48 protein-coding genes and 4 tRNA genes (1 of these 52 only partly in view) are annotated in these 57,093 nt (G+C 69.1%); 29 read left to right on the top strand and 23 right to left on the bottom strand.

Going from position 1 to position 57,093, the window contains the following annotated elements:
* A protein-coding gene (locus LPC04_RS15980) for a sodium-translocating pyrophosphatase (RefSeq protein ID WP_275683252.1) crosses the window boundary here: on the bottom strand, positions 1-2,119 show its 5' portion. It extends 80 nt beyond the left edge of the window; only the first 2,119 of its 2,199 coding nucleotides appear in the window; the start codon lies at positions 2,117-2,119; its stop codon lies off the left edge, out of view.
* A 236-nt stretch (positions 2,120-2,355) separates the two neighbouring features.
* Here LPC04_RS15980 and ppa point away from each other — a divergent pair, with 236 nt between their 5' ends.
* Complete coding sequence (gene ppa, locus LPC04_RS15975; RefSeq protein WP_275683251.1) at positions 2,356-2,907, top strand: inorganic diphosphatase; 552 nt, start codon at positions 2,356-2,358, stop codon at positions 2,905-2,907.
* A gap of 197 nt (positions 2,908-3,104) precedes the next feature.
* Here ppa and LPC04_RS15970 read toward each other — a convergent pair whose 3' ends face one another.
* Both LPC04_RS15970 and LPC04_RS15965 read right to left on the bottom strand, forming a co-directional pair.
* Positions 3,105-5,504: an ABC transporter permease gene (locus LPC04_RS15970; RefSeq protein WP_275683250.1), complete on the bottom strand. Its 2,400-nt coding sequence runs from the start codon at positions 5,502-5,504 to the stop codon at positions 3,105-3,107.
* Positions 5,501-6,235: an ABC transporter ATP-binding protein gene (locus LPC04_RS15965; RefSeq protein WP_275683249.1), complete on the bottom strand. Its 735-nt coding sequence runs from the start codon at positions 6,233-6,235 to the stop codon at positions 5,501-5,503. Before LPC04_RS15965 ends, LPC04_RS15970 begins: the two co-directional genes overlap by 4 nt.
* A 129-nt stretch (positions 6,236-6,364) precedes the next feature.
* On the opposite strand from LPC04_RS15965, the gene LPC04_RS15960 reads away from it, so the two are divergent.
* On the top strand, positions 6,365-6,946 hold the full coding sequence (locus tag LPC04_RS15960) for a TetR/AcrR family transcriptional regulator (protein WP_275683248.1): 582 nt from the start codon (positions 6,365-6,367) through the stop codon (positions 6,944-6,946).
* Here the strand turns inward: LPC04_RS15960 and LPC04_RS15955 are convergent.
* Positions 6,933-8,135, bottom strand: coding sequence for a GNAT family N-acetyltransferase (locus LPC04_RS15955; protein ID WP_420854732.1), 1,203 nt, complete (start codon positions 8,133-8,135; stop codon positions 6,933-6,935). The two genes, LPC04_RS15960 and LPC04_RS15955, sit on opposite strands and share 14 nt — an antisense overlap.
* A 14-nt stretch (positions 8,136-8,149) precedes the next feature.
* Here LPC04_RS15955 and LPC04_RS15950 point away from each other — a divergent pair, with 14 nt between their 5' ends.
* Entirely contained in the window at positions 8,150-9,886 is a 1,737-nt protein-coding gene (locus LPC04_RS15950; protein WP_275683247.1) for an NAD+ synthase, read from the top strand.
* A gap of 39 nt (positions 9,887-9,925) precedes the next feature.
* On the top strand, positions 9,926-10,264 hold the full coding sequence (locus LPC04_RS15945; protein WP_275683246.1) for a P-II family nitrogen regulator: 339 nt from the start codon (positions 9,926-9,928) through the stop codon (positions 10,262-10,264).
* Between the two features lies 1 nt (position 10,265).
* Here the strand turns inward: LPC04_RS15945 and LPC04_RS15940 are convergent, their stop codons facing one another.
* From LPC04_RS15940 to LPC04_RS15920, 5 genes are read right to left on the bottom strand one after another with little or no spacing between them, the layout of a single operon-like run.
* On the bottom strand, positions 10,266-10,844 hold the full coding sequence (locus tag LPC04_RS15940) for an LOG family protein (RefSeq protein WP_275683245.1): 579 nt from the start codon (positions 10,842-10,844) through the stop codon (positions 10,266-10,268).
* Between the two features lie 46 nt (positions 10,845-10,890).
* On the bottom strand, positions 10,891-11,460 hold the full coding sequence (locus LPC04_RS15935) for an RDD family protein (protein WP_275683244.1): 570 nt from the start codon (positions 11,458-11,460) through the stop codon (positions 10,891-10,893).
* Positions 11,457-12,272, bottom strand: coding sequence for a DUF3106 domain-containing protein (locus LPC04_RS15930; RefSeq protein ID WP_275683243.1), 816 nt, complete (start codon positions 12,270-12,272; stop codon positions 11,457-11,459). Before LPC04_RS15930 ends, LPC04_RS15935 begins: the two co-directional genes overlap by 4 nt.
* Before the next feature lie 11 nt (positions 12,273-12,283).
* Positions 12,284-12,730 carry a DUF3619 family protein gene (locus LPC04_RS15925; RefSeq protein ID WP_275683242.1) on the bottom strand — a complete coding sequence of 149 codons (447 nt, stop codon included), beginning with the start codon at positions 12,728-12,730 and terminating at the stop codon, positions 12,284-12,286.
* Positions 12,727-13,296, bottom strand: coding sequence for an RNA polymerase sigma factor (locus LPC04_RS15920; protein ID WP_275683241.1), 570 nt, complete (start codon positions 13,294-13,296; stop codon positions 12,727-12,729). The genes LPC04_RS15925 and LPC04_RS15920 overlap by 4 nt, the downstream gene beginning before the upstream one ends.
* A gap of 335 nt (positions 13,297-13,631) precedes the next feature.
* Here LPC04_RS15920 and LPC04_RS15915 point away from each other — a divergent pair, with 335 nt between their 5' ends.
* From LPC04_RS15915 to pbpG, 7 genes are all read left to right on the top strand, one after another.
* Positions 13,632-15,437 carry an acetolactate synthase 3 catalytic subunit gene (locus LPC04_RS15915; RefSeq protein ID WP_275683240.1) on the top strand — a complete coding sequence of 602 codons (1,806 nt, stop codon included), beginning with the start codon at positions 13,632-13,634 and terminating at the stop codon, positions 15,435-15,437.
* Positions 15,438-15,618: 181 nt separating this feature from the next.
* A complete protein-coding gene (gene ilvN / locus LPC04_RS15910; protein ID WP_275683239.1) occupies positions 15,619-16,110 on the top strand; it encodes an acetolactate synthase small subunit in 492 nt (163 codons plus the stop codon).
* A 133-nt stretch (positions 16,111-16,243) separates the two neighbouring features.
* The gene (gene ilvC / locus LPC04_RS15905; protein WP_275683238.1) at positions 16,244-17,260 is read left to right on the top strand and encodes a ketol-acid reductoisomerase; all 1,017 of its coding nucleotides are present in this window, start codon (positions 16,244-16,246) and stop codon (positions 17,258-17,260) included.
* Positions 17,261-17,458: 198 nt separating this feature from the next.
* Positions 17,459-18,295 (top strand): CDP-diacylglycerol--serine O-phosphatidyltransferase, encoded by an 837-nt coding sequence (gene pssA, locus LPC04_RS15900; protein ID WP_275683237.1) that lies wholly within the window; start codon positions 17,459-17,461, stop codon positions 18,293-18,295.
* Between the two features lie 85 nt (positions 18,296-18,380).
* Positions 18,381-19,022: a LysE family translocator gene (locus tag LPC04_RS15895; protein WP_275683236.1), complete on the top strand. Its 642-nt coding sequence runs from the start codon at positions 18,381-18,383 to the stop codon at positions 19,020-19,022.
* 261 nt (positions 19,023-19,283) lie between these two features.
* Entirely contained in the window at positions 19,284-20,981 is a 1,698-nt protein-coding gene (gene leuA / locus LPC04_RS15890; RefSeq protein WP_275683541.1) for a 2-isopropylmalate synthase, read from the top strand.
* Between the two features lie 387 nt (positions 20,982-21,368).
* Complete coding sequence (gene pbpG / locus LPC04_RS15885) at positions 21,369-22,466, top strand: D-alanyl-D-alanine endopeptidase (RefSeq protein WP_420854731.1); 1,098 nt, start codon at positions 21,369-21,371, stop codon at positions 22,464-22,466.
* 128 nt (positions 22,467-22,594) lie between these two features.
* On the opposite strand, the gene LPC04_RS15880 is transcribed toward pbpG, so the two are convergent.
* The 4 genes from LPC04_RS15880 to hpnC form a co-directional block, all read right to left on the bottom strand.
* Positions 22,595-23,368 (bottom strand): IclR family transcriptional regulator, encoded by a 774-nt coding sequence (locus LPC04_RS15880; protein ID WP_275683235.1) that lies wholly within the window; start codon positions 23,366-23,368, stop codon positions 22,595-22,597.
* 80 nt (positions 23,369-23,448) lie between these two features.
* Positions 23,449-24,726 carry a hydroxysqualene dehydroxylase HpnE gene (hpnE, locus tag LPC04_RS15875; RefSeq protein WP_275683234.1) on the bottom strand — a complete coding sequence of 426 codons (1,278 nt, stop codon included), beginning with the start codon at positions 24,724-24,726 and terminating at the stop codon, positions 23,449-23,451.
* A gap of 7 nt (positions 24,727-24,733) precedes the next feature.
* Positions 24,734-25,582 (bottom strand): presqualene diphosphate synthase HpnD, encoded by an 849-nt coding sequence (gene hpnD / locus LPC04_RS15870; RefSeq protein ID WP_275683233.1) that lies wholly within the window; start codon positions 25,580-25,582, stop codon positions 24,734-24,736.
* On the bottom strand, positions 25,579-26,430 hold the full coding sequence (hpnC, locus tag LPC04_RS15865) for a squalene synthase HpnC (RefSeq protein WP_275683232.1): 852 nt from the start codon (positions 26,428-26,430) through the stop codon (positions 25,579-25,581). The genes hpnD and hpnC overlap by 4 nt, the downstream gene beginning before the upstream one ends.
* A 168-nt stretch (positions 26,431-26,598) precedes the next feature.
* Here hpnC and LPC04_RS15860 point away from each other — a divergent pair, with 168 nt between their 5' ends.
* The 11 genes from LPC04_RS15860 (at position 26,599) to LPC04_RS15810 (ending at position 39,034) form a co-directional block, all read left to right on the top strand.
* On the top strand, positions 26,599-27,750 hold the full coding sequence (locus tag LPC04_RS15860; RefSeq protein ID WP_275683231.1) for an efflux RND transporter periplasmic adaptor subunit: 1,152 nt from the start codon (positions 26,599-26,601) through the stop codon (positions 27,748-27,750).
* A 40-nt stretch (positions 27,751-27,790) separates the two neighbouring features.
* Entirely contained in the window at positions 27,791-31,060 is a 3,270-nt protein-coding gene (locus LPC04_RS15855; RefSeq protein WP_275683539.1) for an efflux RND transporter permease subunit, read from the top strand.
* Positions 31,061-31,188: 128 nt separating this feature from the next.
* Positions 31,189-31,275, top strand: a tRNA-Leu gene (locus LPC04_RS15850).
* A 25-nt stretch (positions 31,276-31,300) separates the two neighbouring features.
* On the top strand, positions 31,301-32,608 hold the full coding sequence (tig, locus tag LPC04_RS15845; RefSeq protein ID WP_275683230.1) for a trigger factor: 1,308 nt from the start codon (positions 31,301-31,303) through the stop codon (positions 32,606-32,608).
* A 193-nt stretch (positions 32,609-32,801) separates the two neighbouring features.
* Positions 32,802-33,410 (top strand): ATP-dependent Clp endopeptidase proteolytic subunit ClpP, encoded by a 609-nt coding sequence (gene clpP, locus LPC04_RS15840; RefSeq protein WP_275683229.1) that lies wholly within the window; start codon positions 32,802-32,804, stop codon positions 33,408-33,410.
* Between the two features lie 71 nt (positions 33,411-33,481).
* Entirely contained in the window at positions 33,482-34,750 is a 1,269-nt protein-coding gene (gene clpX, locus LPC04_RS15835; RefSeq protein ID WP_275683228.1) for an ATP-dependent Clp protease ATP-binding subunit ClpX, read from the top strand.
* Between the two features lie 101 nt (positions 34,751-34,851).
* Positions 34,852-37,287 (top strand): endopeptidase La, encoded by a 2,436-nt coding sequence (lon, locus tag LPC04_RS15830; RefSeq protein WP_275683227.1) that lies wholly within the window; start codon positions 34,852-34,854, stop codon positions 37,285-37,287.
* Between the two features lie 192 nt (positions 37,288-37,479).
* Positions 37,480-37,555, top strand: a tRNA-Gly gene (locus LPC04_RS15825).
* 86 nt (positions 37,556-37,641) lie between these two features.
* Positions 37,642-37,715: transfer RNA gene (locus LPC04_RS15820), tRNA-Cys, on the top strand.
* Between the two features lie 140 nt (positions 37,716-37,855).
* The gene (locus tag LPC04_RS15815; RefSeq protein WP_275683226.1) at positions 37,856-38,542 is read left to right on the top strand and encodes a dienelactone hydrolase family protein; all 687 of its coding nucleotides are present in this window, start codon (positions 37,856-37,858) and stop codon (positions 38,540-38,542) included.
* A gap of 78 nt (positions 38,543-38,620) precedes the next feature.
* A complete protein-coding gene (locus LPC04_RS15810; protein ID WP_275683225.1) occupies positions 38,621-39,034 on the top strand; it encodes a hypothetical protein in 414 nt (137 codons plus the stop codon).
* A gap of 24 nt (positions 39,035-39,058) precedes the next feature.
* Here LPC04_RS15810 and LPC04_RS15805 read toward each other — a convergent pair whose 3' ends face one another.
* The gene (locus tag LPC04_RS15805) at positions 39,059-39,364 is read right to left on the bottom strand and encodes a hypothetical protein (RefSeq protein ID WP_275683224.1); all 306 of its coding nucleotides are present in this window, start codon (positions 39,362-39,364) and stop codon (positions 39,059-39,061) included.
* Between the two features lie 240 nt (positions 39,365-39,604).
* Here LPC04_RS15805 and pstS point away from each other — a divergent pair, with 240 nt between their 5' ends.
* The gene (gene pstS / locus LPC04_RS15800) at positions 39,605-40,675 is read left to right on the top strand and encodes a phosphate ABC transporter substrate-binding protein PstS (RefSeq protein ID WP_275683223.1); all 1,071 of its coding nucleotides are present in this window, start codon (positions 39,605-39,607) and stop codon (positions 40,673-40,675) included.
* A gap of 47 nt (positions 40,676-40,722) precedes the next feature.
* Here pstS and LPC04_RS15795 read toward each other — a convergent pair whose 3' ends face one another.
* The 3 genes from LPC04_RS15795 to LPC04_RS15785 all read right to left on the bottom strand — a co-directional run bounded on the left by LPC04_RS15795 (position 40,723) and on the right by LPC04_RS15785 (position 44,993).
* Positions 40,723-41,745, bottom strand: coding sequence for a S1/P1 nuclease (locus tag LPC04_RS15795; RefSeq protein ID WP_275683222.1), 1,023 nt, complete (start codon positions 41,743-41,745; stop codon positions 40,723-40,725).
* Between the two features lie 87 nt (positions 41,746-41,832).
* Complete coding sequence (locus tag LPC04_RS15790; RefSeq protein WP_275683221.1) at positions 41,833-43,719, bottom strand: multicopper oxidase family protein; 1,887 nt, start codon at positions 43,717-43,719, stop codon at positions 41,833-41,835.
* Positions 43,716-44,993 (bottom strand): alkaline phosphatase family protein, encoded by a 1,278-nt coding sequence (locus LPC04_RS15785; RefSeq protein WP_275683220.1) that lies wholly within the window; start codon positions 44,991-44,993, stop codon positions 43,716-43,718. Before LPC04_RS15785 ends, LPC04_RS15790 begins: the two co-directional genes overlap by 4 nt.
* A gap of 304 nt (positions 44,994-45,297) precedes the next feature.
* On the opposite strand from LPC04_RS15785, the gene LPC04_RS15780 reads away from it, so the two are divergent.
* The 3 genes from LPC04_RS15780 to LPC04_RS15770 all read left to right on the top strand — a co-directional run bounded on the left by LPC04_RS15780 (position 45,298) and on the right by LPC04_RS15770 (position 50,695).
* On the top strand, positions 45,298-47,391 hold the full coding sequence (locus LPC04_RS15780) for a phosphocholine-specific phospholipase C (protein WP_275683219.1): 2,094 nt from the start codon (positions 45,298-45,300) through the stop codon (positions 47,389-47,391).
* 138 nt (positions 47,392-47,529) lie between these two features.
* Positions 47,530-49,665, top strand: a complete 2,136-nt coding sequence (locus LPC04_RS15775) for a DUF3857 domain-containing transglutaminase family protein (protein WP_275683218.1) — start codon at positions 47,530-47,532, stop codon at positions 49,663-49,665.
* Between the two features lie 100 nt (positions 49,666-49,765).
* Positions 49,766-50,695 carry an AEC family transporter gene (locus LPC04_RS15770; RefSeq protein WP_275683217.1) on the top strand — a complete coding sequence of 310 codons (930 nt, stop codon included), beginning with the start codon at positions 49,766-49,768 and terminating at the stop codon, positions 50,693-50,695.
* On the opposite strand, the gene LPC04_RS15765 is transcribed toward LPC04_RS15770, so the two are convergent.
* A complete protein-coding gene (locus LPC04_RS15765; protein ID WP_275683216.1) occupies positions 50,696-51,361 on the bottom strand; it encodes a GNAT family N-acetyltransferase in 666 nt (221 codons plus the stop codon).
* 32 nt (positions 51,362-51,393) lie between these two features.
* Positions 51,394-51,660, bottom strand: coding sequence for a hypothetical protein (locus LPC04_RS15760; protein ID WP_275683215.1), 267 nt, complete (start codon positions 51,658-51,660; stop codon positions 51,394-51,396).
* An 83-nt stretch (positions 51,661-51,743) separates the two neighbouring features.
* On the opposite strand from LPC04_RS15760, the gene LPC04_RS15755 reads away from it, so the two are divergent.
* Positions 51,744-51,831: transfer RNA gene (locus tag LPC04_RS15755), tRNA-Leu, on the top strand.
* Between the two features lie 312 nt (positions 51,832-52,143).
* A complete protein-coding gene (locus LPC04_RS15750; RefSeq protein WP_275683214.1) occupies positions 52,144-53,034 on the top strand; it encodes a choice-of-anchor L family PEP-CTERM protein in 891 nt (296 codons plus the stop codon).
* 36 nt (positions 53,035-53,070) lie between these two features.
* Here LPC04_RS15750 and LPC04_RS15745 read toward each other — a convergent pair whose 3' ends face one another.
* The 4 genes from LPC04_RS15745 to murI all read right to left on the bottom strand — a co-directional run bounded on the left by LPC04_RS15745 (position 53,071) and on the right by murI (position 56,334).
* A complete protein-coding gene (locus tag LPC04_RS15745; protein ID WP_275683213.1) occupies positions 53,071-53,802 on the bottom strand; it encodes a TraB/GumN family protein in 732 nt (243 codons plus the stop codon).
* A gap of 91 nt (positions 53,803-53,893) precedes the next feature.
* A complete protein-coding gene (locus LPC04_RS15740) occupies positions 53,894-54,685 on the bottom strand; it encodes a hypothetical protein (RefSeq protein WP_275683212.1) in 792 nt (263 codons plus the stop codon).
* A 57-nt stretch (positions 54,686-54,742) separates the two neighbouring features.
* Positions 54,743-55,504 carry a hypothetical protein gene (locus LPC04_RS15735; RefSeq protein ID WP_275683211.1) on the bottom strand — a complete coding sequence of 254 codons (762 nt, stop codon included), beginning with the start codon at positions 55,502-55,504 and terminating at the stop codon, positions 54,743-54,745.
* 35 nt (positions 55,505-55,539) lie between these two features.
* Complete coding sequence (murI, locus tag LPC04_RS15730; RefSeq protein ID WP_275683210.1) at positions 55,540-56,334, bottom strand: glutamate racemase; 795 nt, start codon at positions 56,332-56,334, stop codon at positions 55,540-55,542.
* Between the two features lie 219 nt (positions 56,335-56,553).
* Between murI and LPC04_RS15725 the strand changes: the two genes are divergently transcribed.
* On the top strand, positions 56,554-57,093 hold a 540-nt coding region (locus LPC04_RS15725; RefSeq protein ID WP_275683209.1), incomplete at its 3' end, for an electron transfer flavoprotein subunit beta/FixA family protein.

Genomic DNA, 57,093 nt, shown 5'->3' with positions numbered 1-57,093 from the left:
ACGCGATCGGCGTCGGCGGGATGTCCGACGCGGCCGGGGCGACCACGGCCGCGGGCTCGGTGGCAGCCGACGTCGCCGCCGTGATCGGCAGCAGCGGCACGATCAGCAGCGCCACGATGTTGATGATCTTGATCAGCGGGTTGACGGCCGGGCCCGCGGTGTCCTTGTACGGGTCGCCGACGGTGTCGCCGGTGACCGCGGCCTTGTGGGCCTCGCTGCCCTTGCCGCCGAAGTGGCCGTCCTCGATGTACTTCTTGGCGTTGTCCCACGCGCCGCCGCCCGTGCACATCGAGATGGCGACGAACAGGCCGGTGACGATGGTGCCCATCAGCAGGCCGCCGAGTGCGGCCGGCCCGAGCAGCATGCCCACCAGCACCGGCGCCACGACCGGCAGCAGCGACGGCACGATCATCTCCTTGATGGCGGCGGTGGTCAGCATGTCGACCGCCTTGCCGTACTCGGGCTTGCCCGAACCGTCCATGATGCCCTTGATGTCGCGGAACTGGCGGCGCACTTCCTCGACCACCGCCCCCGCGGCGCGACCCACCGCCTCCATCGCCATGGCGCCGAACAGGTAGGGGATCATGCCGCCGATGAACAGGCCGATGATCACGTGGAAGTCCGACAGGTCGAACGTGACGTGCATGCCGCGGCCTTCGAGGCCGTGCGTGTAGTCGGCGAACAGCACCAGTGCGGCGAGGCCGGCCGAGCCGATCGCGTAGCCCTTGGTGACGGCCTTGGTCGTGTTGCCGACGGCGTCCAGCGGATCGGTGACGTCGCGCACGCTGTCGGGCAGCTCGGCCATCTCCGCGATGCCGCCGGCGTTGTCGGTGATCGGGCCGTAGGCGTCGAGCGCGACGACGATGCCGGCCATGCTCAGCATCGCCGTGGCGGCCACCGCGATGCCGTAGAGGCCGGCCAGCGAGTACGACACGTAGATCGCGATGCACACCAGCAGCACCGGGTAGGCGGTCGACTTCATCGACACGCCCAGGCCCGCGATGATGTTGGTGCCGTGGCCCGTGGTCGACGCCTTGGCGACGTGCTGCACCGGGCCGTACTGCGTGCCGGTGTAGTACTCGGTGATCCACACCAGCAAGCCCGTGAGCACGAGGCCCACCGCGCAGGCGCCGAACAGGCGCATCTGCGTGCCGGCGCCGAGCGCGTCGTCGGCCATCACGGCCTTGGTGACGAACCAGAATGCGATCAGCGACAGCACGCCGGCGACCGCCAGGCCCTTGTACAGCGCGGGCATCACGTTCTTCATGCCCGGCGACGCCTTGACCGCGAAGCAGCCGATGATGGACGCGATGATCGATACCCCACCCAGCATCAGCGGATAGACCACCGCCGACAGCGCGGAGCCGCTCATCAGCAGCGCGCCCAGCGTCATCGTGGCGATCAGCGTGACGGCGTAGGTCTCGAACAGGTCGGCGGCCATGCCGGCGCAGTCGCCGACGTTGTCGCCCACGTTGTCGGCGATCACGGCCGGGTTGCGCGGGTCGTCCTCGGGGATGCCGGCCTCGACCTTGCCCACCAGGTCGGCGCCGACGTCGGCGCCCTTGGTGAAGATGCCGCCGCCCAGGCGCGCGAAGATCGAGATCAGGGACGAGCCGAACGCGAAGCCCAGCAACGGCTTGAGCGTGGCCGGGTCGGCCGCGGTGCCTCCGCTGATGAACCAGTAGAACAGGCCAACACCCAGCAGCCCGAGCCCGACGACCAGCATGCCGGTGATGGCGCCACCCTTGAACGCGACGTTGAGCGCCGGGCCGATGCCGTTGGTGGCCGCCTGCGCGGTGCGCACGTTGGCCCGCACCGACACGTTCATGCCGATGAAGCCGCAGGCGCCGGACAGCACCGCGCCGAGCACGTAGCCGCCGGCCGTCTTGGCGCCGAGGAAGAAGAAGATGACGATGGCGAGCACGACGCCGACGATGGCGATGGTGCGGTACTGGCGTGAGAGATAGGCCGCGGCCCCTTGTTGAATGGCGGCCGCGATCTCCTGCATGCGGGCGTTGCCCGCATCCTGCTTCAGGATCCAGGCACGCTGGATGAACCCGTAGAGCACGGCCACGAGGCCGCAGGCGAGCGCGATTTCCAGCGCCAGAGTCGTTGACATCAAGAGTAGTCTCCTTCCGTTGTGGGGGTCGGACTCGCCTCACTGCGTGGTTCGGCACATCTTCTTCAGGTCAAGCAGCAGCAAGGCAGCCGGACGATCCTAGCGGCGCGTCCCCGCGCTTCGACATGGTGTTTTCCTCCGGATCGGCGCCGCCACGTTCGTGGGCGCCGGACGAGGCCCTTCTGCACAGCCCGTAGAATGCGGGTATTCCCGAGAACCTGACTTCAGAGCACCCCATGAGCCTTCATCTCGTCTCCCCCGGCGCCAAGGCGCCCGAAGAATTCAACGTCATCATCGAGATCCCGATGAACGCGGACCCGATCAAGTACGAAGTGGACAAGGCCAGCGGCGCGCTGTTCGTCGACCGCTTCATGACCACGGCGATGCACTACCCGTGCAACTACGGCTATGTGCCCAAGACGCTGTCGGACGACGGCGACCCGGTCGACGTGCTCGTGATCACGCCGTTCCCGCTGACGCCGGGCGTGGTCGTCACGTGCCGCGCCATCGGCGTGCTGATGATGGACGACGAGGCCGGCGGCGACGCCAAGCTGCTCGCCGTGCCCACCACGAAGATCCTGCCGATCTACGACCACTGGCAGAAGCCCGAGGACATCAACCAGATGCGCCTGAAGGCGATCCAGCACTTCTTCGAGCACTACAAGGACCTCGAGCCCAACAAGTGGGTCAAGGTCAAGGGCTGGGAAGGCCCCGAGGCCGCCAAGGCCGAGATCACCAACGGCATGAAGGCCTACGAGGCCGAGCTGGCGAAGAAGGCCGGCCAGTAAGCCGGCCCGGATCCGAAGACGAAGCCCTCCTCGCGAGGGCTTTTTTCATGGCATGCCGTGCAGGCGCTTGATCGCGCCGACCAGGTCGACCTCGTAGAGCGCGACGGTCGCGACGGCGACGATGGCCAGCACCACCAGGGTGCGCAGGAGGCGGGACTTGTTCATGGGAACTCCGTTGGACAGTTGAAGGAACCGGGTCAGGCGAGCGCCAGCGACTGGCGCACCGTCCAGCGCGAAGCGCGCAGGGCCGGCGCGAGGCTCGCGACGACGGCGCCAGCCAGCAGCGCCGCGAGCAGCGTCGCGACCGACGAACCCGCCAGCCGCGGCGCGAGATCCTGGGCCGAGATCGACGCCAGCACGCGTCCGACGACGGCCGACAGCGGCAGCGACAGACCCACCGCCAGCGCCCAGCTCGCGGCGCCGATGACGACGCCCTCGGCCAGCACGACCCGCAGCACGAGGCCGCGGCTCGCGCCGAGCGCGCGCATCACGCCGAACTCGCGCGTGCGCTCCACCGTCGCCACCGACAGCGCGGAGGCCAGCCCCAGCAGGCCGACGAGCGCCATCAGCAGCGCGATGAAGCCGAGCGCGGCGACGAGGATCGCGACGTGCCCGCCCTGGGCCGCGGCGAAGCGGTCCGCGGTGATCGCGGCGCGCACGACGAGGCCGTCGCGCGCCAGCGCCTGCGTGATGGCGGCGAGCGCCTTGTCGGCGCCGACGCGCTCGCGCAAGGCGATGCGCAGGGTCGAGACGCCGCCGGTGCCGCCGCTGGCGCGCTCGAAGGCCGAGGGCGCGACGTAGGCGGCGCCGGGCGTCAGCGTCTCGTCGATCACGCCGGCGAGCCGCCAGCGCGACTCGCGGTGGTTGACCGTGAGCGTGATGTCGTCGCCGACGCGCGCGCCGGCGAAGGCGCCCGAACGGGCGCTGGTGTTGAGGACGACGGCATCGTCGTCGCCGTCGCGCAGCCAGCGGCCTTCGATGGCGCGCGGCGAGATCATCGCCGTCGCGGGCGGCGCCGCGCGCAGCGTGAAGCCGCCGTGACCGCCGTCCGGGTACGTGTACACGACGTCGACGCCGCCACCGGCAATGGACACCTCCGACGTGCCGTTCCACGGCTCCACCGCCTGCACGATGGGCAGCGCGCGCAGCCGCTCGGCGATGCGCTCCCACGGCGCGGGCGTGCGCAGGGCCAGCTCGATGTCCCAGCGGCGCTGCTTTGCGGCGAGCGCGACGTCGTCCGTCCATGCGGTGCGCAGCGCCAGGCTGGTCTCCAGCATCGCGCCGGCCGCGCCCAGCAGCGCCAGCGTGAGCACCAGGCGCGTGCGGCGGCGCAGGCTGTTGCGCAGCGCGAGCGTGAGGGCGATGTCGCCGGTGCCGATGCGCGCGGCCCAGCGGGCGAGGCGCGAGGTCTCGTTGGCGGCGCCGTGGTCGTCGAGCGCGTCGCGCACGCCGCGCCTCGCGGCGGCGAGCACCGGCCACAGCGCGGCGAGCAGCGGCAGGGCAACGCCGGGCACCGCTAGCAGCGCCAGCAACTCGCGCGGCGGCGCGGCGTCCTGCAGGCGCAGGTTGAGCAGCTGCGAGATCGCGCGGACGAAGGCGTCGGCGGCCAGCATGCCCAGCGGCAGGCCGATCGCCGTGGCGAGCAGGCCCAGCAGCGCGACCAGCGCCAGCGTCGGCACGGCCACCTGGTGCGTGCGCGCGCCGATCGCCTTCATGATCGCGATCTGCCGCACCTGCTGCGCCAGCCAGCCGCCGATGACGGTGGCGCACAGCACCGCGCCCAGCACGAGCGCGAGGGCGCTGAAGCCGGTGAGCATCGTCAGGATCGCGTCCATCTGCGACTGGTGCGGATGGCGCCCCGGCGGCGGGATGCGGATCTGTTCGACCGTGGCGCCGCGCGTCGCGAGCCAGGCCGCGAGGGCGCGCGTCGTGCGCTCGATCGCGGCGGCATTGCCGGCGTCGTGCGCAACCACCACCTTCAGCAGGTTCAGCGGCACGCGTTCGCCGAGCCCCGCCAGCGTGCGGGGCGTGACGTAGCCGTAGACCGTCTGTTCCTGGCCCGCGGGCGCGACGCCGGGATCGTGGACGGTGCCCGCGATCGTGACGCTGCGACGTCCCGCGCCGGGCAGCTCGATCGTGATCGCGGCGCCGATCGCACGGCGCGTGAGCGGCAGCGCGCTGCGCTCGACGAGCAGCGTGCCGTCGGCGGGCGGCCACGCCCCGGCCTCGGGGTGGACGGCGTTGATGGCCGATGTGGCGAGGTCGGGCACGACGAACATCAGCAGCGGCGCCCACTCGCCGGGCGCGAGCTCGACGCGGCCGCGCAGCGTGGCGGCGAGGTCCGCCTGCGCGATGTCGGGACGCTGGCGCACGGCAGCCAGCCACGTCGCGTCGGGCTCGGTGGCCAGTTCCAGCTGCGCCGACGCGGGGTTCGAGCCGCGGTAGCTGCGCGGCACCTCGCGCATCAGCACGGCGCTCGCGATGGCCATGGTCGCGAGCGCGGCCACGCTGGCGGCGATCGCGGCGACGATCAGCGCGAGGCGCCCGCGCGCGGCCACGGCGTCGCGCCACAGCTTGATCCGACGCGGCGCGATCACGCCTGCGCCTCCGCCAGCGCGCGCGCGCGAGGCGCGCCCGTGTCCGCGCGCACGCGGCCGTCGCGCAGCGTGACGGTGCGCGTGAAGAAGCGGCCCAGTTCTCGCTCGTGCGTCACCACGATCACGGTCTTGCCCTCGCGCGCCAGCGCGGCCAGCAGCCCCATCACCTCGAGCGCGGTGGCCGAGTCGAGGTTGCCGGTGGGCTCGTCGGCGACGATCAGCGCCGGGTCGTTGGCCAGCGCGCGCGCGATCGCGGCGCGCTGCTGCTGTCCGCCGGACAGCGCGGCCGGCAGCTTGTCGGCCTGGTCGGCGATGCGCAGGCGTTCCAGCAGCGCGAGCGCGCGCGGGCGGCGCTCGCGGCGAGGGAACGTCGCGCGGAAGTCCATCGGCAGCATCACGTTCTCGGCGATCGTGAGCGTGGGCAGCAGCTGGAAGAACTGGAACACGATGCCGACGCGGCGTCCGCGCCAGGCGGCGAGCGCGTCCTGCGACATCGCGTGCAGCGGCTGGCCGTCGACCACGACTTCGCCCTGGGTCGGCTGCTCGATGCCCGTCAGCAGGTGGGCGAGCGTCGTCTTGCCGCTGCCGGACGGCCCGACGACGGCGACGCACTCGCCGGCCTGGACATCGAGGTCGACCTGGTCGAGCGCGCAGAACGGACCGGCGGCGGTGGCGTGGCGACGGGTCGCGCCGCGCAGGCGGACGAGGGCGGGGATCTCCGGATTCGGCATGGGATGGGCGATTGCGATGTGGCGAGAAGCCGAACATACTGTTCGACATTGCGCGATGCCCGAACAGGGCGCGCACCGTCGTTCACTACCGAACAGATCGCTGGCGATCGTTCGGCAAACCCTGCTGCCGTGACCGTTGAAACCACTCTGGATCGCCGCGCGGCCCGCTCGCGCGACCTGTTGCTCGATGCCCTGCGCGAGCTGATGTGCGAGCGCGGCTTCGAGCGCCTGACCACGCAGAACATCATCGACCGGGCGGGCGTGGGGCGGGCCACGTTCTACGCGCACTTCGACAACAAGGAGGAGCTGCTGGCCGCCAGCGTCGGGCGCCTGCGCACCTGGCTGGAGGCCATGCGGGAGCGCTATCCGGCGCAGCCGTTCGCGTTCATGCTGCCGTTCTTCGACCACCTGACCAGCCACCGCGCGTTGTATCGCACGACGTTCGAGCGCGAGAGCGAGGTCTCCGTCGAGCGGCTGATCCGCGCGATGATGCGCGAGCTGGTGCGCGCCGAGCTGCTTGCCCAGCGCACCGCGCGGCAGGACGATGCGGCCATCGAGCTGGCGACGCAGTTCGTGGTGAGCACGTTCTGGTCGGTGACCGTGTGGTGGATGAGCGGCGCCGGCGGACAGCGAAGCCCCGCGGAAGTCAACGCGATCTTCCTGCGCCTGGCGCAGCCCGGGCTGGAGCTCGCGCTGTCTACGACGGCTTGAACGGCGAGCGGTCGTCGAGCTCGCTGAGGTACTCGTCGATCGCGCCGCTCTCCTGCTTCAGGTGCGAGCCGATCGCGCGCGCGAACTCGGGCTCGGCGATCCAGTGCGCCGACTGCGTGCGCGCCGGCATCAGGCCGCGCGCCATCTTGTGCTCGCCCTGCGCGCCGCCCTCGAAACGGCGGAAGCGGTTCTCGATGCACCACTGCAGCGGCTGGTAGTAGCAAGCCTCGAAGTGCACGTAGGGAATCGACTCGAGTGCGCCCCAGTAGCGGCCGAAGGCGGCGCCCTCGGCGCGATCGATCGCGATCAGCGAGCACGCCACGCGCTTGCCGCCGCGCGAGGCGACGAACATCACCCAGTGGTCGGCCATCGTGTCCTGCATGCGCGCGAAGAAGTCGCGCGTGAGGTAGGGCGTCGAGAAGTGCTCGGCGTAGGTCTGGCGGTAGCAGGCGTGGAAGAAGTCCCAGTCGGCCCTCGTCATCTGCGCGCCTTCCAGCGTCTCGAACGTGACGCCGGCCTCGCCGACGCGGCGGCGCTCCTGCGAGATCTTCTTGCGCTTGTCGCGCTGCAGGCTGGCGAGGAAATCGGCGAAGTCGGCGTAGGGCAGCACGATGGGCGCGGTCGTGTCGGCGACGGGTGCGACGTCGTGGCGGTTGTGCCAGTGGAACTGCACGCCCTGGCGCATCATCCAGCCGTTGGCGCGCGCGGCGTCGTAGTCGGCATCGTCGCCGAACAGCAGGTGCACCGACGAGCAGTCCGTCTCGCGCGCCAGCGCGCCGAGCGCGCGCAGCAGCAGGGCGCGCGCGGGCGCGTCACGCGCGAGAAGGCGCGAGCCCGGCACCGGCGTGAACGGCACCGCCACCAGCAGCTTCGGGTAGTACGGGACCCCGTATCGGCGGTACGCATCGGCCCAGGCCCAGTCGAACACGTACTCGCCGTACGAATGCGTCTTCAGGTAGGCGGCCGCGGCGGCCACCAGCGCGCCGCCCTCGTGCTCGCGCACGGTCAGCGTCGCCGGCTCCCAGCCGGTGTCGCCGCCGACGCTGCCGGACGTCTCCATCGCGCGCAGGTAGGCGTGGCGCATGAACGGCGTCGGCTGGGCCTGGGCGGACAGCAGCGCGTCCCACTCGGCCTCCCCGACGGCGCCCACGCCCGGGTGGACCTCGATGACATAATTGTTTTCAGTCAACGCGCTTCCAGTCCATGTCCGAGCCAGATTCCGTGCGGGTCGCACTGCTTCAGATCAACCCGACCGTGGGCGACCTCGACGGCAACGCGCGGCGCATCGCCGACGCGGCGCGCGCGGCCTGGCGGCAGGGCGCCCGCGTGGCGCTCGCACCCGAGCTGGGCCTGTGCGGCTATCCGCCCGAGGACCTGCTGCTGCGTCCGGCCTTCCTGAGTGCGAACGCCGCGGCGCTCGAGTCGCTCGCGCGCGCGCTGGCCGACTGCGACGGCCTCCATCTGGTCGTCGGGCATCCGTGGGATGGCGGGGCGGGCAGGCAGGCTCATGTCGATCACGAGGACGATCTTAGGTCGAAGTCCGTCAGCGTGCCGCGCGTGTTCAATGCGGCCTCGGTGCTGGCAGGGGGCCTCGTCGCGGCGACGTATTGCAAGCGCGAGCTGCCCAACTACCAGGTGTTCGACGAGCGCCGCTACTTCGTCTCGGGCCGCGACGCCGGGCTCGCGCCGGTCGTCTTCCAAGCCGGCGGCACGCGCTTCGGCGTGCTGATCTGCGAGGACGCCTGGTTCGACGAGCCGGCGCAGCTCGCGAAGGGCGCGGGCGCGGAGGTGCTGTGCGTGATCAACGCGTCGCCGTTCCACCTCGGCAAGCCGGCCGACCGGGAGGCGCAGATGGCGCATCGTGCACGGACGACGGGCCTGCCGCTGCTGTACGCGCACATGACGGGCGGCCAGGACGAGGTCGTCTTCGACGGCGGCTCGTTCGCGCTCGATGCGGACGGCGAGGTCGTCGCGCGCGCGGCGTTGTTCGAGTCGGCCACGCTGACGCTGGACGTCGCCGGCAGCAGGGCGCCGGTGCCCGCCCACGGCAGCACCGTCGTGCCGCTGCCCGAACTCGAGGCCCAGGGCTGGGCCGCGCTCGTCACCGGCGTGCGCGACTACATCGGCAAGAACGGATTCCCGAGCGTGATCATCGGTCTTTCGGGCGGCATCGATTCGGCGCTGGTGCTGGCCATCGCCGTCGACGCGCTGGGCCCCGACCGGGTGCGCACCGTGATGATGCAGTCGCCCTACACGGCCGACATCTCGTGGATCGACGCACGCGACATGGCCGGGCGTGTCGGCGTGCGCTACGACGAGATCGCCATCGCGCCGATGTTCGACGCCTTCCGCGGCGCGCTCGCGGGCCAGTTCGCCGGCCTGCCCGAGGACACGACGGAAGAGAACATCCAGGCCCGCGTGCGCGGCACGCTGCTGATGGCGCTGTCGAACAAGACCGGTGCCATCGTGCTGACCACCGGCAACAAGAGCGAGATGGCCACCGGTTACTGCACGCTCTACGGCGACATGGCGGGCGGCTTCGCGGTGATCAAGGACGTCGCCAAGACGCTGGTCTACCGCCTGGCCGAATGGAAGAACCGCCAGCCCACCGTGCGCGCGGACGGCAGCGTCGGCCCGGTGATCCCGGAGCGCATCATCACGCGCCCGCCGTCGGCCGAGCTGCGGCCCGACCAGACCGACCAGGACAGCCTGCCGCCCTACAAGGTGCTCGACGCGATCCTCGCGGCCTACATGGAAGAGAACGTCGCGATCGACGACATCGTCGCCGCGGGCTTCGAGCGCACCGATGTGGAGCGCGTCACGCGCCTCATCAAGGTGAACGAGTACAAGCGCCGGCAGTCGCCGGTGGGCATCCGCATCACGCACCGGGGCTTCGGACGTGACTGGCGGTACCCCATCACATCGCGCTTCCGTGCTTAAATCGATTCATCCCCTTTTCACGCAACACCGGAGCCCGCCATGAAACAGATCACCGCCATCATCAAGCCCTTCAAGCTCGAGGAAGTGCGCGAGGCGCTCGGCGAGGTCGGCGTGTCCGGCCTGACGGTCACCGAGGTCAAGGGCTTCGGCCGCCAGAAGGGCCACACGGAGCTGTATCGCGGCGCGGAGTACGTGGTCGACTTCCTGCCCAAGGTGAAGGTCGAGGTCGTGGTCAAGGATTCGGACGTCGAGCGGTCGATCGAGGCCATCGTCAAGGCGGCCAAGACCGGCAAGATCGGCGACGGGAAGATCTTCGTCACTGCCGTCGAACAGGTCGTGCGCATCCGCACCGGCGAGACGGACGAAGCCGCGGTCTGATTCAGATCAGGTTGAAGTTCTGCGAGGCAGGGCTGGCGGCGGCCTCGTCGCGCAGCGTCTGCAGCAGGCGCTCGGGATCGGTGTCCACGCGCAGCCGGGTCACCTGGGCCGCATCGACGAAGCCCGCGTCGCGCGTGTGCGCGAGCAGCTCCAGCAGCGGACGATAGAAGCCGGCGGTGTCCAGCAGCCCGATCGGGCGCGCGTGGTAGCCGAGTTGCTGCCAGGTCCAGGCCTCGAACAGTTCCTCCAGCGTGCCCAGGCCGCCGGGGAGCGCCACGAAGGCGTCGGCGGCCTGCGCCATCTGCAGCTTGCGCTCGTGCATCGTGTCGACGACGCGCAGTTCCTGGATGCCGCGATGGCCCAGCTCGCGGGCGACGAGCCGTTTCGGGATGATGCCCAGCACCTGGCCGCCGGCGGCCAGCGTGGCGTCCGCCACCTCGCCCATCAGGCCGGCGTGGCCGCCGCCGTAGACCAGCCGGTGGCCGCCTTGTCCGAGCGCGGTGCCGAGTGCGCGGGCGGCCTCGGCGTAGCGCGGATCGTTGCCGCTGCGCGAGCCGCAATAGACACAGAGTGAGAACATCGCCCGATTGTCGCCGCTGCCGATGGCACGCGTGCGACAGGGCGCTTCAGAGCACGCGTTGCGGACCCGGCCGGACGAAGACGACGGCCGTGTCGCACAGCGCGTCGTGCCAGAACTGGCGGCGTGGGTGCAGCAGCGCGCTGCATGCGTACAGCGCGATCCAGCCGGCCACGAGGCCGAGGATGGCCCAGGCGTTGGGCAGGTTCAACGCGCCGGCGAGCGCCAGCGCGGGCAGGAACCAGACATACGAGGCGAGGTAGCGCGCCAGCGCGCGCCGCGGCGTCAGCGGCAGGCCGCGGTCGGTGAGCACGCGCAGGTGCCAGGTCTTCATCGCGAGCGTCTGGCCCGCGCGCGTCCACAGCCCGATGAAGTACACGCCCAGCACGAGGAAGCAGACCGCGATCAGGCCCGAGCGCTTCTCGATGCCGCTGGTCTGGTGCGCGAGCACGCCGTAGACCAGCGCGGTGACCGCCAGCACGCCGAACAGCAGCACGCCTTCGTACATGAACGCGGCCATGCGGCGCACGAGCGGGGCGGCGACGAGCCGCTGGTCGCGCAGTTCGAACGGGGAGGCCGGATCGGAACCCGTGGCGGACGCCGCCGACGGTTCGCTCATCGGTGCACGGCCACCGGCGCCGAGGCTGCCGAGCCCGCGGCAGCGACTTTGGTGTGCTTGGGCAGCAGCGTCGTGCGGTCGACCGCGTTCGGGCCGACGGCGATCTTGGGCGCGCCGTCGTGCTGGTGCGCCGGCGGCGTGGCGTGGCGGGTCAGCAGCGTCGTGGTGACGCCCACGGGCCTGCCCGTCGCGGCCGGCGCCGAACCGGCGGCGGTGCGCACGGGGGCGCCGATGACGTTGTTCTTGGGCTGCACGGTGTCGAGCGGCGCCGCCGCATGGTGGTGCGCCGCGACGACGCTCGCCGACGATGCGGCACTGGCCCGCGACGCGACGCGCTTGGCGGCGAGTTCCTGCTTCTTTTCCTCGGGCAGCGCCTGGTAGGCCTTCCAGCGCGCCTCGCGCTCTTCCTTGGACAGGCTGCTGGCCTCCTGGAAGTTCATGCGCGCCTGCGTGCGCTGCGCCACCGTCATGTGCGCCCATTCGCCCATGCGCTGGTTGGCGCGCTGCTGCTCGTCGGGCTTCATCTTGGGATAGCGGCCGGCCACGTCGATCCAGCGTTCCTTGCTGCGCGCGTCGAGGCCGTTCCAGTCGTTGGCCAACGGCGCCAGCACCTTGCGATGGGCCGGGCTGAGGTCCGCCCAGGCGGGGCCGCCGGGTTCGACCTTGGCGGCAGCCGTGGTCGCCGCCGTGCCCGACGGGCCCGCGCCTTCGGCCTGGGCCGCCAGTGCGCCGGACGCCAGAAAGCACGCAGCCGCGGCGAGTGCCGCGGCGGCGAGCGATTCAAGGAGACGAGGCGGACGCGAACGCGACAAGAAGCCCTCCGTCATTCCTGGTGGGTCTTGAGGTACTCCGCGAAACCAGGATCCGTGTAGGCGGCCGGGGGCAGGTCGTCCGACAGCAGCGCGGCATCGACCTCGGCCACGGCGGCGATCTGCGCCTTGTCGTGCACGTGCGCGATGCCGGCCAGGCCCAGCACCAGCAGCGCCAGCGGGGCGGCCGAACCGAGCTTGAACCACCAGCCGAGCGGATTGGCCAGCACGGCGGCGCGGCCACGGCCGACGACCACCGGGGCCGCGGCCGTCTGCACCTGCCGCGCGGCCTGGGCGCGCACCAGCGCCTGCTCGCGGGCGAAGCGCAGGCGCTCGCTGATGTCGGGCGCGGTGGCCTGGGCACGTTCGCCAAGCATCGAAGCGACACGCACGCCGAAGCGCGCCTCCAGGCCGTCGCGATCCGGCACGGGGGAGAAGGTCGATTTCGTCTGGTTGGTCATGGTGCGATTCCCTTGGCTTTCAACGCCTTGGCCAGCGCGTGGACGGCGCGGGAGCAATGCGTCTTGACGCTACCTTCCGAGCATCCCATCACGGATGCGGTCTCTGCAACGTCCAATTCCTCCCAGTAACGCAGCAGGAAGGCTTCGCGTTGACGCGCGGGAAGCTCACCGACCTGTTGTTCAATCAACTGAAGGATTTGGTCCCGCGATACGGAATCTGATGCACTTTCGGTGCCAACGTTCCCTTCGATGCCATCGAGCATCTCGAGAATGTCGAATTCTCCGTCCTCTTCGCTGCTGCCGCCGAACTCCGAGAAGTTGTGGACGACCGCGTTGCGCACCTTCTGGCGCCGGAACCAGTCCATCGTCGCGTTGGACAGGATGCGCTGGAACAGCAACGGCAACTCGGCCGCGGGCCGGTCGACGTACTTCTCGGCCAGACGGATCATCGAATCCTGCACGATGTCCAGAGCGGAATCGTCGTCGCGCACGGCGAAGGCCGTGCGCTTGAACGCGCGTTTCTCGACGCTCTTGAGGAAGTCTGAAAGTTCTTTGTCGGTGGCCAAGGTGGGCTGAAAGCGGCGGCGCGCCCCGTCTGATGACGCGGCGGGATTATGTCATCGCGCCACAGTCGGGCAACGCGGACGACACGTGGCGCTGTCGCGTCGCCGTGGGTTTCGGGCGACGAACAGGGCGGTTCGGCACGAATCGGGTGCGATTGCCGAGCAAAAACGGGATGGCCGGTGCAATAATGGTGCTTCGCACAAATGCGAGCTGGTCTGAAGGCCGACCCGAACGCGGGCACCGGCACGTTTCGATCTTATGGTTCTGAATCCGCCTCACGAGGGCGAGAAGAGGAGCACCAATGGTTTTTCGTCAGAGAAATTCACAGAGGTTCCAAATGGATATGTCCCCTGCCGCGGACGTGAGGCGCCCTGCCTCCGCGAGTCCGCAGAGTGCCTCGCACTCACCCAACCCCCACTCGAATTCCGCCCAGGATCCGAACGGATCCGAGATTCTCGTGCGCTGCCTGCAGGCCGAGAACGTCAAGTACGTCTGGGGCTACCCCGGCGGCGCGGTGCTCTACATCTACGACGCCCTGTACAAGCAGGAGTCCATCCAGCACGTGCTGGTGCGCCACGAGCAGGGCGCCGTGCATGCCGCCGACGGCTATGCGCGCGCCACGGGCGACGTCGGTGTCGCGCTGGTCACGTCGGGGCCCGGCGTCACCAACGCCGTGACGGGCATCGCCACGGCCTACATGGATTCGATCCCGATGGTGATCATCACCGGGCAGGTTCCGACGCCGGCGATCGGCCTGGACGCCTTCCAGGAATGCGACACCGTCGGCATCACGCGGCCGATCGTCAAGCACAACTTCCTCGTCAAGGATGTGCGCGAGCTCGCCTCGACGCTGAAGAAGGCCTTCCACATCGCCCGCACTGGCCGGCCCGGCCCGGTCGTGGTCGACATCCCGAAGGACGTCTCGCAGCACACGGCGCCGTTCGTGTATCCCGACCACGTCGAGATGCGCTCGTACAACCCGGTCAAGAAGGGCCACGGCGGCCAGATCCGCAAGGCCGTGCAGCTGCTGCTCAACGCCAAGCGGCCCTACATCTACTCGGGCGGCGGCGTGGTGCTGGGCAACGCGGCGCCCGAGCTGCGCGAGCTGGCCGACATGCTCGGCGTGCCGGTCACCAACACGCTGATGGGCCTGGGCGCGATGCCCGCGCTCGACCCGAAGTTCCTCGGCATGCTGGGCATGCACGGCACCTTCGAGGCCAACATGGCGATGCAGAACTGCGACGTCCTGCTGGCCATCGGCGCGCGCTTCGACGACCGCGTCATCGGCAACCCGGCGCACTTCGCGTCGGTCGAGCGCAAGATCGTGCACATCGACATCGACCCGTCGTCGATCTCCAAGCGCGTCAAGGTCGACATCCCCATCGTCGGCGACGTCAAGGACGTGCTGGCAGAGCTGATCTCGCAGCTGCGCGACACCCAGCAGCGGCCCGACCAGGGTGTGCTGGCGCAGTGGTGGAGCACGATCAACGAGTGGCGCCGCAAGGACTGCCTCGCGTACAAGAAGAGCGCCGAGGTCATCAAGCCGCAGCAGGTCATCGAGTCGCTGTGGGAGATGACCAAGGACAAGGACGTCTACATCACGTCCGACGTCGGCCAGCACCAGATGTGGGCCGCGCAGTATTTCCGCTTCGCGGAGCCGCGCCGCTGGATCAACTCCGGGGGCCTGGGCACGATGGGCGTGGGCCTGCCGTATGCGATGGGCATCAAGCTCGCCAAGCCGGATGCGGACGTGTTCTGCATCACCGGCGAGGGCTCGATCCAGATGTGCATCCAGGAGCTGTCGACCTGCCTGCAGTACAAGACGCCGGTCAAGATCGTCTCGCTGAACAACCGCTACCTCGGCATGGTGCGGCAGTGGCAGCAGCTCGACTACCAGGGGCGGTATTCGCACAGCTACATGGACGCGCTGCCCGACTTCGTCAAGCTCGCCGAGGCCTACGGCCACGTCGGCATCCGCGTGACGCGGCCGCAGGACGTCGACGCCGCGCTGCGCGAGGCCATCGCGCTGAAGGATCGCACCGTCTTCCTCGACATCCAGACCGACCAGACCGAGAACGTCTGGCCCATGGTCAAGGCGGGCAAGGGCATCTCCGAGATGCTGCTGGGTTCCGAGGACCTCTGACGGACGTCCGTCGAAAGTCGCCTGACAGGCCGCGGGTTGCCGCCCCGGCCGGAGCTTGCGGCGAGTAGCCGGCGTCCGGGTCGCTCCGGAACATTTCTTTCACTGAATCGTTTCTTTGATGCTGCGTGGCAGCCCGGCGGTTACCGCTTCCGGGATGGGCCTCGCGGCGAAGGATTCCGACATGAAACACATCATCGCGGTGCTGCTCGAGAACGAGCCGGGCGCACTGTCCCGCGTCGTCGCGCTCTTTTCCGCGCGCGGCTACAACATCGAGAGCCTGACGGTGGCGACGACGGAGGATTCCTCGCTGTCGCGCATGACCATCGTCACCACCGGCTCCGACGAGGTGATCGAGCAGATCACCAAGCACCTGAACCGCCTCATCGACGTGGTCAAGGTGGTCGACCTCACCGAAGGCCAGTTCACCGAACGCGAGCTGATGCTCATCAAGGTGCGCGCCGTCGGCAAGGAACGCGAGGAGATGAAGCGGATGGCCGACATCTTCCGCGGCCACATCGTGGACGTCACCGAGAAGAGCTACACCATCGAGCTGACGGGCGACGCGTCCAAGCTCGACGCCTTCATCGTGGCGATCGACCGCACCGCCATCCTCGAGACGGTGCGCACCGGCACCAGCGGCATCGGCCGCGGCGAACGCATCCTCCGCGCCTAGTCATGACAACCCCCGTTCGCTCCGCTCACCACCCCCCGCGGGGGCTGGGCGGCTCGCTCCGGAGCGGCCGCGCGCTCGCCGCCCGGGCATCCTGACCAACCATTTTCAAGACGACGAAAGAAGAGAGCACATCATGAAGGTCTACTACGACAAGGACACCGATCTTTCCCTCATCAAGGGCAAGAACGTCGCGATCATCGGCTACGGCTCGCAAGGCCACGCCCATGCGCAGAACCTGAACGACAGCGGCGTCAAGGTGACCGTCGGCCTGCGCAAGGGCGGCGCGTCCTGGGACAAGGTCGCCAAGGCCGGCCTCAAGGTGGCCGAGGTGGCGGACGCCGTGAAGGCGGCCGACGTCGTCATGATCCTGCTGCCGGACGAGAACATCGCCGAGGTCTACAGGAACGACGTCGAGCCCAACATCCGCGAAGGCGCGTCGCTCGCGTTCGCGCACGGCTTCAACGTGCACTACGGCCAGGTCACGCCGCGCGCGGACCTCGACGTCTGGATGGTCGCGCCGAAGGCGCCAGGCCACACGGTGCGCAACACCTACACGCAGGGCGGCGGCGTGCCGCACCTCGTGGCCGTCTACGCCGACAAGACCGGCAAGGCGCGCGACCTGGCGCTGAGCTACGCCGCGGCCAACGGCGGCGGCAAGGCCGGCATCATCGAGACGAGCTTCCGCGAGGAGACCGAGACCGACCTGTTCGGCGAGCAGGCCGTGCTGTGCGGCGGCGCCGTCGAGCTGATCAAGGCGGGCTTCGAGACGCTGACCGAGGCCGGCTACGCGCCCGAGATGGCCTACTTCGAATGCCTGCACGAGCTCAAGCTGATCGTCGACCTGATCTACGAAGGCGGCATCGCCAACATGAACTACTCGATCTCCAACAACGCCGAGTACGGCGAGTACGTGACGGGCCCGAAGGTCGTCACCGACGAGACCAAGAAGGCCATGAAGCAGGCGCTCAAGGACATCCAGACCGGCGAGTACGCCAAGAGCTTCATCCTCGAGAACCGCGCCGGCGCCCCGACGCTGCTGTCGCGCCGCCGCCTGAACGCCGAGCACCCGATCGAGGTCGTCGGCGAGAAGCTGCGCGCGATGATGCCGTGGATCAAGGCCAACAAGCTGGTCGACAAGTCCAGGAATTGACCGCCCCAAGGTCGCTGGCGCTCCCTTGAACTTCAGGCGGCCGCGAGAGCGGCAGCGCCGGCGACGTGCTGGGGCCACTTCGGTGGCCCTTTTCTTTGGCTTTGTCATTCGAGGCGCCATATGCGCTGCGGTATCCTCGCGCACCATGAATTCGTGTTTTCCGATGACTGCAGCGCACGCTTGCCAAGGCCTTTCGCAATGAACGACCTGATCCCGGTCCAAGACGAGGACGACGGCGACGACGCCCATGCGGCACGCCGCCCGCGCCGCAAGGGCGTCTACATCCTGCCGAACCTGTTCACGCTGGCGGCGCTGTTCGGCGGCTTCTACGCGATCGTGATGGCGATGAACGGCCACTACGTGCTGTCGTGCTATGGCGTCTTCTGCGCGATGGTGCTGGACAGCCTGGACGGCCGCGTCGCCCGCATGACCAACACGCAGAGCGCGTTCGGCGCCGAGATGGACAGCCTGTCCGACATGGTCAGCTTCGGCGCCGCGCCGGCGCTGATCGTCTACGAATGGGCGCTCAAGGGCCTCGGCAAGGCCGGCTGGGGCATCGCGTTCTTCTACTGCGCGTGCGCCGCGCTGCGCCTGGCGCGCTTCAATACCAACCTGGCGGTGGTCGACAAGCGCTACTTCCAGGGCCTGCCGAGCCCGGCCGCCGCGGCGCTGGTGATCGGCTTCATCTGGGTGGTGGTCGACACGTCCAACACCGACGTCAACGGCGACCTCGTGCTGGCCTGGGCCGCAGCCGCCACCACGTTCTATGCGGGCGTGACGATGGTCGTCAACGTGCCGTTCTACAGCTTCAAGGACCTGAGCCTGAAGCGCTCGGTGCCCTTCATCGTGATCGTGCTGATCGCGCTGGCCATCGGCATCATCAACCTGTACCCGGCGCGCATGATCTTCGCGATCTTCTGCATGTACGGCGTGTCGGGCTACTTCGTCTACGCCTACAAGCGCGCGAAGGGGCGGCCGGTGAGCGCGATCGCGCTGTCCACCGACGAGCCCGACGAGGTCGGGTTGCACCGCTAGGCGCAGGGTCGCCGCCCGCGCGCGCACGCGCGCGCGCCGGATCTGATTCAATCGACGGCATTCGAACTCCCGCGGCGGTGCTGCCTTGATCGACTTCGTGACCCTCGCGACCTTCGTGGTCGTCGTCCTCGGACTCTTCGCCGTGCCCGGGCCGGCCGTGCTGCTGGTGCTGACGCGCACCGCGCAGGGCGGCCGCCCCATCGGCATCGCCACCGGCGCCGGCATCGCGACCGGCGATCTCGTGCACACGCTGCTGGCGGCCATCGGGCTGTCCGCGCTGCTGATGACGTCCTCGCTGGCGTTCAGCGTCGTCAAGCTGTGCGGCGCGGGCTACCTGTTGTGGCTGGGCGTGCGCGCCTTGCTCGAGAAGCCCGCAGCACCCTCGACATCGGCCGCACCGGCATCGGCGGCTGCCGCGATCTCGCCCGCGCGCGCCTTCTGGCAGGCGGTGCCGGCCGAGTTGCTCAATCCGAAGACCGCGCTGTTCTTCCTCGCCTTCATGCCGCAGTTCGTGCACGCCGACCACGGCCACGTGCTGGCGCAGTTCCTGATCCTGGGCCTCGTCTTCGCGGTGATGAGCCTGGGCTGGAGCACGATGCTGGTCTTCGCGATGCGCCCGCTGGGCCGACTGGTCTCGCGCATGGGCTGGCTGCAGCGCTGGAAGGGCAAGCTGATCGGCGTGATCTTCGTGTCGCTGGGCGTGCGCGTCGCGTTCCAGCGCCAGTGAAAGATTCGGCGCCGCGAAGCAAGCCTTCGTCCAACGCGAACAATTCGTTCCCACAAGCCGGAATCACCGTGCTATATTCGTTTGCATGACGTCCCGAATTGCGCTGATTACGCTATCCCTAGCCGGAGTACCGCGGGTGCATTGATCAGTCACGTCTGAACCGAATTCCGATCAACGGCCCGCTAGCGCAACGCAGCGGGCCGTTTTCATTTCCCGCGTCGTTGCCAGCCGAACAAATCTTCCTGGAGAACCGCGATGACCATGCTCAAGAACCCCGCCACCAAGTACCGTCCCGTCGCACCGGTGCGCCTGACCGACCGCACGTGGCCCGACGCCCAGCTGACGAAGCCGCCCGTGTGGTGCAGCTCCGACCTGCGCGACGGCAACCAGGCGCTGATCGAGCCGATGGACGCCGAGCGCAAGCTGCGCATGTTCGAGACGCTGATCCGGGTGGGCTTCAAGGAGATCGAGATCGGTTTCCCGTCGGCCTCGCAGACCGATTTCGATTTCGTGCGCAAGCTGATCGAGGACAACCTGATCCCCGACGACGTGCAGATCCAGGTGCTGACGCCCGCGCGCGAGCACCTGATCCGCCGCACCTTCGAGGCCGTGGCCGGCGCGAAGAAATGCATCATGCATCTGTACAACGCGACCGCGCCCATCATGCGCAAGGTCGTGCTGGGCGTGGACGTCGAGGGCGTCATCGAACTGGCCAGCAGCCACGCGCGCCTCATCAAGGAACTCGCCGACAAGCAGGCGGGCACCGACTGGCGCTTCGAATACTCGCCGGAGATGTTCTCCGACACCGAACTCGAGGTGTCGCGCCGCGTGATCGACGCCGTCACCGAGGTCTGGCAGCCGACGCCCGAGCGCACGTGCATCATCAACCTGCCGACGACGGTGGAGCATTCGACGCCCAACATCTACGCCGACATGATCGAGTGGACGTGCCGCAACATCGCGCGCCGCGATTCCATCGTGATCTCGGCCCACCCGCACAACGACCGAGGCACCGGCACGGCCACCGCGGAACTGGCGATGATGGCCGGTGCCGACCGCGTCGAGGGCTGCCTGTTCGGCAACGGCGAGCGCACCGGCAACGTCGACATCGTCAACATCGCGCTGAACCTCTACACGCAGGGCGTCGACCCGGGCCTCGACTTCTCCGACATCGACGAGATCCGCCGCGTCGTCGAGTACTGCAACCAGCTGCCGGTGCACCCGCGCCATCCGTACGTCGGCGACCTCGTCTTCACGTCGTTCTCCGGCTCGCACCAGGACGCGATCAAGAAGGCGTTCGCCGCCCGCCGCGAAGGCGACGTGTGGGAGATGCCGTACCTGCCGATCGATCCGAAGGACCTGGGCCGCAGCTACGAGGCGATCATTCGCGTCAACAGCCAGTCGGGCAAGGGCGGCATCGCCTACCTGCTCGAGTCCGAGTACGGGCTGGAACTGCCGCGCCGCCTGCAGATCGAGTTCAGCCAGGTCGTGCAGGCCGTGATGGACGCGCAAGGCCGCGAAGTGACGGCCTCCGATATTTGGAAGATCTTCGAGTCTGAATACCGCCTTGCCGAAGGCAGCGTCACGCTGTCCGACCTGACCCAGACCGACATCGGCGACGGCCGCGTGCGCGTCGCCGCCGAGGCCGCCGTGATGGGCCGCCGCATGGCCTTCGACGGCGCGGGCAACGGGCCGGTGGACGCCTTCGTCGACGGGCTGTCGCGCGCGGCGGGCGTGCCGGTCAAGGTGCTGAACTACCACGAGCACTCGATGGGCGGCGGCGCGCAGGCGCGCGCGGCGGCCTACGTCGAGGTGCGCGTCGGCGACGCAGCGCCGGTGTTCGGCGTCGGCATCGACGCCAACATCGTGCGCGCGACGCTGCTGGCCGTGCTGTCGGCGACCTCGCGCGGCACGAATCCGGTGTCGGCGGAGCAGGGCGCCGCGCAAGCCGTCGCCTGACTCCGGGTAAGTCAGTAGAGGCCTGTCGCGTTGGGAAGCGCGGACGGGCCCGTGCTTACCTTATGTCACCCGCCAGGGCCGAATAGCGTGTCAAACGCCCGCTTTTCGAGCCTTGGGAATCGTCGCGGAAGCCGAAAATCCACGTAACAGACCTGAAGATGCGCCTTGCCCTGGCGGGCGCGTCGGTCCAGGCGTGGATCCGATCTCCCGATTTTTCGTCCCTGCGTCAGCCGAAACCGGGGTCGTTGCGTTAGACAGCTTTGCGGGGCTGTCACATGACGAAACGACCTTTTTGCAAGCGGCCCCGCTCGTTCGACGTCCGGTTGAGGAAATCCACGCAAGCTTTTGATCTTGCATGGATTTTTCCTTTGCCTTAGACTGAAACAAATGGTGATGCAACTCGCTTCCAGCTCTTCCGTTTCGCGGAAACTCCATCAACTGTCGCGTTGGGCGCTGTCCTGCGCGGTTGGCGGCGCCCTTGTTTTCGCGTCGTTCTCGAGCTCGGCGACCGTCACGAGCAGCAGCACCGCGGCCAGCAAGCATCACCGCAAGGTGGCGGCCACCGCTCATGCGGCACCGCGCGCGAAGCGCGTGGCCATGGTCAGCCGTCGCACGACCACCGTCACCACGCGCACGACCGTCCGCTTCATCGAGACGCCGTCGCAGTCGGTCGGCTATGCCGCCGGCCTGCACTCGACGGAAGATCCGCTGCTGCTTCGCTCCGGCGCGGCGCTGGTGCTCGACCAGGACACGCACGAAGTCCTCTACAGCAAGAATTCCGAAGCCGTGCTGCCGATCGCCTCGCTCAGCAAGCTGATGACGGCGCTCGTGATCAGCGAAGCGCACCAGCCGCTGGACGAAGTCCTCGAGATCACGAACGACGACATCGACACCGAGAAGAACACCAGCTCGCGCCTGAGGCCCGGCACCCAGCTGACGCGCGGCGTGATGCTGCACCTCGCGCTGATGTCATCGGAAAACCGCGCCGCCAACGCGCTGGGCCGCAACTACCCGGGTGGCCTGGCCGCCTTCATCCCCGCGATGAACGCCAAGGCGCACGAGCTGGGCATGCTGGACACGCACTACGTCGAGCCGACCGGCCTGTCGAGCCAGAACAAGTCGAGCGCACGAGACCTCGCCGTGCTGGTCAACGCCGCCCACCAGGTGCCGTTGCTGCGCGAATACTCCACGACGCCGTCGCTGGACGTCGAACTGGGCCGCCGCCAGGTGCAGTTCCATACCACCGACCGCCTCGTCGCCAACCCGACCTGGGACATCGGCCTGCAGAAGACCGGCTTCATCAACGAAGCGGGCCAATGCCTCGTGATGCAGGCCCAGATGGCCGGCCGCAAGCTGATCATGGTGCTGCTGGATTCGGCCGGCAAGTATTCGCGCATCGCCGACGCCGAGCGCATCCGCAAGTGGGTCACGTCCAACCACACGGCCCCGGCGCCGACGGCCCGCGCGGCCACCGACGCGAGCTGATCGCACGAACAACAACGCGATGGGAAAAGGGCCGGTGGCGCGAGCTGCCGGCCCTTTCAATTGACGCGGGCGAAGCCCGTGCCGTCCTGCGCGCAGTCGCAGGATGACCGCGGGGCGAGGCGTAACCTTCAGGTCGGGATGGCGTGCCCCAGTGCCGCAGAGATCCGCGCCGCGGTTTCCTTGACCCGATCCAGCCACGACTCCTCCAGCCGATCGGCCGGCGCCGAGACCGACAGCCCGGCAACGAGCCGCCCCTGGTCGTCGTAGATGCCCGCGGCCATGCAGCGCACGCCGAGTTCGAGCTCCTCGTCGTCGCGCGAGATCGCGGTCTTGCGGATTTTCTCGAGGTCGCGCTCCAGCACGGCCAGGTCGGTGAGGCTGTTGCGCGTGTGGCCGGTCAGGCCCGTGCGCGTCGCGTACGCGCGCACGCGCTGGGGCTCGTCGTTGGCGAGGAACAGCTTGCCCACCGAGGTGAGGTGCAGCGGCGCGCGCCCGCCGACGGCGCGCACGACCTGCATGCCCGAGCGCTCGCTGTAGGTGCGTTCGATGTAGACGATCTCGTCGCCCTGGCGCACCGACAGGTTGACGGGCTGGTGCGTGATCTTGTGCAGCTCGCGCATCGGGCCGATGGCGGCCTCGCGCACGTCCAGCCGCGCCTTGACCAGGTTGCCGAGCTCCAGCAGGCGCATGCCCAGGCGGTAGCTGCCGGCCTCCGGCCGCTCGACGAAGCGGCCCTCGGCCAGGTCGTTGAGGATGCGATGCGCCGTCGACGGATGCAGCCCGGTGCGGGCGCTGAGCTCCTTCAGCGGCACGGGGTCGGTGTGGGCGGCCAGCACATCGAGCAGCGCGTAGGCGCGTGCGAGGACCTGGATCGTGGGTCCGGAGCCGTCTGACTTGGACATGGGGTCGGCCTGGGGCTGTGGGGTCTCCATTCTCGCATGGTGAAACCCGAAACCACGCTGCGATCTGCCGATTGACCGCTCTAGCCGCCCAACGCGGCGGCCGCGGTTTCGCCCGCCATGACCGCCGACTCGAGCGTGGCCGGATAGGGCCCCGCCACATGGTCGGCGGCGGCGCGCAGGCCGGGCAGGATGGCCATCGCCGGCCGGACGACGCCGGCCGTGCAGCGGAACGTGGCCCGCTTGTCGGCGCGGACGCTCGCCACGTCGACCGCTTCGTCGTCGCGGATCGCGAACGCCTGCCGGTATTGCAGGACGGCCGCCGCCGCCACGGCGTCGCTGCCGCGCTGCAGCCAACGGCCGGCGGCGCTGACGACCAGCGTCACGCGATCGACGTCGGCCGGCTGTTCGCCGAGCTTGAACGCGAACTGCGCCGGCGCGCTCGTGTCGTCGCTATGGAGGGCCAGCATGGCCGCGGGCCAAGGCCGCTTGGGCGCGGTCAACGCGATCGTGACGATGGGCTCGTGCGCGAGCGCGGCCGCCGTGGCCGACCATGCGGGCGCGAGCGTCTGCGTCAGGCGCGCGGCTTCCGGCGCGGGTGTCGCGAGGATCGCCTCATCGAAGAGATCGTCGGACCCGACACGCCACCGATGCTCGACGCGCTCGAGGGCGTCGACACGCGTGCGCAGCCGCACGTCGGCGCCGCGCGCGCGCAGCCACGCGAGCGCCGGCAACGGCAGCAGTTGCGCCAGCGGACGTTGCGGCAGCAGCAGGTCGGAAGCGTCGCGCGCGCCGAACAGGCTGTCGCGCATGACGGCGAGAAAGACCTCGGCGCTCGCCTCGGCCGACGGCGTGTTCAGCGCGGCGACGCACAGCGGCTCGATCAGGCGGCGGTGCACGCGGGCGGTCGGCGCGTGGCGCAGCAACTCGTCGACGGTCATCGACGGCGGGCAACGGAAGCCGCGCAGTCGCCACGCGAGCGACATCGCGACGGCCGACAGCTTGTCGACAATGCCGAAGCCGCGCGCGCCGGCCAGCGCGCCAGCCGCCGCGAGCAGGCGGGGCCCCGAGCGTGATAGCGCGAAGCCTCCGCCGTCCGCATACGTGACGCTCAGCGGCACGCGCAGCAGCGCGCGCTCGACATCGACGCCGACCTCGCGCATCAACGCCAGCGTGCGCGCGTAGCCGCCAAGCAGGATGTGCTGGCCGTTGTCGGTGGCGGCGTCGGAATCGTCGTCGGACCGCGCGCGTCCGCCGGGCATGCCGGCGGTCTCGAAGACGGTGACGTCGTGGCCGGCCTGCGTGGCACGCACCGCGGCGGCGAGGCCAGCCCAGCCCGCGCCGACGACTGCGACTCTCACGGAGCGGTCAGCGGCCGCGCCACTGCGTCTGGCACGCGATCCACAGCTTGCGCAGCGGCGTCAGCGAGATGCGCTGGTGCAGCACCTGGAAGCCGCCGGCCTCGACCTCGCGCAGCAGGCGGCGATAGATGTTGCCCACCATCAGCGCGGGCCTCTGCGCGTTGCGATCCTCGGGCGGCAGCAGCGCGAGCGCCTCGTCGTAGAGGCGATGCGCGCGCTCGGCCTGGAACTGCATCAACGCGGTGAAGCGGTCGCTGTAGCCCCAGGGCGCGTCGCGCTTGAGGATCTCGGCGGCCTTGACGTCGAACTGCTGCAGCTCCGAGATCGGCAGGTAGATGCGGCCGCGGCGCGCGTCGTCGCCGACGTCGCGGATGATGTTGGTGAGCTGCATCGCGAGGCCCAGCCGGTGCGCGAACGTCACCGTCTGCGCCTGCGTCCGGCCCATGATGTTGCTGGCCACCTCGCCGACGATGCCGGCCACCAGGTGGCAATAGCGCTGCAGGCCGGGGTAGTCGAGGAAGCGCGTCTGCTCGAGGTCGGTCTGGCAGCCCTGGATCACCGCGTGCAGGTGGTCGACGCGTACGCCGTAGGTGCCCACGTGCGGCATCAGCGCCTTCATCACGGGGTGCGTCGGGTTGCCGGCGAACGATGCGTCGACCTCGCGGCGCCACCAATCGAGCTTGGTGGCGGCGACGCCGGGGTCGGTCACCTCGTCGGCGACGTCGTCGACCTCGCGGCAGAACGCGTAGAACGCCGTCATCGCCTGGCGGCGCGCGGGCGGCAGGAACATGAAGGCGTAGTAGAACGACGAGCCGCTCTTCTGCGCCTTGTCCTGGACGTATTGTTCTGGCGTCATGCGATGCGCGTCTGCTTGGGAAGGGAAGGGCGCATCGTCAGCGCGCGGACGCCGATCAGGAGGTGATCGGCGGCATGGAGTCGGGGACGGCGGGCAAAGCTCGCGAAGTTCATGGCCTCGATTTTCGCAAGAATTCTCAGCCCGCCCTGGACGACGAAGCGCAGCTCCCAGCCGACGCGGCCCGGGACGGCCAGCGCGATGGGCGCGCCTTCGAGCATCAGCTCGCGCGCCCACGCGCACAGCGCGCGCACGAGCGCACGTGATGCGTCCGCGTGCGGGGCGCGCAGGCAGTCGGCGGGCGTCGTGGCGTGCGCCGCGGCGTCGCTGCGGGGAACGTAGTCGCGCCCGCGCGGCACGTCGACGCTCAGGTCCTGCCAGAAGTTGATCAGCTGCAGCGCGGAACAGACCGCGTCGCTCCGGCGCAGCAGCGCGGGGTCGTCGAGGCCGTGCAGATGCAGCAGCAGGCGGCCGATCGGGTTGGCCGAGCGGCTGCAATACTGCAGCAGCGCCGCGCGGTCGGCGTAGCCGGCGTGGCGGGTGTCCTCCTCGAAGGCGCCGAGCAGCGCGGCGAGCAGCGGCAGCGGCAAGCGGTACGCCGCGATGACGCGCGCGAGTGGATCGAACACGCCGGGCCAGCGTCCCGAGCCGGCCTGGCCGGCGGCGGCCTTCATCAGGTCGTCGCGATAGTCGGCCAGCATCGCCTGGCGCGCCGCGGCGGAGGCGTCGCCTTCGTCGGCGATGTCGTCGGCCGTGCGGGCGAACCAGTAGATGGCGCGCACGGCGGGGCGCAGCCCGGGCGGGCACAGCCACGAGGCGACGGGGAAGTTTTCGTAGTGTTCGACGCTCACAAGCGGCGGATTGTGCCCGTCGCGGATGAGGATGGCGGCGCGGCGATGAATGCGTCATGATCCGCCGCATTGCCGGGTAGCCCCCAAGTCGACCGTGAAAGCGCATTGACGAGCCGGACGAGTGTTCGTACATTAATGACTGACCGGTCAGTAACTACGAACAACACCATGAGCATGTCCCGTCCGCATCCCTCTTCCACGAATCGCCGCCGGGCGACTCGCACGGCACGTTTGCTGGCGACGCTGCCGCTGAGCCTGTCGCTCGTCGCCAGCCTGGTCCTGGTGGCCTGTGGCAAGAAGCCGGACGCGACGGAGCCCGTGCGCGCCGTGCGCACGGTGACCGTCGGCCAGCTTTCCGGCGCCACCACGCGCGACTACGCCGCCGAGGTGCACGCGCGCATCGAGTCGCGCCTGGCCTTCCGCGTCGGCGGCAAGATCACGCGGCGGCCGGTCAACCTCGGCGACCGCGTCACCACCGGCCAGTCGCTGGCGCAGGTCGATCCATCCGACCTGCGCTACGGCCAGGACGCGGCCAAGGCGGCTCTCGCCGCGGCCCAGGTCAACTACGACCAGACCGCGATCGACTACAAGCGGTACCAGGACCTGCGCGCCCAGGGCTTCATCAGCGCGGCCGACCTCGAGCGGCGCAACAGCGGGCTGGAGGCCGCCAAGGCACAGCTCGACCAGGCCCGCGCGCAGGCCGGCATGCAGACCAACCAGGCCGCGTACGCGGCGCTCACGGCCGACGCCCCGGGCGTCATCACCGCGGTCTACGCCGACGTCGGCGCCGTGGTCGGCTCCGGCACGCCCGTGGTGAGCCTGGCGCACGACGGCCCGCGCGACGTCGTGTTCGCCGTGCCCGAGGACCAGTTGCCGATCTTCCGCAGCCTGCAGGGGCAGGCGAGCGGCGTCAGCGTGACGCTGTGGGGCGGCACGACGCCGATCGCCGCGACCATCCGCGAGGTGGCTGCGGCCGCTGACCCGGCGTCGCGCACGTTCCAGGTCAAGGCGGACGTGCCCGACGGCGCCGCCGAACTGGGGCAGACCGCGACGGTGCATGTCCAGCTCGCGCCCGCCGACGGCAAGCTGCGCCTGCCGCTGCAGGCCGTGGCCGGACAGGGCAACCAGAGCTACGTCTGGGTGCTGGACAAGGCGACGATGACCGTGCACGAGCAGCCGGTCGTCGTGCTGCGCCCCGAGGGCGACAACCTCGTCCTGGACGGCGGGCTGAAGCCGGGCGACACCGTGGTGACCGCGGGCGCGCACGTGCTCACGCCGGGCCAGCAGGTGACCGTCTACGTCGAACCGACGAAGCGTTGAGGCGCCCGTGAGCTACGAAAAAGAGCATCTCGACTCGGCGCTGGCGTCGACCTTCGGCCCGGAGGGCGAGCGTCAGCGCCAGCCCTTCAACCTGTCTCGCTGGGCACTGCGGCATCCCGCCCTGACCCGCTACCTGATGATCGTGATGCTGGTGCTGGGCGCGGCCGCCTACTTCCAGCTCGGGCAGGACGAGGATCCGCCATTCACGTTCCGCGCGATGGTCGTGCAGGCCTACTGGCCCGGCGCGAGCGCGAAGGACGTGGCCGAGCAGGTCACCGACAAGATCGAACGCACGCTGCAGGACGTGCCGTACTCCGACAAGATCCGCAGCTACACCAAGCCAGGCGAGTCGCTGACCATCCTGCAACTGGCCGACAACTCGCCGCCGCACGAGGTGGCCAACAGCTGGTACCAGGCGCGCAAGAAGATCGGCGACATGCGCTCGACGCTGCCGCCGGGCGTGATCGGCCCGCTGTTCAACGACGAGTTCGGCGACGTCTACGGCTCGATCTACGCACTGTCGGCCGACGGCTTCAGCGACGAGGAACTGCGCGTGCGCGCCGAGGACATCCGCTCGCAGCTGCTGCGCGTGCACGACGTCGCGAAGGTCGAGCTGTTCGGCGTGCAGGCGCAGAAGGTGTGGGTCGAGCTGTCGCAGAAGCGCGCGGCCGAGATGGGCGTGGACATCAACCAGGTCATCACGCAGCTCAACGCGCAGAACGCCGTGCAGGGCTCGGGCGTGCTCGATGCCGGCACGCAGAACGTGCAGGTGCGCGTGGCCGGCGCGTTCCAGTCGGTGGAGGCGATCCGCGCGCTGCCGATCCGCGTCGTCAACCCGACGACGGGGCAGGCCGCCAACATCAAGCTGAGCGACATCGCCGACGTCAAGCGCGGCTATTCCGATCCGCCGGACGTCAAGGTGCGCGCCAACGGCAAGCAGGTGATCGCGATCGGCATCTCGATGGCCAAGGGCGGCGACATCATTGCGCTCGGCAAGGGCCTGCAGCAGCAGGTGGCCGGGGTGCGCAAGCAACTGCCGGTGGGCATGGAGCTGTCGCAGGTGCAGGATCAGCCGCAGGCGGTCACGCGCTCGGTCGGCGAGTTCGTCAGCACGCTGATCCTGGCCATCGTGATCGTGCTGCTGGTGAGCTTCGTCAGCCTGGGCCTGCACTTCGACCCGATCCGCATCGACATCTGGCCGGGCCTGGTCGTGGCGATCACGATCCCGCTGGTGCTGGCGATCACCTTCGTCACGATGTACTACTGGGGCGTCGGGCTGCACAAGATCTCGCTCGGCTCGCTGATCATCGCGCTGGGACTGCTGGTCGACGACGCGATCATCGCGGTCGAGATGATGGTGCGCAAGCTCGAGGAGGGGTACTCGAAGGAACGCGCCGCGACCTTCGCCTACGAGGTGACGTCGATGCCGATGCTCACCGGCACGCTGATCACGGCGGCGGGTTTCCTGCCGATCGGCCTGGCCAAGTCGATGACCGGCGAATACACGTTCGCGATCTTCGCGGTGACCTCGGCGGCGCTCCTGATCTCGTGGGGCGTGTCGGTGTACTTCGTGCCCTACCTCGGCGCGCGCCTGCTGCACAACCGCATGAAGGCGCACGAGGCGGACGGCAGCCTCTCGGCGCAGCCGCACGAGAGCTTCGACTCGCCTTTCTACGAACGCTTCCGCGGCGTGGTCGCGTGGTGCCTGCGCCGCCGCTATCTCACCATCGCCATCACGTTCGGCACCTTCGTGCTGGGCCTTGTCGGCATGGGACTGGTGCAGCAGCAGTTCTTCCCCGACTCGAGCCGGCCCGAGATCATGGTCGACCTCTGGCTGCCCGAAGGCGCGACGATCAAGCAGAGCGAAGCCGTCGCCAAGCGCTTCGAGGCGCGCATGCTCAAGGAGACGGGCGTCAAGTCGGTGACGACGTGGATCGGCAGCGGCACGCCGCGCTTCTACCTGCCGCTGGACCAGGTGTTCCCGCAGTCCAACGTCAGCGAGGCCATCGTCGAGCCGGTGGACCTGAAGGTGCGCGAGAGCCTGCGCAAGAAGCTGCCCGCGCTGATGGCCGCCGAGTTCCCGGAGCTGCGCTCGCGCGTCAAGCTGCTGCCCAACGGGCCGCCGGTGCCCTATCCGGTGCAGTTCCGCGTGATGGGCCCCGACGCCGACCAGGTGCGCAAGTGGGGCGACGAGGCCAAGGCGGTGCTGCGCGCCAACCCGCACATGCGCGGCGTCAACGACAACTGGAACGAGAACGTGCTGGCGATGCGGCTGGCCATCGACCAGGACAAGGCGCGCGCACTCGGCGTGACGACGCAGTCGATCGCCCAGGCCACGCAGACCCAGTTCTCCGGCTCGACGATCGGCCAGTATCGCGAGGGCGACCAGCTGATCGACATCGTGCTGCGCCAGCCGCTGGCCGAGCGCAACGCGGTGACCAACCTCGCCAGCGCCTACGTCGCCACCAGCAATGGCACCGTCGTGCCGCTGACCCAGATCGCCAAGCTGTCCCTCGGCTGGGAACCGGGCGTGCTGTGGCGCGAGCAGCGCAGCTACGCGGTGACCGTGCAGGGCGACGTGGTCGAGGGACTGCAGGGGCCGACCGTCACCGACGAGCTGTGGGGCAAGGGCATCGCGGTCGGGCCGCTGAAGGCGCTGATGAAGAAGATGCCGCCGGGCTACGAGATCCAGGTTGCTGGCGCGGTGGAGGAGGCGTCGAAGGGGCAGGGCGCGATCGTCGTCGGCCTGCCGGTGGCGCTGTTCATCATCCTCACGCTGCTGATGCTGCAGTTGCAAAGCTTCTCGCGCGCGCTGCTGGTGTTCTTCACCGGGCCGATGGGCATCGCGGGCGCGGCCGCGGCGCTGCTGGTGCTCAACCGCCCGTTCGGTTTCGTCGCGCTGCTGGGCGTGATCGCGCTGTTCGGCATGATCATCCGCAACTCGGTGATCCTGGTAGACCAGATCGAGCAGGATCGCCGCCAGGGCGTGCCGGCCTGGAACGCGATCATCGAATCGGCGGTGCGGCGCTTCCGGCCCATCGTGCTGACGGCGGCGGCCGCCGTGCTGGCCATGATCCCGCTGTCGCAGAGCGAGTTCTGGGGCCCGATGGCGGTGGCCATCATGGGCGGCCTGGTCCTCGCCACGGCGCTGACGCTGCTGGCGCTGCCCGCGATGTACGCGACGGCCTTCGGCGTCTATCCGCCGAGGAAGCGGCGCCACCGCACGCCGGCCGAGAAGGCCCGGATGCGGGCGGCGGCCGCGTCGAAGGAATCCGCAGCGCATCCCGCGCCGGCGCCGGCCGGGCGGTAGGCATCCGGGCGGCATCCGCGGGCCTGCGGAAAGCCCCCGGGCCGCCGGCAACCGTGCGGCTATAATTCGCGATTCACCGGAAAGCCGGGGGTTGCGTCTAATCCTGTCCCCAGCTCCTGGATCACGAAGCGCGGGTGGCGAAATTGGTAGACGCACCAGGTTTAGGTCCTGACGCCTTCACCGGCGTGCGGGTTCGAGTCCCGCCCCGCGCACCAGAATTTGCGAACCAAGAGTCCCATCATGGCAGTTAACGTAGAAACCCTCGACAAGCTCGAACGCCGCATCTCGCTGAGCCTCCCGGCCGCGGAGATCAACAAGGAAGTCGAGTCCCGCCTCAAGAAGCTGTCCCGCACCGTCAAGGCCGACGGGTTCCGCCCGGGCAAGGTGCCGATGTCGGTCGTGGCCCAGCGCTACGGCTACCAGGTGCAGTACGAGGTGATGAACGACAAGCTGGGCAACGCGTTCAACGCCGCCGCCAACGAAGCCAAGCTTCGCGTCGCCGGCACGCCGCGCATCTCCGAGAAGGAAACGTCGGCCGAGGGCGCGATGGACTTCGACGCGACGTTCGAGGTCTACCCCGAAGTCGTCATCGGCGACCTGGCGGCTGCCGAGATCGAGCGCGTCACGACCACCGTCGACGACGCCGCCATCGACAAGACCGTCGACATCCTGCGCAAGCAGCGCCGCACGTTCGCGCAGCGCCCGGCCGCCGAAGGCGCCGCCGCCGGCGACCGCGTCACGATCGACTTCGAAGGCAAGATCGACGGCGAGCCGTTCGACGGCGGCAAGGCCGAGGCCTTCCAGTTCCTCGTCGGCGAAGGCCAGATGCTGGAGCAGTTCGACCAGGCCGTGCGCGGCATGAAGGTCGGCGAATCCAAGACGTTCCCGCTGCAGTTCCCCGCCGACTACCACGGCGCCGACGTGGCCGGCCGCGAAGCCGACTTCATGGTCACCATGAAGAAGATCGAGGCGCAGCACCTGCCGGAAGTCGACGACGCGTTCGCGAAGTCGCTGGGCATCGCCGAAGGCACCGTCGCCGGCCTGCGCGCCGATGTGCGCAAGAACCTCGAGCGCGAAGTGAAGTTCCGCGTGCTGGCCAAGAACAAGGCCGCCGCGATGGACGCGCTGGCCGCCGCCGCCACGCTGGACCTGCCCAAGGCGCTCGTGCAGAGCGAAACCGAGCGCCTGATCGAGGGCGCCCGCGAGGACCTGAAGCAGCGCGGCGTCAAGGATGCCGACAAGGCCAACATCCCGGCCGAGATCTTCGTGCCGCAGGCCGAGCGCCGCGTGCGCCTGGGCCTGGTCGTCGCCGAGCTGGTGCGCTCCAACAACCTGCAGGCCAAGCCCGAGCAGCTGCAGGCGCACATCGAGGAGATGTCGCAGAGCTACGAGAAGCCGGTCGAGGTGCAGCGCTGGTACCTGTCGGATCGCTCGCGCATGGCCGAGGTCGAGGCCATCGTCGTCGAGAACAACGTCACCGAATTCGTGTTGTCCAAGGCCAAGGTCACGGACAAGGAACTGCCGTTCGACTCGCTGATGACGGCCTGATCGCTTCCTTCGCCTGCGCAACGACGCCCGGCCCCGCCGGGCGTTTTCGTTTGGCGTCCGCTTCGGCGGCCGCCGCCGGGCACGCGACCGGGCTTGCAATGCCGGGATCGACCGCCATCTCCGACGGTGGGGTCGCGCCCGACGCGACATAATGGGTCCACGGATCCCACCACGTTACGAAAAGAACTCCTCCATGAGCGCACTTGAAACGCAAGCCCTGGGCATGGTGCCCATGGTCATCGAGACGTCCGGCCGCGGCGAGCGCGCCTACGACATCTACTCGCGCCTGCTGCGCGAGCGCATCGTGTTCCTGGTCGGACCCGTCAACGACCATTCCGCCAACCTCGTCGTCGCCCAGCTGCTGTTCCTGGAGAGCGAGAACCCCGACAAGGACATCTCGCTGTACATCAACTCGCCCGGCGGCAGCGTCAGCGCGGGCCTGTCGATCTTCGACACGATGAACTTCATCAAGCCGCACGTCTCGACGCTGTGCATCGGCCTGGCCGCCAGCATGGGCGCGTTCCTGCTGGCCGCGGGCGAGAAGGGCAAGCGCTTCTCGCTGCCCAATTCGAAGATCATGATCCACCAGCCGCTGGGCGGCGCGCAGGGCCAGGCGACGGACATCGAGATCCACGCCCGCGAGATCCTCAAGACGCGCGAGCAGATGAACAAGATCACGGCCGAGCGCACGGGCCAGCCGCTGGAAAAGGTCGAGAAGGACACCGAGCGCGATTTCTTCATGTCCGCCGAGGAAGCCAAGACCTACGGCATCGTCGACCAGGTCGTCTCCAGCCGCGGCTGAAACGAGCTCGGCAGCCGGCTTGGTCTATCATCTCCCTGACATCACACTTTCACCAGGCTTGAAGCACGTCCATGGCAGATAAGAAGGGCACCTCCGCCGAAAAGGTCTTGTACTGCTCGTTCTGTGGCAAGAGCCAGCACGAGGTCAAGAAGCTCATCGCCGGTCCGTCGGTGTTCATCTGCGACGAATGCATCGAGCTGTGCAACGACATCATCCGCGATGAAGTGCCGGCCGAAGGCTCGGCGACCGCGAAGACGAAGTCCGACCTGCCGATGCCGTCGGAGATCAAGGCGAGCCTCGACAACTACGTGATCGGCCAGGACGTGGCCAAGCGCATCCTGTCGGTGGCGGTCTACAACCACTACAAGCGCCTGAAGCACATGTCCACCTCGAAGGACGAGGTGGAGCTGTCCAAGAGCAACATCCTGCTGATCGGTCCCACCGGCTCCGGCAAGACGCTGCTCGCGCAGACGCTCGCGCGCCTGCTCAACGTGCCGTTCGTGATCGCCGACGCCACCACGCTGACCGAAGCCGGCTACGTGGGCGAGGACGTCGAGAACATCATCCAGAAGCTGCTGCAGAACTGCAACTACGACGTCGAGCGCGCCCAGCGCGGCATCGTCTACATCGACGAGATCGACAAGATCTCGCGCAAGGCCGACAACCCGTCGATCACGCGCGACGTCTCGGGCGAAGGCGTTCAGCAGGCGCTGCTCAAGCTGGTCGAGGGCACGATGGCCTCGGTGCCGCCGCAGGGCGGGCGCAAGCATCCGAACCAGGACTTCCTGCAGATCGACACGACCAACATCCTGTTCATCTGCGGCGGCGCGTTCGACGGCCTCGAGAAGGTCATCCGCGGCCGCACCGAGCGTTCGGGCATCGGCTTCGGTGCCACCGTGCACAGCAAGGACGAGCGCCGTGTCTCCGACCTGTTCCGCGAGGTCGAGCCGGAAGACCTGATCAAGTTCGGCCTGATCCCCGAGCTGGTCGGCCGCCTGCCGGTCGTCGCGACGCTGGGCGAGCTCACCGAGGACGCCCTGGTGCAGATCCTCACCGAGCCGAAGAACGCGCTGGTCAAGCAGTACCAGAAGCTGTTCATGATGGACGGCGTCGAGCTCGACATCCGTCCCACGGCGCTGGCGGCCATCGCCCGCAAGGCGCTCAAGCGCAAGACCGGCGCCCGCGGCCTGCGCTCCATCATGGAGCAGGCCCTGATCGACACGATGTTCGAGCTGCCGCTGCTGGACGGCGTGGCGCAGGTCGTGATCGACGAGCACATCATCGAAGAGAACGCGAAACCGTTGCTGGTCTATCGAGAACAGGCCAAAGCCAGCGCTTGATCTCGCTGCAAGTCCTGCGGCTTTGCCGCAGCATTGGGTTGGCATCTTGTAATTGAATGCTCGGGCTGCATATGAGCCCGAGAAAGAGAGGTTTCCCACCTATGTCCGGACATCCCATCCTGCCTTCCGAGCCGATCACGCTGCCGCTGCTTCCGCTGCGCGACGTCGTCGTGTTCCCGCACATGGTGATTCCGCTGTTCGTCGGCCGTCCCAAGTCCATCAAGGCCTTGGAAGCGGCGATGGAGGCGGGTCGCCAGATCATGCTCGTGGCCCAGAAGGCCGCCGGCAAGGACGAGCCGCGCGCCGACGACATGTTCGAGATCGGTTGTGTCTCGAGCATCCTGCAGATGCTCAAGCTGCCCGACGGCACCGTGAAGGTGCTGGTCGAAGGCATCCAGCGCGCCTCCACCAAGGACATCAGCGACAACGGCGAGCACTTCGTCGCCGAGTCCGTGCCCGTCGCGCCGCAGACGGAGACGTCGCCCGAGGTCGAAGCGCTGCGCCGCGCCGTCACGCAGCAGTTCGACCAGTACGTCAAGCTCAACAAGAAGATCCCGCCCGAGATCCTGACGTCCATCGCGGGCATCGACGATCCGGGCCGGCTGGCCGACACGATCGCGGCGCACCTGCCGCTCAAGCTCGAGGCCAAGCAGTCCGTGCTCGACCTGTTCGACATCGCCCAGCGCCTGGAAAAGCTGCTGGAGCTGCTCGAGCACGAGGTCGACATCCTGCAGGTGGAAAAGCGCATCCGCGGCCGCGTCAAGCGCCAGATGGAGAAGAGCCAGCGCGAGTACTACCTCAACGAGCAGGTCAAGGCGATCCAGAAGGAACTCGGCGACGGCGAAGAAGGTGCCGACCTCGAGGAACTCGAGAAGAAGATCAAGGCCGCGCGCATGCCCAAGGAGGCGCGCAAGAAGGCCGACAACGAGCTGAAGAAGCTCAAGCTGATGTCGCCGATGTCGGCCGAGGCGACGGTGGTGCGCAACTACCTCGACACGCTGATCGGCCTGCCGTGGGCCAAGAAGACCAAGATCAAGCACGACCTGGCGCACGCCGAGGACGTCCTGAACGAGGATCACTACGGGCTCGAGAAGGTCAAGGACCGCATCCTCGAATATCTCGCCGTGCAACAGCGCGTCGACAAGGTCAAGGCGCCGATCCTGTGCCTGGTGGGTCCTCCGGGTGTCGGCAAGACCTCGCTCGGCCAGTCGGTGGCGCGCGCCACCGGCCGCAAGTTCGTCCGCATGGCGCTCGGCGGCGTGCGCGACGAGGCCGAGATCCGTGGCCATCGCCGCACCTACATCGGCTCGATGCCGGGCAAGGTGCTGCAGAACCTGACCAAGGTCGGCACGCGCAATCCGCTGTTCCTGCTCGACGAGATCGACAAGCTGGGCATGGACTTCCGCGGCGACCCGTCGTCGGCGCTGCTGGAAGTGCTCGACCCCGAGCAGAACCACACGTTCAGCGATCACTACATCGAACTCGACTTCGACCTGTCGGACGTGATGTTCGTGGCGACGTCGAACTCGATGAACATCCCGCCGGCGCTGCTGGACCGGATGGAAGTCATCCGCCTGGCGGGCTACACCGAGGACGAGAAGCTCAACATCGCCCAGCGCTACCTGCTGCCCAAGCAGGCCGAGAACAACGGCGTCAAGCCCGACGAGCTCGAACTGACCGAAGGCGCGATCCGCGGCATCATCCGCTACTACACGCGGGAAGCCGGCGTGCGGTCGCTCGAGCGCGAGATCTCCAAGGTCTGCCGCAAGGTGGTCAAGAGCGTCCAGCTGAAGAAGCAGGACGGCAAGGCCGTCATCACCGAGGACAACCTCAACGATTTCCTGGGCGTTCGCAAATACGACTTCGGCCGTGCGGAGAAGAAGAACCAGGTCGGCCAGGTGGTCGGTCTCGCATGGACGGAAGTCGGTGGCGACCTGCTCACCATCGAATCGGCCGTCATGCCGGGCAAGGGCAACATCATCCGCACCGGTTCGCTGGGCGACGTGATGAAGGAGTCGGTCGAGGCCGCCCGCACCGTGATCCGCAGCCGCGCCGCGCGCCTGGGCATCAAGGACGAGCTGTTCGAGAAGCGCGACATCCACATCCACGTGCCCGACGGCGCGACGCCCAAGGACGGCCCCAGCGCGGGCGCGGCGATGGCCACGGCCTTCGTCTCGGCGCTCACGGGCATCCCGGTGCGCGCCAACGTGGCGATGACGGGCGAGATCACTCTGCGCGGCGAGGTCACGGCCATCGGCGGCTTGAAGGAGAAGCTGCTGGCGGCGCACCGCGGCGGCATCACCACCGTGATGATCCCCGAGGACAACGTCAAGGATCTGCAGGACATCCCCGAGAACGTGAAGAGCCAGATCGAGATCATCCCGGTGCGCTGGGTCGACAAGGTGCTGGAAGTCGCGCTCGAGGCGATGCCCGAGCCGCTGCCCGACGACGAGGCGCCGAAGGATGGCGTCGCGGTGCCGGCGGTCGTCGATGCGCCGGGCGCAAAGGCGGACGTCTCGGATTCGATGAAGCACTGATCTCGGGTTAGAATGCGCGCCCGGGTCGTCGCGAGACGATCCGGGCAGCAGTTCCGGCTGTCGAGCAAACCAGACTGAAAAAGTCGGGCTTGCAAAGACAGAACAAACCGGTATAAACTACCAGCTTCAGCAGGAAGACGAAAACTTCTAACGCAAAACGTTATCGAGGTTGGAGTCCGAAAGTTGGACCATGCGGGAATAGCTCAGTTGGTAGAGCGCAACCTTGCCAAGGTTGAGGTCGCGAGTTCGAGTCTCGTTTCCCGCTCCAGGTTTCAGAAAAAGGGAAGCTCATGCTTCCCTTTTTTGTCAGAATTGACGGTTCTGGCTAGCCTCTCCGGTCAGCCGGCCGACAACGGCGCGATAGCAAATCGGTTATGCAACGGATTGCAAATCCGTCTAGCCCAGTTCGACTCTGGGTCGCGCCTCCAGGATTCAAGAAACGCCTCGCACTCGCGAGGCGTTTTGCTTTGCGGGGTCGAAATCGCACTGCGTGAAGCGGTCAATCTCGATTGGCGATGATGCGTGACGGCCAGCGCCGCATCGCCCATCGAACAGGAGACCCTTCGCCATGGCATCGTCCACCGTCACCCTCGTCGCCGCAGACGGCTTCCAGTCGTCTGCCTATGTGTCCGAGCCTTCTGGGCCGCCCAAGGGCGCCATCGTGGTGCTGCAGGAGATCTTCGGCGTCAACGGCCACATCCGCAGCGTCGCCGACCGCTACGCGGCGGCGGGCTATCTCGCGATCGCGCCCTCGACGTTCGACCGCGTGTCGCGCGGCGTCGAGCTCGGCTACACGCCGGACGACCAGAAGCAGGGTGCCGCCCTCAAGGCCGCGGTCGAGGCGCTGCCCGCGCCCGGCGTGCTGCAGGACATCCAGGCCGCGGTCGGCGTCGCCGCGCGTGCCGGCAAGGTGGGCATCGTCGGCTATTGCTGGGGCGGCCTGCTGGTCTGGCGGGCGGCGGAGCAGGTGCACGGCCTGTCGGCGGCCGTGTCCTATTACGGCGGCGGCATGACTGCGGGCAGCGAGCCGTCGCGGCGGCCGGCGGTACCGACGATGGCGCATTTCGGCGAACTCGATACCCACATCCCGGTCGACAGCGTGAAGGCCTTCGCGCAGGCGCATCCGGACGTGGAGGTGCATCTGTATGCGGCCAACCACGGGTTCAACTGCGATCAGCGCGGCGCCTACGACGCCGGCGCCGCAGCGACGGCGCTGGAACGATCGCTGTATCACTTCGGCAAGCACGTCGGCTGAATCGGCGCGCGGCGTGCAAGAGGCGAGTTCCGGCAATCGATATAAACTGTATAAATCGTTTAGCCGAAGAGGACGCCCATGGCCAGGATCCCGAGCCCGCTGCACACCAAGCGCATTCCCAAGAGCGTGAGCCAGCCCACCGAGACGGCGGAGGCGGCCGCGACCGTCGCGGAGTCCGCCGTTGCCCCGGCGCCGCGGCGCGCGGCGAAGAAGGCCAAGCCGGCGACCGCCTCGGCCGCGCCGCAGGCCGCGGTCAAGGCGGCGAAGGTCCGCAAGCCCAAGCTGGTGCGCGACAGTTTCACGATGCCCAAGGACGAGTACCAGGTCATCGACACGCTGAAGGAACGCGCGCTGACTCTTGGCAAGCACGTTCGCAAGAGCGAACTGCTGCGTGCCGGCATCCGGGCGCTCGACGCGCTGAACGATCGCGCGTTGCTCAAGGCGCTCGACGCCGTCCCGACGCTGAAGACCGGGCGGCCGAAAGCCGAGTGACGGCGCCGCGAGCCCGTTGGCCCGCTACATCGACAGGTCGACGAGCTCGATCAGGCCTTCGTTGAACAATTTCTCGATGGCCTTGCCCAACTGGCGGTTGTCGCCGGGCGCCAGGTCGATCAGGCGCCGCAGGTCGGTGTAGCCGTTGAGCCGCGCCAGCAGGCGAAGCGCGGGCGTGGCCGATGGATCCGGCGCCCGCAGCAATTCCCGCTGCCCCAGGGCCGTTCGGCGGTAGATGGCCGAATCGCTCATCAGTTCGGCACTGGACTTCTTCGGACGCTCGGCGGGCGCCGGGTCGAAACGTGGCGCGTTGGAACTGCTGATTTTCATCACTCTGTCATCGATGGAAGGGGCATTCTGACACTCGCAACGCGGGCGCGCGGGGAAATCCGGCCCTGTTCCTCGGTCTTGACGGGCGGGCCCGCAAGAGCCGTGCCGGCCGCGGCAGATCGGGTGTGGCGCCGGGAGCGATGCCCAGGCGGACGGGGCTTGTTTCACACTCCGTGACATGACTTGTCATGGGAACTCAGGGAAAATGCTGAGTTGCCCCAAAAACAGTCGTTGGCCCCCATGTCGATCATCCGCTCCGTCCTCACCCTCTCGTTCTGCGTATCCGCGGCGCTCCCCGTGGCTGGTTTCGCGGCCGAGTCCATCTCCGGCGCCGGCTCGTCCGCCGCCGCCCCGGTCTACAAGATCTGGGCCGCCGAATACGCCAAGGCCCGGGGCACCACGCTCGACTACGCGCCGGTGGGATCGGGCGCGGGGATGACCAAGATCATCAAGCACGAAGTCGATTTCGGCGCCTCCGACTTCATCGCCAGCGCGGCCGACCTGAAGAAGAACGACCTCGTCATGTTCCCGACGGTGATCACGGGCGTCGTGCCCGTCGTCAACCTCGGCAAGGTCGGTCCGGGCCAGTTGCACCTGACCGGCGACGTGCTCGGCCGCATCTTCGTCGGCCAGATCACGCAATGGGACGCCCCCGAGATCAAGGCGCTCAATCCGGGCCTCAAGCTGCCGAACCGCCCGATCAAGCTGGTGGCGCGCGCCGACGGCTCGGGCACCACGTTCCACTTTTCCGACTACTTGTCGCGCACCAGCGCCGCGTGGAAGGCCAAGTATGGCGTCGCGACCCACTTCGACTGGCCGGCGGGCACGCTGGCGGTCAAGGGCAGCGGCGAGATCGCCAAGACCGTGCTGGCCACCGAGGACTCGATCGGCTACATCGACTTCAACTACGTCCTCGACGACAACCTCGTCGGCGTGGCGATGAAGAACGCCGACGGCCAGTTCGTCACGGCGGGCGTCGAGGGCTTCCACCAGGCGGTGATGCGCAGCACGTGGTACTCGGCCGGCGACTTCTCCACCGAGATCAACGACCTGCCCGGCGCCGCCACGTGGCCGATCACGATGGGCACCTACATCGCCGTGCCGCGCGTCGCGCTGTCGGGCGAGCGCGCGGAGCGCACGCTGCGTTTCCTGACCTGGGCCTACCTGAACGGCGACGCGCTCGCGCGCCAGGCCAAGTTCGTGCCGCTGCCCGATCGCGTCCAGGCCAGCGCCTATCGCGAGATCTCGCGTGTCGTGAGCGAGCAGGGCGAACTGCTCGGCGCCAAGACCATGGGCAGCGCGATGAACTGAGCGACCCCGCGCGGGCTGGCGCGTGCGCGAGCCCGCACGACCCGCGGCTAAGGCCAGACGGCCATCAGCGTCTGCGCCAGGCGCGCGCCGCCCGCGGTCAGCTGGCGCTTCTTGATCGGCGCCATCGAGTCGTCGTAGCGGCCGGTGATCGGCACCGTCCAGTCCTTGCCCTGAAACGGGCCGAACTGCAGGCCCTTGAACGCGAGGCGGGCCTGCGTCATCGTGGTGCTGGCCCAGTCGGCCGACCAGCCGTAGATGTCGCCGCGCGTCTTCGGCTCCGCGCGCGCCTTGGCGAGCCAGGCGGCGTCGATGTGGTCGGCGTGCAGCACCGCCGGCGTGTCGTCCCAGGTCGCGTGCAGCAGCTCGCTGGTGTGGTTGGTAGCGACGCGGATCGTCTGGACCAGGTTGCCGCCCTGCGTGCCCGTCGCGGGGTCGTAGGTGCCGGCCGCGGGATCGATGATCTTGCCCGTCGGGTCGAGATAGACCGCGCCGACGTGCAGCGGCTGCGTGATGTCGCCTGCGAAGTGCGACAGCAGCAGCAGGGCCTCGCGCTTGTCCTTGATGTCGAACGGCGCGGGCGCGGGGTCGCCCTTGAGCACGTGGATCGTCGCGGAGATCGCCGCGACGACGTCGAAGTTGTTCGTCCCGACATCGCCCAGGCGGTAGCGCTGGCGCTGGATCGCCTCGTCCGTGTAGTGGTACTGCGTGTGGCACGACGGGTCGGTGGCCGCGCGCCCGCAGTTGGTGTCGTTGCGCTTGACGTAGTCGATCATCGCGGCCTCGCCGTCCGGCGTCTCGTAGATCGCGCATTCCGGGTACTTGCCGGTCGACGTGTACGCGTAGTTCTTCGTCGGGTCGACGCCCTTGGCGCAGTCGGCCCACACGGCCGCCTGCTCCAGCGTCAGGCCACCGAGCAGGGACTTGACCTGCGCCTCGGCATTCGTGCCGGCGATCAGCCGGTCGGCCAGCGCGCCGACGGTGTGGTGGCCGTCCGGGCCCCAGGCCGATGCGGCGGTCGTGGACAGGGCGGCGAGCAGCGCCAGGGCGGCGCGAAGCATGCGACGGGACATCGGGAGCTCCTGGTGGATGGCCGCACCGGACGAGAGGTCGGGCCGACCGGGCGACGGGGCATGTCGCCAGCCTGCGCCGCTCTCGTGTCAGTGTCGTGGCACCGGAGGCATGTCCATGGCCATCGGCATCGCTCTCGGCGGCGGCGGCGCGCTGCCGGCCCTGACGATGCGCAGAACGCCCATCATGCCGTTGTCCTCGTGATCGACCAAGTGGCAATGGAAGGGGATATCGCCCGCCAGGTCGGCGGGGAAGTGCATGCGGATGCGCACGCGCCCCGGCCGCACCGGGCCTTGCTTGCTGCGGTAGCCGGTGGCGGTCGCGTACGGGATCTCGACGACGTCCAGCAGCTCCGGTGCCGCCGACGGCTGGCCGTCGACATCGAGCACGCGGAAATGCAACTGGTGGATGTGGAAGGTGTGCAGCTCGTTGGTCCAGTTCTCGATCACCCATTCCTCCGTCGTGCCGGCCTTCACGGTGATCGTCGGCGCATCGCCCATCCTGTACGGGCGCAGCACCGCGCCGGGCTTGCGCTCGACGATGTAGAAGTCCGTCTGGTCGGCGGTGCCCGGGCGCGGGTACTCGGCCATCGCGATCGTGCGCCTGCGGTCGACCTTGCGCGAGAGCACGCCGGCAAACAGCGGCGGCGACGTCGCGACCGGCGCGATCGTCGGTGCCGGCTGCGGCGCGACGCCGCTCGCCACGACGACGGCCAGCCGCCGTTCCGGCAGCCGGTCGCCCGCGCAGCCGGTGTCGATCGCGTGCGTGACGAGATACGCCTTGACCCCGGTCGGCGGCGCGGCGACGAGGAATTCGATGCGCCCGCCCGGCGGCACGGACTGGGGCTCGGTCGTCGGCGCCGGATGCAGGCGGCGGCCCGCGTCGTCCGTCAGCGGCGCGCCGTCGCGGGCGACGATCTCGAGGGGCAGCGCATGGCCTTGCTCGTCCTCGATGTCGAGGTTCAGGAACGCGTCGGTCGCGGCGTTGAGCAACTGCCAGAACTGGCGCGTGCCCGGCGCGATCTCGTAGCGCGCCAGCGCCGTGTCGGGCACGTCGCCGAGCAGGATGGGCGTGCCGTTGAGGCTGATCTGGTCGATGCCGGCGTTGGACGTGCACAGCAGCTCGTGCGCGGTGTCGACGGCGTTGCCGGCTGCCGCGCGACCGCGTGGCGCGTGCGCGTCCGGTGACGCGGCGGTCATCGAAGAGGCGGGCGTCTTGCCGGCGTCCTGGTCCTGCGTCTGGCGCACCACCAGCACGCGCTCGACGACGCCCGCGGCGCGGCGCGCGTCGTGCTCCGGGCCCTCGACGACGATCGCGCCGGTCAGGCCCATCAGCATCTGCGCCTGAACCTCGCCGTGCATGTGCGGGTGGTACCAGTAGAGGCCCTCGGGCATCGCGGCGGGGATGCGGTAGCGGTAGGTGAACGCGCGTCGGCCGCAGGTGGCGGGGCCGACCGCCGGGTCGGTGCAGACCGTGAGCACGTCGTCCTGCGGCGCGACGGGCGGCACCGCGAAGCCGTGCACGTGCAGGTTGGTCGCGCCGGTGGCCGCGTGATGCATGCCCGGCACGACCTTGTAGGTGCCCGCTGCTGCGGGCACCGGTGCGTTGGCGATCTTGAGCGTGCCCGGCGTCATCGCGCTCTCGATCTGCGCGGGGTCGACGATCTCGTTGCGCAGCGTCAGCGTCAGCGCCTCGCCCTGGCGCGCGCGGATGACGGGCGCATCCGCGACGCCGTCGGCGACGTAGCACAGGCGCGCGCCGTCCTGGCGCACGGTCAGCGTGGCGCCCGTCGGGCCGGGACGCAACTCGGGCATCTCGTGGCCGGGCGGCGGCACGCCGACGCCGCAGGGCGCGGCGTCGGTGCTGCGGGCATCGAAGGCGGGCGGCGCGACGACGTCCGCCGCGACCGCTTGCGCGGACGCGGCGAACCAGGCCAGCGCGAGCGCGAGCGCGTGGCTCGCGGAACGTGGCCTCACTGCTTGAACAGGTCGGCCATCACGTCGACGTTGGCGTCGCAGGCGTGGTTCAGGCACGGCAGGTTGAAGGCGCTCTCGAGCGACTTGGTCAGCGAGTAGTGGTTGTAGTACTTCGTGCTCGCGGTGCGGTGCGTGCCGTAGTTCGTGTCGACGATCGTCACGACCTGGTTGGACGTGTGCGTGCTGTAGTCGTTCTCGTCCCACAGGATCACGATCGCGCTCCTGCGCTCCTCCCACACCTTCGAGGCCTTGATCGCGGTGACGATGCGCTGCAGCGCCAGGTCGCCCTGCAGGATCAGCGACGGGTTCAGGCCCGTCTGGGTGCCGTTGTCGTCGGCGTCGTAGTTGCAGAACGCGGTGCCGTTGCCGCGGCCGTGCATGTCGTTGCACTGGTTCGGCGCGATGAACGAGAAGTTCGGCACCGTGCCGGCCTTCAGGTCGGCGTACAAACCGTGCTGGCCTTCGAACGAGGCGACGCGGCGCATGCTCAGCTCGGGCTCGTTGCCTTCCTGCACCGACTTGAAGTACACGAACGGGTTGTGCTTGACCGCGTACAGGTAGACGATGTTGTCGGCCGACACCGGGTTGCCGGGCGTGGACAGCGCGGCGAAGTTGGACGTCACGTTGACGCCCGCGGCGTTCTTGCCGCCGGCCGAGTAGAAGCCGTCGCTGACGTTGACGCCGTCGGCGCCGATCTCCGGCAGGCCTTCCTGGTAGCTCTTCCAGCTCTTGCCGGCGCGCACCAGCTGGTCGGCGATGGTGATGCCGTCGATGTTGTTGCTGCCGGGGATGGAACGCACGCCATCGAGGTTGGCCAGCGGGGGCGCGGACGTCTCGTTCATCGTCATGTCGAGCGCGGGGGTGGCGGCGTCGTTGCCGCGGCCGTAGATCGGGCAGATCAGGCCGGTGCTGGGGCTGTCGGTGTTGGTCGGGCGGCCCGGCGCGATGTTGGGCAGGCAGGCGGCGTTGTGCCAGTCGGGATACTGGTCGGACAGGTTGTTGAAGTTCGATCCGCCAACGACCTCGAGGTAGTTGGTCAGGCTCGGGTGCGCGATGGCGAAGTAGTTCTTCGCGACGTTGGCCTTGGCCATCATCGCGTTGATGAAGGGCGCCTGCGGGTTGCCCGCGACCTGTCCGTACGCGTGGTTCTCCATCATGATCACGAACACGTGGTCGAGCGACGGGATGCCCTCGGGGACGCGGCCCTGGGCGGCCTGGGCGCTGCCGCCCGCGATCGAGGCCGCGATGCACGCGGCGAGAACGAGTTTCTTCATGGCTGTCTGCTCCGGATGTTTGTTTGTTCGCGCAGGACGAAAAGCGGTGCGCGGCGCGGCCTCGCTCTCGACCTCGCCGCATCTTCTTCACGCGATGTGACGACCGCGTGTCGGGAGGCACGGTCCCGCAGGTAAGCGGCCGTTACGACAGCTTGCGGCAAGTCGAAGTTAGGGGGGACATGCCCGTGTCACCCCGCTGACACCGCCGCTTCCTAGCCTCTCTTGCGGCGTGCGATACGTCCCGGGGGCATCTGCTCGACGGACGGTGCGCGCCACTCTCACAACGCATCAGGAGCACCTCCCAATGACAGATTCGAATCGCCGCGACTTCCTTCGCTACGCCACCGCAGCCGGAGCCGTCGGCGCCAACGGCGTCCCCGGCCTCATCCAGAAGGCCCTGGCCATCCCCGCCAACCGCGAGACGGGCACGTTGAAGGACGTCAAGCACATCGTGATCCTGATGCAGGAGAACCGTTCGTTCGACCACTACTTCGGCGCGATGAAGGGCGTGCGCGGCTTCGGCGATCCGCGTCCGGCCGCGCTGCCCAACGGCAAGGCCGTGTGGCACCAGCCTAACAACGGCGGCGAGCTGCTGCCGTTCCATCCGACCGCGCCCAACCTCGGCCTGCAGTTCCTCGACGGCACGCCGCACGACTGGACGACCACGCACCAGGCCTGGAACGGCGGCCGCTACGACCAGTGGGTCGCGGCCAAGGGCACCAACACGATGGCCTACTTCACGCGCAACGACATCCCGTTCCACTACGCGCTGGCCGACGCCTTCACCGTGTGCGACGCCTATCACTGCGCGCTGCTCGGCCCGACCGACCCGAACCGGTATCACATGTGGACGGGTTGGGTCGGCAACGACGGCTCGGGCGCCGGCCCGGTCGTCGACAACGCCGAGGCCGGCTACGGCTGGTCAACCTATCCCGAGCTGCTGCAGGCCGCGGGCGTGACGTGGAAGGTCTACCAGGACGTCGGCAACGGCCTGAACGCGGCCGGCTTCTGGGGCTGGACCGACAACCCCTACATCGGCAACTACGGCGACAACTCGCTGCTGTACTTCCACCAGTACCAGAACGCGCTGCCCGGCTCGCCGCTGCATCAAGGCGCGCTCACCGGCACCAACGTGCTGGCGGATCCGGCGCAGACCTTCTTCGACATCCTCAAGGCCGACGTCGCCAACGGCACGCTGCCGCAGGTCTCGTGGATCGTCGCGCCGGAGGCCTTCAGCGAGCATCCGAACTGGGCGCCGAACTACGGTGCCTGGTATACGTCGCAGGTGCTGGAGATCCTGACCTCCAACGAGAAGCTGTGGGCGCAGACGGCGCTGTTCATCACCTACGACGAGAACGACGGCTTCTTCGACCACGTGGTGCCCCCGACGCCCACCGCGGGCCTGTCGACCGTGCCGTTGACCAACGATTTCTTCGCCGGCAACGCGACGTATCCAGCCGGCCCGTACGGCCTGGGCCAGCGCGTGCCGATGATCGTGGTCTCGCCGTGGACACGCGGCGGCTGGGTCTGCTCGGAGGTGTTCGACCACACGTCGCTGATCCGCTTCATCGAGCAGCGCTTCGGCGTGGGCAACGCGGCGGGCAAGGAGCACAACATCACGCCCTGGCGCCGCGCGGTCTGCGGCGACTTGGTGTCGGCCTTCAACTTCGCCAGCCCCAACGACGCGGTGCCGAAGCTGCCCAGCACGGCCGGCTACGCGCCGCCGGACGCCAGGCGCCACGACAGCTACGTGCCGATCCCGCCGACGGTGCAGGCGATGCCGAAGCAGGAGTCGGGCCTGAAGTGGTCGCGCGCGCTGCCCTACAACCTCGCCACGCACGGCAAGATCGACGCCAGGCACCGCACGTTCGAGCTCGTCTTCGCCAACCATGGTGACCGCGGCGCCGTGTTCCGCGTGGCCGTGGCCGGCAGCGCCGACGCGCCGCGCACGTACACGGTCGAGTCCGGCAAGAAGTTGCAGGACACGTGGACGACGGTGCCCGCCAACGGCGTGTACGACTTCGTCGTCACGGGCCCGGGCGCGTTCCATCGCCACTTCGCGGGTGACGCCGTCGCGGCCGCGGTCCGCTCGGCCATCGCGCCTGAAGTGCGCGCCGAGCACGGTGGCTTCGGCGACGACTGCCTGCGGCTGCGGCTGTCCAACGACGGCGAGACGACGGTCAGGCTCACCGTCGCGGCCAACGCGTACTCGAAGCAGCCGGCACGCCACTACCGCCTGTCGCCGGGCGAGGTGATCGAGGACCGCTGGTCGGTCGACGAGACCTACGGCTGGTACGACCTGTCGGTCACCTGCGAGCAGAGCGCGGCCTTCCTGCGCCGCCTGGCCGGCCGCGTCGAGAACGGCAAGCCGCGCCTGAGCGATCCCGCGACCGCCTGACGCACGCGTTGCCTGCGGTGCGCCCACCCTTTTTGGGGAGGGGCGCGCCCTCATTCGTTCTGCCAGGCCCGGCGGCGACAATATCGACTCGCACGACGCCCGTCCAAAGGGCGCGCAATGGGCTTCGGAGGGAGAACGATGATTGCAGGCAAACGGGTCGCGTTGGCCGTCGCAGCGATGTTGACGGCCGCCGCGGCCTCGGCGGCGGACTACCGCATCGGGCCGACGCCCGCGTGGGTCAAGCCGGTGCCGTTCGACTCCGCCGCGCATCCGCAGGCGGACGCGGCCAACGTCGCCTACGGCACGCGCTACGACCTGATCGACGACCAGGTGCGGCTCGCACCCGGCTCGCGCGCCCGCTTCCACCACGTGGTCAGCGAGGCCGTCACCGACAAGGGCATCGACGACCTGAGCCATCGCGAGATCGAGGTCGACCCGGGCTGGGAGACGGTGGTCATCTCGCAACTGGACGTGATCCGCGGCGGCAAGCGCGTCTCGCGGCTGCGCGACGTGCGGGTCAAGGTGCTGCAGCGCGAGCGCGACCTCGAGTCGCGCATCTACGACGGCCGCAAGTCGGTCGCGCTGGACCTGCCCGACATCCGCGTCGGCGACATCGTCGAATTCGCCTACACGCGCAGCGGCATGAATCCGGTCTTCCAGGGCCACCAGGTCGGCGATTTCGACATGCAATGGCAGGTGCCCGTCGCGCACCTGCATCGCCGGCTGTCGAGCGCGACGAGCCTGGACCTGCGCGTCGCGCAACTGACTGGCGCCGCGGCGCCGCAGGTTTCGCGAGCGGACGGCTTCGACGAGCGCACCTGGGACATCGTCGACGTGCCGGGCCTGCATGTCGAGGCCTCCGTCCCGGGCGACTACAACCCGTATCCCTGGATCGAGTGGTCGGACTTCGCGTCGTGGGGCGACGTCGCGCGCTGGGCCGAGCGGCTCTACCAGGCGCCGGCGCGCCTGAGCCCCGCGCTGCAGGCGGCCGTCGACGACATCGCGCGGCAGTCGCCCGACGCCGACGCGCGCGTCGTCGCGGTGCTGCGGCTGGTGCAGCAGCAGGTGCGCTACCTCGGCGTCGAGATCGGCGCCGGCACGCACGCGCCGAGCGCGCCCGATGTCGTCTACGCGCGCCGCTGGGGCGACTGCAAGGAGAAGGCGCTGCTGATGGTGACGATGCTGCGCGCACTCGGCGTCGACGCGAGCCCCGCGCTGGTCAACACCGAGCGGCACGGCGACATTGCCCACGACCTGCCCAACGCCGGCTCGTTCGACCACGCGATCACGCGCGTGCGCGTCGATGGCGCCGACTACTGGCTGGACCCGACGCGCTCGCCGCAGCAGGGCACGCTGGCGACGGTTTCGCAGCCCGACTACGCGCGGGCGCTGGTGCTCGATGGCCGCAGCGCCGCGTTGACCGCCATGCGCGCCAACACCGCCGCAGCGCACTCGCGCGAGGTGCGCATCGACGTCGACAGCCGCGCCGGCTTCGACCAGCCGGTCAGGCTCGACGTGCGCACAACGTACCGCGGCTTCTCCGCCGACATGATGCGCGACCAGCTGGGCGACGGCGAGCGCGCCGACCTGCAGCGCCGCTACCTCAATTTCTACGCGGGCAGCTACGCCGGCATCCAGGTGGCCGCGCCGTTCGAGGTGAGCGACGACACGCGCGCCAACACGGTCGTCGTCACCGAGCACTACGCGGTCAAGAACTTCTGGCCGGCGGACGGGCAGGGCGCGCGCCAGGCCGCGCTGCACGTGCCCGAGATCGACAACGAGCTGCGCGCGCCCGACGAGCCGATCCGCACGATGCCGCTGTCGCTGCACGGCCCGCAGGCGGTGCGCGAGGAGCTGCGCGTGCAGCTGCCGCAGGCCTGGCCGGACCGCACGCTCGAGCGCACGGTCAGCAACGACGCCTTCAGGCTCCGCAAGTCGCTGCGCATACGGGATAGGGTATTGACGGCCGACTACGCGCTCGAGATCGGCAAGGACCAGGTCGGCGCCGGCGCCGTCGCGAAGCTGGCCGCCGACATCGGCAAGGCACAGGACCTGCTGGGCGACAGCCTGTCCACCGCGCATGCCGGGGCCGAGTCCGGAGGTCGCACGGCCTGGGCGGTCGCGGGTGGCGCCTGCGGGCTCGCGCTGACGATGGCCGTCCTCGGGTGGCGGCGCGCCCGCAAGGCGTCGCGCGGCCCCGCGCCAACCGACGCCGCGTCCGACGCGGGCCCCGACACCGCAGCCAACGATTCGAGGCAGCCGCTGGCGGCGTGACGTTCACACTGTGGATCGCGCGTTGAGCTGAGCGGCCGCCCGCGCCGCCCGGCGTGGCGCGGCCTGTGTTGGAATCGGCGCTGCATCCCGCCCGCCAGCCATGACCGCCATCGTCGACAGCTTCTTCCCGCTTATCGCGCTGATCGTCCTGGGCTGGTTCCTCCGGCGCCGCAATCTGCTCGGCGCGGGTGCGGCGCGCGAGCTCACCGCGTTCGTCGTCTGGCTCGCGCTGCCGTCGCTGCTGTTCGAGGGCATCGCCGGCTCGTCGTGGCGGCAGCTGTGGCAGCCGCAGTACGTGGTGGCGTATGCGGGCGCGATGATCGCCACCTTCGCGCTCGTGTTCTGGTGGCTGCCGAAGTCGCAGCCCTTCGCCGACCGCTGCCTCGACTGCTTCGGCGCGACCTACGCCAACTCCGGCTTCATCGGCATTCCGCTGAGCGTGCTGCTGCTCGGCAAGGACGCGCTGATCCCCGCGACGATCGCCACCTTGCTGACCGCCGTGCTGCTGTTCGCGGTGGGCATCGTGATGCTGGAGCTCGGTGCCGCCTCGCACACGCGGCCGCTGGCGTCGATGGCCAAGGCCGCGAAGGCCGTGGCGCGCAATCCGCTGGTCGTGGCCACGGTGCTGGGCGGCGCGTGGTCGGCCAGCGGCTGGACGATGCCGCAGGCGCCGCACCGGCTCCTGGAGCTGCTGGCCGGCGCCGCCGGGCCGTGCGCGCTGGTGTCGATCGGCGCGCTGCTCGCGCAGCCGGCGCCGGCGGGCAGCAGCGCCGCGCCGTTGACGCCCATCGTCGTCGCCAAGCTCGTCGTGCTGCCCGCGATCTGCGCGCTGCTGGCCATCGAAGTGTTCGCGCTGTCACCGGTGTGGGCGACGACCGCGGTGCTGCTGAACGCGCTGCCCACCGGCACCGGCCCGTTCATGCTGGCCGAGTTCTACGGCCGCGACGTGGCGCGGGCGTCGCGCGTCATGTTCGTCACGACGATCCTGTCGCTGGTGACCGTGCCGTTCTGCATCGCGCTGCTGCGCTGATCAGGCGTCCGTGTCGGGGCCCGGGATCACCGCGCCCGCCCACGGCGAGTGCAGGCGCCAGCCGAGCGCTTCGTAGAGGGCGCGGCCCTGCTCGGTGGCCACCAGCACGCCTTCGCTGCGGCCGTGCGCGCGCGCGAGCGCCTGCAGCCTGCACATGACCGCACGCCCGAGGCCGCGCCGCTGGTGCGCCGGCTCGGTGACGATGCGGTCGTAGGTCGCCAGCCGCTCGCCGAGCGCCACGTGGCCCGCCGCGGCGAGCGTGCCGTCCGGCGCGACGACGCGCACGTGGCCGCGACCCGCCCCGGCCATCGCGTCCTCGACTTCCATTCGGTACCCCGCCGGCAGCTCGCCGCCGTGCGGAAACGGGGTCGCGTCGCAGTTCATCAGGTAGTGCAGGTCGTCGATCCGCCAGCGATCGGGCAGCAATGCGCGCAGCTGCTCGGAGCTCGCGCAGGCCTTGATGTAGACCCAGGGCTGCGTGATCGACCCGCCCAGGTCGGCGATCGCCGGCGACGGGGACGGGAACACGTAGCGCGCAGCCTGCTTGGGCAGGCCCACGGCGATGTGGAAGCCGTCGGCGTGGGCAACGGGCGGGGCGACTTCGCGCGTGAGGGCCCAGCCGCGGATCCAGGCCAGGAAGAATTCGTCGGGTGGCGGGGTGTGCATGGCGCGCGATTATCGCGGCCACGCGCGGGCGCTCAGAGCCGCATCGGCGTGCAGCGATGCAGGTCGGCCGGCGGGTCGCACATCACCGCATGAAAACGTTGCAGCACGCCTGGCGCCATGCTGGCCGCCTCGGGCGACAGGTAGAACGCGTAGTCGCCGACGGCGCCTCGGGACAGGAACACCTCGGCCGCCGCGGGCTCGCCCGCGCTGTCGTAGGCGTCCTCGAGCGCCAGCACGAGATCCGCGGCCTGCGTTTCCTGCGGGCTGCCGCGCGTGAAGTTGATGCAATGCCAATCCATCGCTCGCTCCCTGGCCAGACGTCGAGTCGCCGGGGCAATCGGCGGACCAGGCTGGCGTCTTGCTGCTGCCACAATGCGCGGGCGCCCCGGTGGTGAAATTGGTCAGACACTCGGGACTTAAAATCCCGCGCCTTCACGGGCATGGCGGTTCGAGTCCGCCCCGGGGCACCATGGTCGATGTCGCGTGAGCTCGCGCAAGAACACGAGCCCGGCTTTCTACGAGGAAGAGCGGCCGCCCGCGCCCACTGCAACCCGTCGAAGACCGACACGACTGCGTTGGACCTGGTCGCCGCCACGATCGCCGCCGTCACAGCGATCCCACCCCGAGCCGCGCTGGCCGCCCACGAACTTGGGACGCGGACTAGGGGTTTCCGCGTCAGGACGCTGTGGATACCGTGCTGCTTCCAGACACCTGCTGCGTTGCAGCACTTCGTCGCCTTGGCACGTCGTGATGCGTGTTCAGAACTCTCCAGGAGGTAACCCATGCGCCCATTCCACAATCCTGCACCGTTGGCTTTGGCCTCGGCCGCCTTTCTGTTCGCAAGCCTCGTGAGTCAGTCGGCGCAAGCCGGCATCAGCGTCACGCAATCCACGTCGTCGACGGTGCTCGGAGGCGCGCTGCAAGGCTCCGGCTTGACGATCAACTCCTCGACCGTGACCAATGGTGCTGCCGCCCAGTTCGGCACCTACTCCGGCTTCAATGGGTCCGTGATCACGCTTGGCAACGGCGTCGTGCTGTCGTCGGGCAATGTCAAGGACACGGAACATCCCATCCCCGGCGACGTCCTCAGCACGGAAGAAGGTTCTGGCGGCACCAGCGAATACAACGCCTACGGTGCTGCGAACGTCACGAATTTCACGGCGGGCTTCGATGTCGCGGCTCTCAGAGTCGACTTCACACTTCCCACCGCGAGCGCCGTTGCTTTCTCCTTCGTGTTCGGCTCGATGGAGTATCCCGACTTCGTGGACGACTTCACCGACGCGTTCATGACCTTTCTCGACGGCACGTCGGCGAGCAATCAGATCGTCTTCGACGCCACCGGCCATCCCGTGCAGGTTGGAAGCAGCTTTGCATCCTCGCTGACGACTGCGGACACGAGCACGGCTTTCACGAGCCCCCAGGGCCTGATCGGCGTGCTGACCACGACGACGGGGACGTTGGCAGCCGGCGATCACACGTTGTACTTTGAAGTTGGCGATGTCAACGACCAGGAACTGGACAGCGCGGTCTATCTGACGAACCTCCACGCCTCCGATGCCGGCGGAACGGGCCCGATCACCACCTCGCCGGTACCGGAGCCGAGTGGCTACGCGCTCCTGATGGCGGGGCTGCTTGCCGTGGGCGTTGGCTTGCGTCGGCGACAGTCGCGCTGATCCTGCTCGCTGCTCCCGACGCGGGCTTGCCAAGGCTCAGACGCGCCGGAAGCTCACGCCCAGGCACGCCTCCAGGCTGCCGGGCCCGCACAGGTGCAGCGGGCCCACCACGACCAGCGTGCGCTTGTCCGTCTTCAGCAACGGCTGCAGCTTCAGCCCCCACGCCCGATTGCGGCGCAGGACGCCGGCCTCCCACATCGCGGCGGAGGCGCCCATCGGCGAGTCGGCCGCGCTGGCGTGCATCGCTGCGCGATCGCCGGCCAGCCACGCGGCGTGCAGGCGCAGCAGGCGGTCTTGTGCCTGCGGCATGTCGTGCAGGCAGGCAATCATGACCTTCTCGACCTCGCGCAGCGGCACCGAATCGAAGGCGGCACGCACATCCGCGACGGTCTCCAGCACGTCGAGCGGCTTGCCGTCGGCCAGGCCGCGTTGCAGGACCGTGGGCTCGGCTCCGAGTTCGAGCTGCTGGGCCCAGACGGTCAGGTGCATCGCCGCGGCCCAGGGGCGAAGGCCCTCGAGGACGGCGCGCCGTCGCTCGCTGGCGACGGCGGCCTCGATCGCGTGCCAGGTGTCGGCGGCGAGCACGCTGCTGAGCGGCCGGTCGGCGCGCACCATCCAGGCGGCGTCGTCGTTCGAATGCTCGTGCACGAGCGCCTCGCACCAGTCGCAGGCCTCGATCGCCCAGGGCGGCGCCGCCAGCGTGCCGGCTGGAACCATGTGCATCGCGCCGAGCACGCGCACGTTGGAACCCGGGATCTCGAAGTACATGTTGGGCAGGGTGGGTTCGAGATGCGATGCGGTGAGTTTGCATCACCGATCGCGCGGCGTGGGTCGAGATCGTGCCGTCGTTCTCGGGGGCTCAGTGCGAACGGCAGAGCGCGCCGACCGCGTCACCCCACGCGGCGACCGGATTGCCGCCGCCGACCATCGCGGCGGGGTCGCTGCGCAGCGTGTGCCCGCTCGACAGGTTGATCGCCACGACCCTGCCCGCATCGTCGACGACCGGCGCGCCGCTGGTGGCGCGCAGGTTCAGCGTCGGGTCGTCGAACTTGTACATCAGGAAACCGTCGTGCATGCCCAGCACGACCGCGCCGTGCCGCAGGCCGGCGTTCGCGGGGGCGAGCACTTCGGCGAGCAGCGTCACGTGTTGTCCAGGCACGACGGGCGCGGTCGCGAGCTGCAGGGCGACAGAGCCGAGACGCTCCGGAGCCGTGAACGCCGCGACGTCGCCCACGTCGTGCATGGCCTGGCCCTGGCAGCAGGCCTGCGACCCGTCGGGCGTGAGGCTTCCGAGCTCGAACAGCATGTGCTTGGCGCCGCGTCCGAAGCCCGTGAGCTCGACACGCGAGACGCCGTGGCGGATGTCGTCCGGCGCCATGGCTTCGGCCAGGCCGCCGCCCGGGCCGAACAGGTGCTTCGCGGTCAGCAGGACGGGCTCCTTGCATCGGTCCAGCCTGGCGACGAAGACCGTGCCCGCCTCCAGCGCGCCCTGCGGCGTCGTGAACACGGGGCGGAAGATCGCATCGGTGCCGGCCGGTTCGGCGCTGGCGGCCGATGCGGCGGGCGCCGCGGCGGCGACGCCTGCCAGGAGGCACAGCGCCGCGAGGGCCGCACTGCGACGAAGGCCCGTGGTTCGGTTGCAGGGGGACATGGTGGACGTGGGTGGAAGCGCAGGCACGACGTGGCCGAGGAAGGCAGTGTCTTCGATTCACGCGGCGGGTTCGAGCAGTCGTCCGATGACGACCTCGAATGGCGTCATGCCTGCCGACGCGAACAACGCGAGCGTGACCGCCAGCCACGGCCCGTTCGCGCGAACCGCGAAATCGTGCAGCCACTCGCGTGACGCACCCGCGCGCGGGGACGGCGTGCCGACGAACGCGAAGACATCGTCGCGCCGGCCCAGCATCAGGTCGCGCAGCGCCTGCGTGTCGCAGGCCTGCAACCCGCGCTCGGCCACCGCCAGTGCGTAGGCCCACTTGGCGATGGCCCAGGCGTAGGCGGTCGGGTCGGGCAGCGGGGGTGTCGCGGCGATGGTGTGGCTCGTCGGCGTTCCGAGGTCGAGGCGGCAGTCGACGAAGTCGGTGCGAGGCGGCGTGTTCGCGCGATCGATGCCGGCGAGCAATCCGGCCGGCTCGAACGCCGCTAACGAGAAGATGCGTGGGAAAGCGTCCGCGGTGAGCGTGGAGGGCGTGTCGTCGCCCGCCAACGTCACCGGCGGCAGGCGGCTGGGGCCCTTGCCGCGGGCGCGCCGCCGCTTCAGCGCGAGCAAGGTCTTCGGCACGACGAACTCGCGATCCAGCGTCGCCTGCTCCAGGCGGCCCGTGATGCGCCGACACGGTTCGCAGACGGCGTCGCGCAGCGTGGCGCGTCCGCCCAGCGCGCGCGGGATCAGGTGCTCCTCGGTGCGCGGCACGCCGGTGACCAGGCAATACATGCAGCACGCCAGCGGCGCGCCGCGAAGCGGGCGCATCGTCGTCGACGGCCGCGTACTCGACGCCGCCACGGTCAGCAGTGCATGTCCTGCACGTCCACGCGCAGATCCAGCCAGCGTCGCGCGAAGTTCGCGAGCACCTGGGGCGAGCCGCTGCTCCACGCGCGCAGCGCGGGCTCGTTCGAGGTGCTCGCATCGGCCTCGCCACGTTCGACGAGCTCGTCGGCGAAGCGGGCAGTCTGGCGGGCGACGGCGTCGGCGGTGTCGATCAGCCGCACGCCCGGCAGCGCGCGCTCGAACAGCTCGCGGGCGAAGACATAGTGGGTGCAGCCGAGCACGGCCACGTCGACGCCGGCGTCGCGCAGCGGGGCGCAGTAGCGATCGACGAGCACGTCCAGGCCGCTGCCCTGGGCATCGGCGGCCTCGATGGCGTCGGCCAGGCCGGGGCAGGGTTGCAGCACGAGCGTCGCGCCGTCGGCGTGGGCCTCGGCGAGGCGGCGGAACTTCTCGCTCGCGAGCGTGCGCGTGGTCGCGAGCACGCCGACGCGGTGCGCGGCGCTCACGGCCACCGCGGGCTTCACGCCGGGCTCGACGCCGACGACCGGCAGCGTCGTCCAGGTGGCGCGCAGCCGCGCGACGGCCGCGGCGGTGGCGGTGTTGCAGGCGACGACGATCATCTGCGCGCCCTGCTCGCGCAGGAAGCGCGCGATGCGCTCGGAGCGGTCGCAGAGGAATTCCTCGCTGCGGTCGCCGTAAGGGGCGTAGGCTGTGTCCGCGGCGTACAGCAGCTCGGCGTGCGGCAGGCGGGTACGGATCGCCTGCATGACCGACAGGCCGCCGACGCCGGAGTCGAAGATGCCGATGCGCACGGGTCGCGGCGAGGCAGAAGCGGAGATGGAAACAGGGTGGGCTTGGCGCGACATTGCCGCAAGTCTATTGGAATCCTGGAGTGCTTGATCTAAAATAGCACGATCGTTCGTTTTATTCTTGGATAATCCGAATCGGACGCGGACCCCGGGGTCGACTCACCCTAGAATCAACCCGTATTCCGTTTACGTTAACGTCAATTGCCTGAGGAGTTCTGCGTCATGAAGGTTCTGGTGCCCGTGAAACGCGTCGTCGACTACAACGTGAAGGTTCGCGTGAAGTCGGACGGCACCGGCGTCGACATCGCCAACGTCAAGATGAGCATGAACCCGTTCGACGAGATCGCCGTCGAAGAGGCCGTGCGCCTGAAGGAAAAGGGCGTCGTCAGCGAGATCATCGCCGTCTCGTGCGGCGTCACGCAGTGCCAGGAGACGCTGCGCACCGCGATGGCCATCGGCGCAGACCGCGCCATCCTGGTCGAGACCGACGCCGAACTGCAGCCGCTGGCCGTGGCCAAGCTGCTCAAGGCGCTGGTCGACAAGGAGCAGCCGGGCCTGGTGATCCTGGGCAAGCAGGCCATCGACGACGACTGCAACCAGACGGGCCAGATGCTGGCCGCACTCGCCGACCTGCCGCAGGCCACGTTCGCCTCGAAGGTCGAACTGACCGCCGACTCGGTGACCGTGTCGCGCGAAGTCGACGGCGGCTCCGAGACGCTCAAGCTGACGCTGCCCGCCATCGTCACGACCGACCTGCGCCTG

It is taken from the genome of Scleromatobacter humisilvae (assembly GCF_023231945.1).
Lineage (GTDB): Bacteria > Pseudomonadota > Gammaproteobacteria > Burkholderiales > Burkholderiaceae_C > Scleromatobacter > Scleromatobacter humisilvae.
This window is presented reverse-complemented; position numbering and strand designations above follow the sequence as displayed.

What these genes read in the sequence shown, in the direction of transcription:
- ppa (WP_275683251.1), top strand. Translation starts at nt 2,356, where the DNA reads ATGAGCCTTCATCTCGTCTCCCCCGGCGCCAAGGCGCCCGAAGAATTC.
- LPC04_RS15965 (WP_275683249.1), bottom strand. Translation starts at nt 6,235, where the DNA reads ATGCCGAATCCGGAGATCCCCGCCCTCGTCCGCCTGCGCGGCGCGACC.
- LPC04_RS15950 (WP_275683247.1), top strand. Translation starts at nt 8,150, where the DNA reads ATGTCCGAGCCAGATTCCGTGCGGGTCGCACTGCTTCAGATCAACCCG.
- LPC04_RS15945 (WP_275683246.1), top strand. Translation starts at nt 9,926, where the DNA reads ATGAAACAGATCACCGCCATCATCAAGCCCTTCAAGCTCGAGGAAGTG.
- LPC04_RS15940 (WP_275683245.1), bottom strand. Translation starts at nt 10,844, where the DNA reads ATGTTCTCACTCTGTGTCTATTGCGGCTCGCGCAGCGGCAACGATCCG.
- LPC04_RS15935 (WP_275683244.1), bottom strand. Translation starts at nt 11,460, where the DNA reads ATGAGCGAACCGTCGGCGGCGTCCGCCACGGGTTCCGATCCGGCCTCC.
- LPC04_RS15925 (WP_275683242.1), bottom strand. Translation starts at nt 12,730, where the DNA reads ATGACCAACCAGACGAAATCGACCTTCTCCCCCGTGCCGGATCGCGAC.
- LPC04_RS15915 (WP_275683240.1), top strand. Translation starts at nt 13,632, where the DNA reads ATGGATATGTCCCCTGCCGCGGACGTGAGGCGCCCTGCCTCCGCGAGT.
- ilvN (WP_275683239.1), top strand. Translation starts at nt 15,619, where the DNA reads ATGAAACACATCATCGCGGTGCTGCTCGAGAACGAGCCGGGCGCACTG.
- ilvC (WP_275683238.1), top strand. Translation starts at nt 16,244, where the DNA reads ATGAAGGTCTACTACGACAAGGACACCGATCTTTCCCTCATCAAGGGC.
- pssA (WP_275683237.1), top strand. Translation starts at nt 17,459, where the DNA reads ATGAACGACCTGATCCCGGTCCAAGACGAGGACGACGGCGACGACGCC.
- leuA (WP_275683541.1), top strand. Translation starts at nt 19,284, where the DNA reads ATGCTCAAGAACCCCGCCACCAAGTACCGTCCCGTCGCACCGGTGCGC.
- pbpG (WP_420854731.1), top strand. Translation starts at nt 21,369, where the DNA reads ATGGTGATGCAACTCGCTTCCAGCTCTTCCGTTTCGCGGAAACTCCAT.
- LPC04_RS15880 (WP_275683235.1), bottom strand. Translation starts at nt 23,368, where the DNA reads ATGTCCAAGTCAGACGGCTCCGGACCCACGATCCAGGTCCTCGCACGC.
- hpnD (WP_275683233.1), bottom strand. Translation starts at nt 25,582, where the DNA reads ATGACGCCAGAACAATACGTCCAGGACAAGGCGCAGAAGAGCGGCTCG.
- LPC04_RS15860 (WP_275683231.1), top strand. Translation starts at nt 26,599, where the DNA reads ATGAGCATGTCCCGTCCGCATCCCTCTTCCACGAATCGCCGCCGGGCG.
- tig (WP_275683230.1), top strand. Translation starts at nt 31,301, where the DNA reads ATGGCAGTTAACGTAGAAACCCTCGACAAGCTCGAACGCCGCATCTCG.
- clpP (WP_275683229.1), top strand. Translation starts at nt 32,802, where the DNA reads ATGAGCGCACTTGAAACGCAAGCCCTGGGCATGGTGCCCATGGTCATC.
- clpX (WP_275683228.1), top strand. Translation starts at nt 33,482, where the DNA reads ATGGCAGATAAGAAGGGCACCTCCGCCGAAAAGGTCTTGTACTGCTCG.
- lon (WP_275683227.1), top strand. Translation starts at nt 34,852, where the DNA reads ATGTCCGGACATCCCATCCTGCCTTCCGAGCCGATCACGCTGCCGCTG.
- LPC04_RS15815 (WP_275683226.1), top strand. Translation starts at nt 37,856, where the DNA reads ATGGCATCGTCCACCGTCACCCTCGTCGCCGCAGACGGCTTCCAGTCG.
- LPC04_RS15810 (WP_275683225.1), top strand. Translation starts at nt 38,621, where the DNA reads ATGGCCAGGATCCCGAGCCCGCTGCACACCAAGCGCATTCCCAAGAGC.
- LPC04_RS15805 (WP_275683224.1), bottom strand. Translation starts at nt 39,364, where the DNA reads ATGAAAATCAGCAGTTCCAACGCGCCACGTTTCGACCCGGCGCCCGCC.
- pstS (WP_275683223.1), top strand. Translation starts at nt 39,605, where the DNA reads ATGTCGATCATCCGCTCCGTCCTCACCCTCTCGTTCTGCGTATCCGCG.
- LPC04_RS15795 (WP_275683222.1), bottom strand. Translation starts at nt 41,745, where the DNA reads ATGTCCCGTCGCATGCTTCGCGCCGCCCTGGCGCTGCTCGCCGCCCTG.
- LPC04_RS15785 (WP_275683220.1), bottom strand. Translation starts at nt 44,993, where the DNA reads ATGAAGAAACTCGTTCTCGCCGCGTGCATCGCGGCCTCGATCGCGGGC.
- LPC04_RS15780 (WP_275683219.1), top strand. Translation starts at nt 45,298, where the DNA reads ATGACAGATTCGAATCGCCGCGACTTCCTTCGCTACGCCACCGCAGCC.
- LPC04_RS15775 (WP_275683218.1), top strand. Translation starts at nt 47,530, where the DNA reads ATGATTGCAGGCAAACGGGTCGCGTTGGCCGTCGCAGCGATGTTGACG.
- LPC04_RS15770 (WP_275683217.1), top strand. Translation starts at nt 49,766, where the DNA reads ATGACCGCCATCGTCGACAGCTTCTTCCCGCTTATCGCGCTGATCGTC.
- LPC04_RS15765 (WP_275683216.1), bottom strand. Translation starts at nt 51,361, where the DNA reads ATGCACACCCCGCCACCCGACGAATTCTTCCTGGCCTGGATCCGCGGC.
- LPC04_RS15760 (WP_275683215.1), bottom strand. Translation starts at nt 51,660, where the DNA reads ATGGATTGGCATTGCATCAACTTCACGCGCGGCAGCCCGCAGGAAACG.
- LPC04_RS15750 (WP_275683214.1), top strand. Translation starts at nt 52,144, where the DNA reads ATGCGCCCATTCCACAATCCTGCACCGTTGGCTTTGGCCTCGGCCGCC.
- LPC04_RS15745 (WP_275683213.1), bottom strand. Translation starts at nt 53,802, where the DNA reads ATGTACTTCGAGATCCCGGGTTCCAACGTGCGCGTGCTCGGCGCGATG.
- LPC04_RS15740 (WP_275683212.1), bottom strand. Translation starts at nt 54,685, where the DNA reads ATGTCCCCCTGCAACCGAACCACGGGCCTTCGTCGCAGTGCGGCCCTC.
- LPC04_RS15735 (WP_275683211.1), bottom strand. Translation starts at nt 55,504, where the DNA reads ATGCGCCCGCTTCGCGGCGCGCCGCTGGCGTGCTGCATGTATTGCCTG.